We start from the raw sequence: 55,425 nt of genomic DNA, 5'->3' as shown, positions 1-55,425 counted from the left end.
AGCGGATGCGGTCGACCAGCACGGCCAGTATGATGATCACGCCCACCAGCGTCTGCTGCCAGTAGGAGCTGACCTGTGCCAGCACGAGGCCGTTGCGGATCACTTCGAGCAGCACGCAGCCGACGATCGCCCCCAACGGGCCGCCGATGCCGCCGGCGAGATTGGCACCACCGATGACAGCCGCCGCGATCACGTTGAGCTCGTAGGACGTCGCCATGTTGGCCGGCGCCGATCCGAGCCAGCCGGAGATGATGATGCCCTGGAGGCCCGCGGCGAGCGCGCAGATCACATAGACCTCGATCTTCACCCGGACGACCGGGATGCCGGTCAGTTCGGCCGCCTTCTCGTTGCCGCCGAGCGCGAAGACGTGGCGGCCGAACGCGCTGTGGTGCAGGACCACGGCCATCACCAGTGCGAGGACCACCAGGTAGATGAAAGGCACGGGCACGCCGAGCACGTCGCCCGAGGTGAGCGCATAGAAGTAGTCGGCATCCGGCCCACCCGGAAAGCTGCCGCGCCCGTTCGAGACGACATAGCCGAGCCCGCGCACGATCGAGAGCATGCCGAGCGTGGTGACGAAGGGCGACAGGCCCAGCACGGCGATACAGAAGCCGTTGACGAGGCCGGCGATCAGCGCAACGCCGAGCCCCGCAAGAAGCGAGATCAGCAGGATCAGGCCCGGCACGTTGGCGAGCACGGTCTTGCCGTCGGCCGCCATGTGCACGAACAGCGAGCCTGCGGGCGAGCCGGGCGCCGACAGCTCGGTCATCACCATCGAGGTGATCATGGCCGAGAAGCACATCATCGAGCCGACCGACAGATCGATGCCGCCGGTGATGATCACGAAGGTGACGCCGAGGGTGGCGATGGCGATGAAGGAGAAGTTCTTCGCCACGTTCTGCATGTTGCCTTCGGTGAAGAAGTAGGGACTGGCGAAATGCATGACCACCAGCAGGATCGCCAGCGCGAGCAGGACATAGCCGGTCTGGGACGCGAAGATGCCGCGCTGCCACCATCTGATCCGGCCGACATTGGTGAAGCTGATCGGGGATTCCAAGGGCATGACCATCACGCCGCCTCCTTCGCGCCGGTGATCAGGGCAGTGACTTCCTCGGGCGACGTCTGCTGGATCGGCTTGTCGGCCCGCTTCTCGCCCCGGCGCATGACGATGACGCGGTCGCACACCGCGAACACGTCGGGCATGCGGTGCGAGATCAGCATCACGGCGACGCCCTGCTCCTTCAGCCGGTGGATCAGGCCGAGCACCTGCTCGACCTGGCGCACCGAGATCGCGGCCGTCGGCTCGTCCATCATCACCAGCCGCGCGTTGGAGAGCCGCGTTCGCGCGATCGCGACCGCCTGGCGCTGGCCGCCCGACATCTGCTTGACGAGATCGTCGGGCCGCGTTTCCGAGCGCAATTCGCCGAACAGCTCCAGCGCGCGCGCCGCCATGGCCTTGTGGTCGAGCACCGCGAGCGGGCCGAATTTGCGCTTCAGCTCGCGGCCGAGGAAGACGTTGGCCGCCGCCGTCAGATTGTCGGCGAGCGCGAGGTCCTGGTAGACGACCTCGATGCCGACGGCGCGTGCATCGACCGGGCGATTGAAATGGACCGCGCTGCCGGCGAAGCGGATCTCACCATGGCTGGGACGGAAATTGCCGGCGATGATCTTGACCAGCGTCGACTTGCCCGCGCCGTTGTCGCCCATCAGGCCGACGACCTCGCCGGGAAGGACCTTCAAGTCGACTTCGTGCAGCGCGCGGATTGCGCCGAACTCCTTGCCGATGCCGGTCAGCTCGAGCACCGGTGTCGCTTCAGCATGTGTCATCAGCGGCCTTCCTCAGACGTAGCGGTTGACCAGGGATTCCAGATATTCCTGCCGGCCCGAGCGCGGCTGCGGGTCGAAGCCCGGGCCGAGCGCGCGATCGGCAAGATCGGCGAGCGAGCGCTGGCCGCCAAGAATGGCGCGGCCCTCGCTGCCGGCCCATCCGCCATAACGCTCGGTGAGCGGTGCGGTGAGCACGCCGGCATCGAGCATGTCCGCGGCGGCGAGGAAGGCGCGCGCGCAGGCATCCATCGAGCCAACATGGGCATGGATCAGATCGTCGGGGTCGATCGACTGGCGGCGGATTTTGGTGTCGAAATTCAGTCCGCCCGAGGTGAAGCCGCCGCGGTTCAGGATCTCGTGGAACACCAAAGCGAGCTCGGGCACGTTCATCGCGAACTGGTCGGTGTCCCAGCCCAGCAGGTCGTCACCGCGATTGACGTCGAGCGAGCCGAAGACACCGAGCGCCTCGGCGAGCGCGACCTCGTGATGGAAGGAGTGGCCGGCGAGGATGGCGTGGTTCTGCTCGATGTTGAGCTTGACGTCCTTGAGCAGGTCGTAGCGCGCGAGGAAGCCGTAACAGGTGGCGACGTCGAAATCATATTGATGCTTGGTCGGCTCCTTCGGCTTCGGCTCGATCAGGATCGGGCCCTTGAAGCCGATCTTGTGCTTGTGCTCGACGACGAGCGACACGAAGCGGCCGAGCTGGTCGAGCTCGCGCTTGAGATCGGTGTTGAGCAGCGTCTCGTAGCCCTCGCGCCCGCCCCAAAGCACGTAGTTCTGGCCGCCGAGCCGGTGCGTCACCTCCAGCGCGGCGCGGACCTGGCCGGCGGCGTAGGTGAAGATCTCGGGGTCAGGGTTGGTCGCGGCGCCCGCCATGTAGCGGCGGTGCGTGAACAGGTTGGCGGTGCCCCAGAGCAGGCGGACTTTTGCCGAGGCCATCTTCTGTTCGAACAGATCGGCGACCGCATTGAGGTTCGCAACGGATTCGGCGAGCGAATTGCCTTCAGGCGCCGCGTCGACGTCGTGGAAGGTGAAGAAGGGCACATCCAGCAGGCGGAACAGCTCGAAGGCGACATCGGCCTTGGCGCGCGCCTGCGCCATCGCATCGGTGCCGTGATGCCAGGGCCGCAAAAAGGTCTCGCCGCCGAAGGGATCGCCGCCCGGCCAGCACAGCGAATGCCAATAGCAGACTGCGAAACGCAAATGATCCTCGAGCCTGCGGCCATGGACGAGGCGGTCCTTGTCGTACCAGCGGAAGGCGAGCGGGCTCGCGGCATCCTTGCCGGCAAAGGCGACAGGTTGGCTTGCATCGAAGAATTTTGCTGGCGCGTTCACTTAAATCGGCTCCTTCAACGCGGGATAGAGATCGCGCCAGCGGCGATAGGCATCGTCGTAGGCGGAAGTGACGGATGCCCGTGGCGCGAAACTCGCGAGCCGCCGCGGACGAACACAAACCTGTGCCGGGTCTTCGCCAGTCGCAGCGATGCGGCCGAGCCGTGCGGCGCCGAGCGCCGCCCCGACCTCGCCTTCCTCGACGCGGTGGACGGGGATGCCGAGCACGTCGGCGCAGATCTGCGCCCACAGCGGCGAGCGCGAGCCGCCGCCGACCAGATCAACCTCCGCGACCGGCCCGCTCGCCGCACTCAGCGCCGCCAGATTGTCGCGCGCAGCAAAGGCGACGCCTTCGAGCACGGCCTGAACGATCTGTCCGCGCCCGGTCGCACCGCGCAAACCGGCGAAGGCGCCGCTGGCGGCGGCGTCGTTGTGCGGCGTCCGCTCGCCGTCGAGATAGGGCAGGAATCTGACCGGGCTCGGTCCGTCGACGCGCTCGCCGAGCGGCGCCAGCAGCGCGGCCGCCGGCGTCTCCATCACGCCGGCGAGCCATGCCAGCGAGGCTGCGGCCGACAGCATCACGCCCATCTGGTGCCAGAGGCCGGGCAGCGCGTGGCAGAACGCATGCACGGCGGAAGCCGGGGCCGGTGCAAACCGATCGGTGACGCGGAACAGCACACCTGAGGTTCCCAGAGACAGAAACGCATCGCCCGGTGTGATCGCGCCGAGGCCGATCGCGCTCGCGGCGTTATCGCCGGCGCCGCCGGCAATCACGACATCTTTCGCCATGCCCCAGCGCTGCGCGAATTCCGGGGCGAGCATCGCGCTGACCCCGCTGCCTTCGACGAGGCGCGGCATGTGGTGGAGATCGAGCCCGGTGGCATGCAGCAGCAGGGCCGACCAGCGGCGCAGACCGACATCGAGCCACAGCGTGCCTGCGGCGTCGGACATATCCTCGACCATTTCGCCGGTGAGGCGATAGCGGACATAGGCCTTCGGCAGCAGCACCTTTGCCACGCGCTCGAAGATCTGCGGCTCGTGCCGCGCGACCCAGAGCAGCTTCGGCGCGGTGAAGCCCGGCATTGCCAGATTGCCGGCGATCGTGTGCAGCGACGGGCAGCGACGCTCCAGCTCGACGCATTCGGCGTGCGAGCGGCCATCGTTCCAAAGAATCGCAGGGCGCAGCGGCCGTCCATCCTCGTCGAGCAGCGTCGCGCCGTGCATCTGGCCCGATAGCCCGATGCCTCGCACCTGCGCGACCTCGCGCGGATGGCGGCCGGCGAGATCGTCGACGGCGCCGACCGCCGCATCGACCCAGGCATCGGGATCCTGCTCGGACCACAGCGGCGCGGGATGCGACAGCGCAAGCTCGCGCGCCGCCGTCGCGAGAACCGCGCCGGCATCACTCACGAGCACCGCTTTCACACCGGACGTGCCGATGTCGATTCCGAGATACACGCCGTCCTCCCTTTCATCCCTGTCGCAGGGTTGCGAACTTTCGTCGCCTTTTCCGGCAAACTGCCGTTCAAAGTCCCGCTGCCGCTAGGGCAGATTGTCCCGCATCACGATGTCGATCCTGATCTTCTCCTGTTCGCGCAGGATCGGCTCGCCGCGGGCGAGCGCGAGCAGCACGCGCACGGCGGCGCGGGCTTCGTGCCCGGGGTTCTGCGAGATCGCCGCATCCATCACGCCCTGCAACAGCAGCCGCCGCGTCAACGCGGTGACGTCGTGCCCGACGAACACGACCTTGTCGCGGCCGGCATCGCTCAACGCCTGATCGCTCAACGCCTTGGCGACACCTTGCGTGCCGGCGCCGACGTTATAAAGGCCGACAATGTCAGCATGCCTGCCCAACAGCCGCGTCAGCAGCTGCCCGGAACGTTCGTCCTCGTCGCGCCCTTCCAGCACCGGCAGCACGCTGAGACCAGGGAATTCCGCCGCCATCACCTGGTTGAAACCGAAAATGCGCTCTGCATGATCGCGCAGACCCTGCGAGCCCGCCACGATCGCGACCTTGCCGGACCGCCCGCCGGCCAGCCGCCCGACCAGCGCGCCGGCGGTGCGTCCCGCCGCAATGTTGTCGATGCCGACATAATGGTGTCGGCGGGACGACGGCACGTCCGAGACCAGCGTCACGACCTTGGTGCCGGCATCGACGAGATCGTCGATGGCGGCGCGGACGCGCGGATGATCCAGCGCCACCACGGCGACGCCGTCGTAATCGTCCGCCAGCGCCGTCAGCGAGGCTGCGAGCACGGACGGATCGAACACGTCGGTGGCGATCGTCTCGACGCCGAGGCGGCGGGCGGCGAGCCAGGCCGACATCTCGCCGAGATAGGCCTCGATCTGCTGCATGAACGGATTGGGCCCCGACGGCATCACGAAGGCGAAGCGGCGAGCGCGGCCGCGGGCGAGCTCGGCGGCGGCGACGTGCGGCTGGAAGGCGTTGCGTTCAATGGCCTCCCTGACGCGCCGGACCGTGTCCGGCCGCACGCCCGGACGGTTGTGCAGGACGCGGTCGACCGTGGCGAGGCTGACGCCTGCCTGGCGGGCGATGTCCTTCAGCGTCAGCGCGCTTGCAGTGAGAGTGTCGGCCATGGATGAAGGCTAGCAGAGGTGTTTTGAGGTACGCAACTCATTTTGAGGGATGGATCGCCGATTTCGAGCCGGGGTTGCGCCCGGCCGCCCTACCCGGCTGCAAGGTCGAGCGTCAGGAACAGACTGTTGCGATCCTCGACATAGCCCTCGAATGGACCGCACGCGACGAAGCCGTGCGCCAGGTAGAGCGCGTGCGCCGGCTTGAAATAATCCCACGAGCCGGTCTCGAGGCTGAGGCGCTTCAAGCCGCGGACACGGGCTTCGGTGATGATGTGGCGGAGCATCCGGCCGCCAAAGCCGCGCCGGCGCGTGGTCTGGAGCGTGTGCATCGACTTCACCTCGCCATGCTCGGACGAGAGCGTCTTCAGCGCGCCGACGGCGACCAGCGTCTCGCCGTCCCAGCCGGTCCAAAACGCGATGTCGGGCGCCCGCAGGCCGGAGAGGTCCAGCGCGTGGGCGCTGCCCGGCGCGGTCTGCGCCCGCGCGGCCGTGACGTGATGATCGAGCAGTGCGATGACGCGCGGATCAAAGGTGTCGCCGGTGCGGATCTGCATCGTCAGGTTCACTCGAGGATTTCATATCGCATCGGCATCCTCACATCTTCCCGTAGGAGGCGCCGCGGCGCGTGATGATGACGTAGCGCGCGTCCTGCTTGGTCTCGTTCTCGAAGATCACCGCGCGCATCACGTCGAAGTCGAGACAATCGCCCTCGCGCAGCCGCACCGCCTTGGCGTCGATATGCACGGCGATCGCGCCCTCCAGCATCAGGAGCTGCTGGGTGAAGGCGTTGCGGCCCCACGGGCTGTATGGCACCCGCGCGCCGGCCGGCAGATCGACGACGATGATCTCGATGCCGCTCGCCGCGTCCGTCGGCGAAGCATGCCGGCGGCGATAGCCGCTCTCGGGATCGCGCCAGTGCGGCTGGTCGGCAAGACGCACCAGCCGCTCCGGCGGCTTCTCGGCCAGCGCGACGACATCGCTCAGAGACACGTCGAGTGCCGCACACAGCTTTCCGAGCAGCGCAGCCGTCGCACTGCTCTGCGCCCGCTCCACCCGCCCGATCATCGCCCGGCTGACGCCGGAGCGGCCTGCGAGTTCGTTCAGCGTCATGCCCGCTTGCGTCCGCAGCGTCTTCAGGCGGCGACCGATCGCGCGATCGAGTTTTTGCTGGTCCATTTCTTGTAAGTCGTGGCCGTTGTCCGAACGTGCCGCAGCGACGAGGGCCGCAAGCCGCCGGGCGAGAGGAGCTTAGCGCGCGCAGCGAAGAACGCCGGCATCGCGTGGCTAATATATTGGAATCTCGCGCGCTGCGCGACGTGCGCTTGCACCTGTCAGGTCGATCGGAAGGAAATCTCGGAGGAGCTTGGAGCGGGCGAAGGGAATCGAACCCTCGTATGCAGCTTGGGAAGCTGCCGTTCTACCATTGAACTACGCCCGCGGATGCGCAGCTTGCGCCCCTCTGATTAGCCGAGACGGCGCCGCCAGCCAAGCGCTTTGGCGCTACTGGCCCGACGCTTCTTAACGTCCTGGCAAGATTCCAGGTGCGCCGGATTGTGGCGGTGTTATGATCATGCGTCTGGGGAGAGACGTGCACTGAGTGGGGCGTGTGCATGGTGGGGCGTGGCTACGCGATATTCGACACGGCCATAGGGCGCTGCGGCATCATCTGGAGCAGCACCGGAATCGTCGCCGTGCAATTGCCGGAGGCGCGGGAGATCGACACCCGCCGCCGGATTTTCCAGGTCCATCCCGAGGCGCGCGAGCAGCGGCCTTCCGAGAACGTCGAGCTCGCGATCGAGGGGATCGCAGGCCTGCTGCAAGGCGGCGATCCCGATTTCTCCGAGGTCAGCCTGGATGCCGGCGGCGTGCCCGGCTTCAACCGCCGGGTCTACGAGCACACCTGCACCATCCCGCGCGGGGAGACCCGCACCTATCACGAGATCGCCAGGGCGCTGGGCGCCTCCGGCGCCGCGCATTCGGTGGCGCAGGCGATCTCCAAGAATCCCTACATGCTGATCGTGCCCTGCCACCGGGTGCTGGAGGCCGGCAATTACGCCGACCGGCTCTCGCCTTACGGCGGGGTGATCTCCAAGCGGCGGCTGCTCTCGCTGGAGGGCGCCCATCCGATCGCCAGCAAGACGCTGTTCGACGTGCTGCTGCCCGTTGCCCCGCCGAGGCCCAGCTAAGGCGCGATCGCAATCGCACCTCAGCTTTGTTTTTTGGGCATGATCTTGTCGGACAACCGCTACACACTTGTCCGGATCATGCCTAGATAGGTGGCATGGACGCAACCACGCTGCTGACCACGCGCTCGATGACGGTCTCCGAGTTTCGCTGCGATGCGGGGCCGGACGACAGCCCGTTTGCCGAGTGCCGCACCGGCCACTCCATCGCCTATGTCCGAGCCGGCAGCTTTGGCTGCCATTGCCGCGCCGGGTTCTTCGAGCTGGTGGCGGGCTCGATGCTGGTCGGCGCGCCCGGCGAGGAATACACCTGCACGCATGAGCATGTCAGCGGCGACGTCTGCCTGTCGTTCTTCCTCGGTGAGGATCTGGTCGACGCCCTCGGCGGACGGCGCGAGGTCTGGCAGGTCGGTGCGACGCCGCCGCTGCCCGAGCTGATGGTGCTGGGCGAGCTCGCCCAGACGGCGGCAGATGGCAACAGCGACCTGGGCCTCGACGAGGTCGGGCAGATCCTTGCCGGCCGGTTCGTCGATGTCGTCTCGGGCAGGCCGCGCAAGCCGACCACGCCGACCGCGCGCGACCGCCGCCGCGCCGTGGAAGCTGCGCTGTGGATCGACTCCAACTCGCATGCCGAGGTCGATCTCGAACAGGCGGCGCGGCAGGCGGGCCTCAGCCCGTTTCATTTCCTGCGGCTGTTCTCGAGCGTGCTCGGCGTCACGCCGCATCAATATCTGGTGCGCTCGCGGCTGCGGCATGCGGCGCGTCTGCTCGCCGACGACGATATCGCGGTCACCGACATCGCCTATGACGTCGGCTTCGGCGACCTCTCCAACTTCGTCCGCACCTTCCACCGCGCCGCCGGCGTATCGCCGACCAAGTTCCGGCAGGCCTCGAAGGGGAAGCGCAAGATTCTCCAAGAGCAGCTCGCCCTCAACTGACTAGGTTCGTCTCCGGCGCGCGCCGATTGCGGCGCGCTTTGGAAATGGAGACGACCATGTACGACCACATCGGACTGCGCGTTGCCGACCTCGACGCCGCCACGCGCTTCTACACCGCGGTGCTGGCCCCGCTCGGTCATGTCCTGTGCTCGAGCGGCGACGGCTATGCCGGCTTCGGACCGAAGGGCGAGCCGGCGCTCTGGCTGCATCTGAACAAGGGCCGCAAGACGGATGGCACGCATATCGCCTTCCGCGCCAAGGACCACGATGCGGTCAAATCATTCCACAGCGCGGGCCTGAAGAGCGGCGGCCGCGACAATGGCGGCGCCGGCCCGCGCAAGGATTACAGCCCGACTTACTATGCGGCTTTCCTGATCGATCCTGACGGTAACAACGTCGAGGCGGTTTGTGTGTGAGCTTTGGCCACTAGCTCTCGTCATTGCGAGGAGCTCTTGCGACGAAGCAATCCGGACTGTCTCTGCGGCAACATCTCTGGATTGCTTCGCGGAGCTCGCAATGACGGCGTTTGTAGCGACTACCCAACATGATCAAGGACACCTTTCATGACCTCCGTCTATAACGACGTTCCTCTGAACGCCTCCGCTGACAAAGTCTGGGACGCCGTGCGCGATTTCGGCGCGTTGCATCAGCGGCTGGCGCCGGGCTTCGTCACGGCCTGCACGCTCGACGGCGATGCCCGCATCGTCACTTTCGCCAATGGATCGGTGGCGCGCGAGGTGCTGGTCGACTGTGACGATGCTCGGCAACGGCTTGTCTATGCGATCGACAACGAACGGCTGAAGCACTACAGCGCCTCGGTGCAGGTGATCGCCGAGGGCGACAAGGCCTGCCGTCTGCTCTGGATCATCGACATGCTACCCAATGAGCTTGCGCCCTATGTTCAGGGGCAAACCAGGGACGCCGTCGCTGCGATCCACCGGGCGTTTCCGCCTGCGTGATCTTTCTCACAGAGCTTCCCTCTCCTCGGCCGTAACCATGGCGGCGTGCGTCCGGTTGGCTCCGCTCTCCCGGCGGCGCCGCGCACGCGAGGAGCAGGCCATGAGAGGTGCGGACAAGGTGATCTGCCAGGCGGCCGCCGTGCTGCTGATGTTCTCGATTTCGAGCGCGCCGGCAAAGGCGCAGTTCCTCGGCGGCGGCGGTGCCGGCGGCGAGGACATGATGACCCAGATGGCCCCGATGCTGGAGATGATGAAGGCGAAGATGGGCAAGCGCCGCTTCGCCATGATGATGCAGACCATGGGCCCGATGATGAGCCGCATGATGGAGAATGACGGCGGCGGAATCGGCGGCATGATAGGTGGCGGCTATGGCGGCGGCTTTGGCGCACCCAATTATGGCGGCTACACCGCGATGGGCGGAGGCGGCTATATGCCGACCGGGCTCGGCGGCATGGGCGGCGGCGATATCATGGGCATGCTCGGCGGCGCCGGCGGCGGCGACATGATGGCGATGATCCCGCAATTGATGCGGCTGGCCAATGTCGGCGGCGGTGGCGGCCATCGCCGCCACAAGCATCGCTGAGGCGCGCCGGCGGACTGGACGCAAGCGACGCCGATATCAAATCCGATCGTCGATGAGGACGCCGGAAATCGACGAGTCGCTTGCGTTCGTCTGGTCGCCTGAACGCACCGCGCTGTAGGTCGAATCCGCGAGCGAGTTCTTCAGGGACTGGAGAAATTGCTCGAGCAGGTCCGTCGCCGAATCGCCGCTCGTCGAACTGTCCGTGGCGTTGGGCGAAGACGAGCCGCCCGCTCTCGTCGTGTCACTCGATTCCGTGCCGCTGGACGAGGTCGAATCCGCGAGCAGGCTTTTGAGCGAATCGAGGAATTGCTGAAGCAGGTCCAACGCCGAATTGCCGCTGGATGAATTATCCGTGCCGCTGGCGCGAGCGGGACCATCGGGCGGCGGGCCACCTGCTCCACCGGGCCCACCTGTCCCGCCCGGCCCATGGGAGAGCGCCGCCTTGAAGATACCTTGCAGCTCGGTGGCCTGCTGGTCGGTCAGCTTGCCGGCCGAAACTTCCTGCTGGATGAGGCCGTCGATCTTCGACTTGAAAGCCTCAGGCGACGATGTGCCGCCGCTGGATTGATCGCTCGCACTGCTCGATTGCAGGGCGGAATCGATGTCGCCGAGCGCGGGCGACAGCGCCGGCTGATCGGCCGAATTAATTGTGCCGGAGCCGGCTTCCGCCTGCAGCTCATCTTGCAGCCGCTGCAATGGTGATGTGTGGTGGTGGTGAGAGGAGAGCGCCGAAATCGAGGTCATGATGGCTTTCCGTGCTTCTGGTGAACGCGCGGTGACGGTGTCCTCAGGAGCTGGCGCGGAGCCTTTGACGAAGAGCCATTCCGGTTACCCGGTATTGCCAAGCCATGATTGGAAATATTCGGAAACAAAAATCCGGCAAGCGCGCCCGAGGCACGTGCGCCCTAGTCAGCCGCGGCCGAAAGCGCAGGCCTGATCGCAGGCTTCGTCTCGCGCGGTCCCCAGCGCGTCAGCACCACGCTGGAGCACGAGAGCAGGCCGAGCACGACCATCGAACTCGCCGCCAGCCAGAAGAAGCTTTGCGCGGTGGCATCATGCGTCGACAGCCACCAGCCGACCGCCGCGATGTAGATCAGCCGCACGGTCTGCGCCAGCACGGGACCGATGACCTTGGCCGCGCCTTGCGACGAGAAATACATGGTCGAGGCCAGCCCGATGAAGGCGTAGAACGGCGCCACCGTCGACAGATATTGATGGCTGGTGGCGCGCACGGTGGCGCTGTCGGTGAAGATGTTGACCCAGAGATCGGGGAACAGCGCGACCATGCACGCCGGCGCACCGACGGCGACGAAGGCGCTCGCGCCCGCGATCCAGGCGATGCGGCGGGCGCGTGCGGTGCGGCCGGCGCCGATCGCCATGCCGACCATCGGCACCGAGGCGATGCCGAACGAGAACGCGATCGAGGTCAGCAAAAATTCCAGCCGCGCGCCGATGCCGTAGCCGGCGAGGATCGCGGTGCCGAACTTCGCCAGCATGTGGGTGAAGATCGAGATCGTCAGCACCGATTGCAGCGGCGAGAAGCAGGCGATGGCGCCGACCTTCAGGATGTCGAAGAACATCGCCCATTGGATGCGCAGGCCGCGCAGTTTCGGGACGACGCGGGCGCGGCCGGAGAACAGGTACCAGCCCATGATGGCGATGTTCATGCAATAGGCGATCAGCGCGCCGGCCGCGACGCCGCGCATGCCGAATTGCGGCACCGGTCCGAGTCCCAGACCCAGCGTGCCGCCGAGCACGATCTGCCAGGCAGCCGAATTGAGAATCAGGAACGACGGCAGCTTCATGTTGCCGGTGCCGCGCAGCACGCCGGCCATGGTGTTGAGCAGCCAGGGCAGCACGGCGCCACCGAAAAACACCTGGGTATAGGCGATCGCATGCGTCAGCACATCGCCGCGGCCGCCGAGCATCTCGAGCACTTTGGGCCCGTAGATCAGCATGCCCAGCATGAAGACGAGGCCGAAGGTGACGCCGATCAGGAGCGCATGCGCGGCGAGCGTGCCGGCACGCTCGCGATCGCCGGCACCGAGCGCTCGCGCGATCGCGGAAGCCACCGCGCCGCCCATGGCGCCGCCGGACATCGTCATGGTCAGGATCACGGTTGGAAACACCAGCGCCATCGCGGCCAGTGCCTCGACGCCGAGCCGGCCGATATAGGAGGTCTCCGCGATCACGGTACAGGTGCCGGCCGACAATGCGACGACGTTCGGCCAGGCAAGCCCAAGCAGCGTGCGCAGGATCGGCCCGTCCGTCAGCGCGCTCTTCACCGGGGGCGGAGGCGGCGGCAGCGGGCGCTCCTGTTCATCGACCGGGATTTCGGCGATGTCTGACATATCGTCTCCCGGGCGGAAGCGCCATTTGCGGCGCAGCAATCACTTGGTGTGCCAATGATTTGTGCGCGCAGGGCGCGCGGCAAGAGGCTTGTTACCACGGCAATTGCCGATTCCTCCTGCGCCTTGTGCAGGCGTGCCCTGCGGCAGCGCATTTCAAATGGTGGAATTAGCTGATCGTCCAGGCCAGCGGCGGTCGTCCGCCTGCCGTCGGGCGCAGATGCACGCCGATGTGCCGGCCGCATCCCGCGGCGAGCCCTTCGAACAGCCCCTCCAGCACCTTCGCGCAGGCGCGGTGATAGTCGGTGACGTCGTCCATCAGCTTCCAGCTCTGCTGACGGATCTCGAAGCCGCCCTCCGATTGCTTGGTGTCAGCCACGTCGTCCTGCGCGGCGAACAGCGCGTTGAGGAAGGACGCGAACTCGGCTGCGCCACCGCGGCTCATGGCCAGCGCCGCGGCGACCTCGTCGAAATATTGCATGCCGATCAGTTTGCCGGTGAGGTGCAGGAGATAGCCGGCATCTTCCGGTCCGAACAATTGCACCATCACGGGCGCGGCGGTGCGGACATATTCCATGGCGTAGTTGCGATAGGCCTTTTCCAGTCGCGGTTTTGGCCAGCTTGCGACCGGCAAGGCCGGCGCCGTGGCCGCGTCGAACAGCGGCGCTTCGAGATGCCGGGCGAACACAAGGCGTTGGTCGAGCTCGAGCGGATGGTCGTAGAGATGATAGTAGCCTTCGAGCCCGTCCTGGCCGTCGACGCTCTGCTTGGTGCAGACGAAGCCGAGCCTGGTATCGCCGAGCGCCACGCCGTTGTTGGCGTGCCAGCCGCGCAGCATCGCGCGGCTGACCTCACCAGGCACTCCGCAGATCGCGGTGCCTTTCCAGATCCAGCGCGGCGGCGGATAGCGGATCCAGGCCTTGCGGTCGCTCTCATGCATGTATTCGACATGCACGCCGCCGATCCAGTTGGAGAGGTAGTGATATTGCGCGGCGGCGACCGCCGGCGGCAGATGGCTCAGCCCGAGCTTTTCCAGCCCCGGCAGGAAGCGCTCCTGCTGCTGGCGGCGGAACACGCGAAACACGAACTCCGCGGCATCCGCCGTGCCGCGCCGCGTGACCACGGTGAGGATCAGCCCGGTGAAATAGGCATGGTAGAGATCGGCGACCGCGCGCCAGCGTTTCCACTGGGCTTGCTGCGCTGTGTCTGATGCAGCGGTCATGTGCGCTCCCGGATTGTTGTTATCGTTGGTGCTGCAACACCCTACCCTGTCGTCCCGGGCAAGCGAAGCGCGACCCGGGCCCGATAGCCACAGGGCGTCATTTTCGCACGAGAGATCAACCCTGAGTCCTCGCCAAACTGCTCCCTGTGGTTAAGGGTCCCGGCCCCCGTGCGCAATTGCGCACCAGGCCGGGACGACAGCGGAAAGCTGGGTTGGCGCTACACCCGAAAATGCTTGCTCAGCTTGAGGCCCTGCGCCTGGTAGTTCGAGCCGATGCGCTGGCCGTACATGGCGTCGGGGCGGGCCAGCATCTTCTCGTAGACGAGGCGGCCGACGATCTGGCCGTGCTCGAGAATGAACGGCACTTCGCGCGAGCGCACTTCGAGAACGGCGCGCGAGCCCTGCCCACCGGCGCCGGCATAGCCGAAGCCGGGGTCGAAGAATCCGGCATAGTGCACGCGGAATTCGCCAACCAGCGGATCGAACGGCACCATCTCCGCGGCGAAATCGGGCGGCACCTGCACTGCCTCTTTAGACGCGAGAATGTAGAATTCGCCGGGATCGAGGATCAGGCTGCCGTCGGGACGCGCCGACATCGGCTCCCAGAAATCCTCCACCGCGTAGCCCGCGCGGCGGTCGACATCGACCACGCCGGTGTGGCGCTTGGCGCGGTAGCCGACGAAGCCGCTTCCCTTCTCGCCGGCGAGATCGACGGAGACGGCGACGCCGCCTGAGAGATCGGCATCGTCGATGTCGACGAGACGCTCGGCGGCATGCAGCGCATCGAGCTCGTCGGCATTGAGGATGGCGTCACCGGTGCGGAAGCGTACCTGCGACAGCCGCGAGCCCTCGCGCACCAGCACCGGGAACGTCTTCGGGCTGATCTCGGCATAGAGCGGGCCGTGATAGCCGGCGCCGATCATGTCGAAGCGGCGGGTGCCGTCGGCGATGACGCGGGTGAAGACATCGAGCCGCCCGGTCGAGCTTTTCGGGTTCGCCGCCGCAACGATCTCCGGTGGCAGCGCGAGGCTCTCGAGCAGCGGCACGATGTAGACGCAGTTGGTCTCCAGCACCGCGCCGTCGGCGAGGCTGAATTCGTGCAGCTTCAACTCGTCGATGCGCTCGGCGACGGTGGCGCCGGGACCGGGCAGGAAGCTCGCGCGCACCCGATAGGCGATGTCGCCAAGCCGCAGGTCGAGGCTCGCCGGCTGGATCTGGCTTTCGACGAAGTCGTAGGCGGGCAGGATGAGCCCTGCCTCCGCCATCGCCGCGATCATGCGGTCGGGCAGGATACCATTGGCGTCGGCGGCGATCGTGAAACTCAACCGGGGGCCCTCATCCGGGTCAAACACATCCCGACATGCGGGAAATACAAGCGTTTTACGGCTATCCGATGGACGTCTTGACGGAAAGAGCATTGCGGAATATGAGCATGACTTATCCCGTGGTGATTTGAGCCGGCCGGCTTGCAGCCACGTTAAATAAGTCGCTAAACAGGCCGGGGACCTCTGTGATCCCGGCCCGTGGTTTTATCCAGGCCGGTTTTTTTGTGACCATTTCGGTGGTCACGCAGGAGGTCCTATGTCGAAGTCACCGGCGCCCACCGCGCAATATCGTCCCGAAACCCGTCTGGTCCATTCCGGCACCCTGCGCTCGCAATTCGGCGAGACGTCGGAGGCCCTGTTCCTGACCCAGGGCTACGTCTACAACAGCGCCGAGGAGTGCGAGGCGCGGTTCAAGGGCGAAGACCCCGGCTTCATCTATTCGCGCTATTCCAATCCGACCATCGCGATGTTCGAGCGCCGCATGATCGAGCTCGAAGGCGCCGAGGCGGCACGGTCGGCCGCGACCGGCATGGCGGCGGTGACGACCGCGATCCTGGCGCCGCTGAAAGCCGGCGATCACGTCGTGGCCTCGCGCGCGCTGTTCGGCTCCTGCCTCTATGTCATTCAGGACCTGTTGCCGCGCTACGGAATCGAGACCACGCTGGTCGACGGTCTCGATCTCGACCAGTGGCAGCGCGCGCTGAAGCCGAACACCAAGACATTCTTCCTCGAGAGCCCGACCAATCCGACGCTCGACGTGCTCGACATCCCCGGGATCGCCGAGATCGCGCACAAGGGCGGCGCGCGGCTCGTCGTCGACAACGTGTTCGCAACCCCGATCTGGCAGAGCCCGCTCGCGCTCGGTGCCGACGTCGTGGTCTATTCCGCGACCAAGCACATCGACGGCCAGGGCCGGTGTCTGGGCGGCATCATCCTGTCGTCGGAAGCGTTCATCGCCGAGCACATCCACAATTTCATGCGCCAGACCGGCCCTTCGATCTCGCCATTCAATGCCTGGGTCCTGCTCAAAGGCCTGGAGACGCTGGCCGTGCGCGTGCGCGCGCAAACCGACACGGCAGCGCGCGTGGCCGAGGCGCTGGCGGACCACCCGAAGATTTCGCGACTGGTCTTTCCCGGCCGCGCCGATCATCCGCAGGCGGCGCTGGTGAAGAAGCAGATGCGCGGCGGCTCGACGCTGGTCGGCTTCGAGGTCAAGGGCGGCAAGGCGGCGGCGTTCCGCGTACTCAACGAGCTGAAGCTTGCCAAGATCTCGAACAATCTCGGCGACGCCAAGAGCCTCGTCACGCACCCGGCGACGACAACACATCAGCGCTTGAAGCCGGAGGATCGCGCCGCGCTCGGCATCAGCGAGGGGTTCATCCGCTTCTCGGCGGGGCTGGAGCACGCGGATGACCTGATCGAGGATCTGACGGCAGCGCTGGAGAAGGCGTGAGGCGATCGAACTCTCGTAGTGTGGGCAAAGCGCAGCGTGCCCACACTTCACGATCACATTGCCGATAGATGGTGAGCACGGCGCTTTGCGCCTTTGCCCACCCTGCGCAGCTACGCAGCGGCCTTACATCGGCCGATAGGTCCGCACGTCCGCGGGCACGTTCACCCCGAGCTTGATCTGGCCGACGGAGCGGATGATGTCGTCGCCGAGAAGCTGCGCGAAGCAGGCATAGCCCCAATCGTTCATGTGCAGGCCGTCGGCGATGACGAAGCTCTCGACCGGAATCGATTGCTTCTCGTGCCATTCGCGCATCACCTCGAAGCGCGGGAAGATGCCGACGTGACGGAGCTCGGCGACCTTGCCGAGCAGCTTCACCATCTTGCCGGCGCTCTCCGCGCGCTGGTTGATGGCCGGCGAATATTGCGGATCGACCAGCACGACGTCGGCGTCGCCGGCGGCCTGGATGCGGGAGATGCCGTCCTCGACGAGCCTGGCGGTCTCGCCGGGATCGAGATTGCGCAGCACGGCGTTGGTGCCGACCTGCCAGATCACCAGATCCGGATGCACGTCGATCACCTCCTTCTGGAGGCGTTTCATCATCTCGGGCGCGTCCTCGCCGCCGACACCTGCATTGATGACGGTGATGTCGGCGGTCGGATATTGCCGACGCAGCTGCGCGGCGAGACGGTTCGGATAGTTGAAATCGGGCGAGCTCGCGCCATAGCCGGCGGTCGACGACGAGCCGAACGCGACGATCACGACGGGCTGGCCGGCGACGAGCTTGCCCGCGACATGCGGCAGCGAGCCCATCGTCTTCGAGACGCCCTTCGGCGACAGGCAGGGGACACGGCTGAAGATGTCGCCGGCGGATTTCGCGACCTGTTTCACCTTGTCGATGGCGCGCGCCGTGATGCCGCGCTGCTCGGGTGACGTCGCTGCGACGGTGGTCTGGGAGGGCGAAGCGGGAGCGGGACTAGCCGACTGCTGCGGAGCTGGCGGCGCCTGCGTGGCCTGTGCCTGCGCGCGCGACTCCGAGGCCGGCGTCAGCAGCAGCACTGCTGCTGCGAGCACAGCCAGCCATGCCGTCAGGCAAAAAGGGCGGAGAGAACTCATTAACGCTAGACCTCAATTTTGCTGCTGGGCCGGCTCCAGATGGGCTGCGTCGATCACGAACTGTGCCAACGCCCGGCCAAGGCAATCATGGACCTGCTTCGCCAGCTCGGGCCCGCGGGACGGGCTGAACAGGTCGAACTGCCCCTGATCATTCCACTGCCGCATGATCGCGAAACGATCAAACAGCGGGATATCATGCTCCTGTGCAACCACCCGCATATTGTCGAGGTATGGCGGCACCGAGATCATGGTTTCGGTACGCGGGCTGTATTGCAAATTCATCAAGACGACGTCAGCCCCTGCCTTTTGCAACGCAGCAACCCCTTCGGTCACCGCGCCACGAAAATCGTCGGGATCGATGGCTCGGATAGCATCCACCGTCCCGGTCTGCCAGATGACCAAAGTAGGCGTTTTTGCTTCCATCAGCTTAACGAAGGATCCGGTCGCCTCCTCGGCCGTCTTCTTGCTCTGTATTTCTACGGAGACGTGCACGACCTCCGCCGGCGGCAGCTTGTCTTTCAAAACCGCCTGCATCCGCGCCGGATAAGAGCTGTCCTCGGAAGCCGGAATCCTGGTCGAACCGCTGCCGATGACCAGGATCTCGAGCGGTTTGCCGGCCTTGATGGCATCGGCCACCTTGGGAAGCTGGCTTTCGCTGGTGAGCAGATAAGAAGGCAATTCGCAGGCCGCGGGCACGGCGGGGGCGGCAGGCGCAGCATCGCCCGCGCGCGCCGGCGGCGCGGCGAGGTTACCGCATAGCAGGATAAGGCTCAGGAGAACCTTCGCCTTCATCAGCCCCCTCCCGCCATATCGGCGTTGCCGACGGCGATTTTGGTTTTCGCACCGCTCTTGTCAGCTACGCGCTTGTACCACGAAATCACCCAAGCGACGCCCCACATGATCAGGATTCCGGAGAGACTAATCACCGCATGCATGACTGCGCCGCCGGAGACCTCGGCCAGGATGAAATGGCCGGCGAAAGCGAGGAAGACGCCGAGGCAGAATATCTCCAGGGAATGCTGGCCGCACAGGATCAGCGGCCGCAGCCAGGGCGACTTCAGGCCCGGCCACTCCCGCGGCAGGAAGCGCACGGTGAGCGCGGCCAGCGCCAGGAAATGCGTGAAGCGCAGCACGTCGAGATCGGTCTTGTCGATCGGATACATCCACTGCTCGAGCCGCTTCGGCATGAAGTGGGAAAGCTGCGGCACGTACCAGGTCAGCGTCACGTAGAATGCCGCGACCAGATAGGCGATCGAGATCCACATCGTCACCCGCGAAGCCAGAATGCGCGACATCCGCCGCGCACCTCCGAGCGCACACCATGCACCGAAGACGAAAAGCAATTGCCAGGCCAGCGGATTGAAGGCCCAGAAGCCGTTCGGATAGGCCGAGAAGTAGAGGTCGTATTCCCAGGTCACTGCGTAGAGCACGACGGAGAGGCCGAGCGTGACGTCAGGCTTCCATTTCATCGACCACAGGATCAGCGGCAGCGCCAGCATCAGCACGATGTAGAGCGGCAGCACGTCCATGTTGACGGGACGGAAGCGCAGCAGCAGCGCCTGCACGATGGTGACGTCGGGCTGCTTGAGGAAATCCATGATGCCCATCTCTTCGGTGTAGAGCGGGTTCTCGAAGCTGGTCGCGACATAGGAGATTTCGGCGAGGAAGATCGTGAACAGGAAGACGTGGGCGACGTAGATCTGCCAGACGCGACGCAGGATGCGCGCGGTGGCGATGACGACGCCGGATTCCAGCATGGCCCGGCCGTAGACGAAGGCGGCGGTATAGCCGGAGATGAAGATGAAGATCTCGGTGGCGTCGCTGAAGCCGTAATTGCGGATCGTGAACCAGGTCAGCAGACTCGTCGGCAGATGGTCGATGAAGATCAGCCACAGCGCGAGGCCGCGGAACAGGTCGAGCCGAAGCTCGCGCTCGCCAATGGCGGGCAGCGAAATCGCCGGCGCCGCGGTGCGCGGCCTGGGGCCTGCGGACTTGGCACCCGTGGTTCCCGCGATCGTCGATCCCGTCTCTTGGTCGGCAATGGTCATCGGGGCCTAAAAACCCTTCCGCAGATCGCGGCGTGTCAAGGAGTGTACCGGTCCGTTCGTCATCTCGCAAAGCGATCGGATCACATGTGAGTACACCCCGGGGGGCGTACTTCCCTGCGAATTCTGGCGGGACGATGTCGCCCAGGCCGCCTCCGGCGTTTGGTTCCCGGGCGGATTTCGGTATGATAGCAACCATGTACCGCGCCGTGACCCGCCAGATCGAAGTGACCGTCGAGCCGAACTTTGTTCCGGAGCAGTCGTCGGCCGACCGCTCCCGCTACTTCTGGTCCTACACCATCGTCATCACCAATTCCGGCGACGAGACCGTGCAGCTCAAGACGCGGCACTGGATCATCACCGACGCCACCGGCCGGCAGCAGGAGGTGAAGGGCGAGGGCGTCGTGGGCGAGCAGCCGACCCTGGCCCCCGGCGAACGGTTCGAGTACACCTCCGGCGTGCCGCTCACGACCGCCTCCGGCTTCATGACCGGCCGCTACCAGATGGTCAGCGAAAGCGGCGAGCGCTTCGAGATCGACGTACCGACGTTCTCGCTGGACAGTCCGGACAACAAGCGGGTGCTGAACTAGCGGGATGCCGTTGGGTGGACAAAGGCGCGAAGCGCCGTGTCGACCATTTCGATCACGGCATAAGGTGGCGGGCACGCTTCACATTGCCCACCGATGTCCGAGTCTATGGCGCGCAGCTTCCCCAACCTCGTCATTGCGAGCGCTTCCAACTGGCAACTCAGCTTGCAGACACGCCTTTGCGGTCTCGCGGCGTGTTCGCCCGAGCTTTGCTCCATCTCTCCACCCTCTTGAGCCAAGAGGGCGCAGGGAAGGCCGGGTGCCGGCTGGCACCCGCGGTCCGCTGCGCGAAGATGTAGCGCAAAAGAACCGCACAGCAGCATACAGGTGTAGCCAATCACTCGGCCTTCCCTGCGCGATGGTCGGACGGCTTATGCCGTGCTCTCCCGGGAGCCGAGTTCGTTCTGGCCTCCCTCGCCCCGCGAATTGACGATGCCGTCCGCCCGGTTGGGCTCGCGCGCATCTCCGCGAAAGCTTGACCGTAGCAACGACGGTCAGGACCACACGGTTTTGCCGTACGCATCAGCGTCGCTCGTCCGCACGTGGCCACGGGCTCGCAGGGACTACCCGCCCTGCCCGCACCTCTCGCGCACGACGCTGCCGCGTCCACCGCAACCCGGCTCGCATATCGTGACGACGTACGATCGCCCCTCAAGGATGAGCCGGGATAGGCAACATCTACGATAAATCCGAATTTCGGTAAAGTGGAATATTTTTGCCAGAGAGGATTGACAGCCTCGCAGGTGTATTGCCCGTCGGGTCGCGAGGGCTCGCAGGCCGAGTGCCTACGCGTCCTCGACGCCCGCTTCATCCGGCGTGAATTCGTACACCGACGAGCAAAATTCGCAGGTCACGACGACCTTGTCGTCCTTGACCATCGCGGCGCGGTCGTCCGGCGAAAAACTCTTCAGCATCGAGGCGACCGCCTCGCGCGAGCAGGAGCATTGCGCCTTCAAGGACAGCGGATTGAACACGCGCACGCCGCGCTCATGGAAGAGACGGTAGAGCAGCCGCTCGCCGGACAGCTCGGGATCGATCAACTCGACGTCCTCGACGGTCTCGATCAGCGAACGCGCTTCGACCCACGCGTCGTCCTCAGCGACGCTGTGCACCTCGACGCCTTCGGGCGCATCGCCGGGATGCAAATCGGCCTGCCGCGCGCGCTCCGGGGCCTTCGGCAGGAACTGCATCAGCATGCCGCCGGCGCGCCAGCGATGCTTGCCGCCGTCGTTCGAGCGCCACTCCTCGCCGACGGCGAGACGCACGCGCGTCGGGATCTGCTCGGAGCGCAGGAAATATTCGTGAGCCGCGTCCTCCAGGCTGCCGCCGTCGAGCGCGACCAGGCCCTGGTAGCGGCTCATGTCGGGGCCCTGGTCGATGGTCATGGCGAGATGACCGTGGCCCAGCAGGGCGCCGGACTGCATGCCGGAATCCCTGGCCTCGCCGAGGCGCGCGGCATCAAAGCGCGCGTACGCACGCAGGCGATCCGGCGCCATGTAGTCGACGACCAGGAACGAGACCGGACCGTCGGTCTGGGCCTGGAGGATGAAGCGGCCCTCGAATTTCAGCGCCGAGCCGAGCAGCGTGGTCAGCACGATGGCCTCGCCGAGCAGCTTGCCGACCGGCGCAGGATAATCGTGCTTGGTCAGAATCTCGTCGAGTGCAGGACCAAGCCGCACCAGGCGCCCACGCACGTCGAGTGCGTCGACCTCGTAGGGCAGCACGGCGTCATCGATCGGAACCGCCGATGGTGCGCGAACCGGGCCTTCGGGCCCGGTTTTCATGTCAGGGGATTGGGAAACCATGGCGCTTTATCTGGGGTCGGAGGAGAAAAATGGAAGGGGGTAGCGTGCGCGGGAGCCGTTTGAACCGTACCAAGCAACCTCGAACTCTCTGTCGTCCCGGACAAGCGCTTCGGTCCCGGCAACGCTATGCATTGCCATGAGCTACGCTTGTCAGGGACGACAGCGCCATGTGAGGCGACGGCAACGCGACACGCGTTCAGATCATTTCACCGCGTCGAAGCACCAGGCCAGAATGCCCTTCTGCGCATGCAGGCGGTTCTCGGCCTCGTCGAACACGACGGATTGCGGGCCGTCGATCACCTCATCCGTGACCTCCTCGCCGCGATGGGCCGGCAGGCAGTGCATGAACAGCGCGTCGGGCTTGGCCAGCGACATCAGCTTCGAATTGACCTGATAGGGCTTGAGCACGTTGTGGCGGTGCTCGCCTTCCTTGTCGCCCATCGACACCCAGGTATCGGTGACGACGCAGTCGGCCCCCTTCACGGCGGCTTCGGGATCGGTGCCGAGCACGATCGACGCGCCGGTCGCCTTGATGAAGTCGCGCATGACTTTCTTCGGCGCCAGCTCCGGCGGGGTCGCGACATTGAGCTGGAACTTGAAGCGCTCGGCGGCGTGCGCCCAGGAGGCGAGCACGTTATTGTCGTCGCCGGTCCAGGCCACCGTCCTGCCCTCGATCGGGCCGCGATGTTCTTCGTAGGTCATGAGGTCGGCCATCACCTGGCATGGGTGCGACCGGCGCGTCAGGCCGTTGATGACGGGCACCGTCGCATATTCCGCAAGCTCCAGCAACGCATCGTGATTGAGGATGCGGATCATGATGGCGTCGACATAGCGCGACAGCACACGCGCGGTGTCGGCGATGGTCTCGCCGCGGCCGAGCTGCATCTCGGCACCCGTGAGCATGATGGGCTCGCCGCCGAGCTGGCGCATCGCGACGTCGAACGAGACGCGGGTGCGCGTGGAGGGCCGCTCGAAGATCATCGCCAGCGTCTTGCCTTCGAGCGGCCTGACCGGCTGATGCGCCTTCTGCTTCGCCTTCATGGCGGAGGAGGCGGCGAGCATGCTCTTGAGCTCCGACAACGGCAGCTCGTTGATATCGAGGAAGTGCTTCGGCGACTTGCTCATCAGCTTGCCGCCCGCTTGGTCTGACTGGACGAGATCGCGGTGCAGGCGCGCTCGAGCCGCCCGACGCTGTCCTCGATCTCGGCTTCGGTGACGATTAAAGGCGGCAGGAAACGCACGACATTGTCGCCGGCGCCGACCGTGAGCAATTTTTCGTTGCGCAAAGCTGCGACCAGATCGCCCGAGGGCACCACGGCCTTGATGCCGATCAGGAGGCCCTCGCCGCGCACTTCGCTGACGATATCGGGATGACGGTCGATCACGGAGGCGAGCTTCTGCTTGAGCAGCAGCGACATCCTCTGGACGTGATCGAAGAAGCCGGGCTTGAGCATGACGTCGAGCACGGCGTTCGCGGCCGAGATCGCGAGCGGATTGCCGCCGAAGGTCGAGCCGTGCGAGCCGGGCCCCATGCCGGAAGCCGCGTCCGCGGTCGCCAGAATCGCGCCGATCGGGAAGCCGCCGCCGAGCGCCTTGGCCAGCGACATCACGTCAGGCGTGACGCCGGTGCGCTTATAGGCGAAGAGATCGCCAGTGCGGCCCATGCCGGTCTGCACCTCGTCGAACGCGAGCAGCAGGCCTTTCTCGTCACAGAGCTGGCGCAACGCCTTGAGGAAGCCGGGAGGCGCCGAACGCACGCCACCCTCGCCCTGGATCGGCTCGATCAGGATGCCGGCGGTCTGCGGACCGATCGCCTTCTTCACGGCCTCGATGTCACCATGCGCCACCTGGTCGAAACCATCCATCGGCGGACCGAAACCTTCGAGATATTTCGCAGAACCCGTCGCGGCCAGCGTCGCCAGCGTGCGGCCGTGGAACGCGCCTTCGAAGGTGATGATGCGATAGCGTTCCGGATGCCCCTTGGAGAAGTGATGATGGCGGACCAGCTTGATCACACCTTCCAGCGCCTCGGCGCCGGAATTGCAGAAGAACACGAAGTCCGCAAAGCTCTCGTTGCAGAGGCGGTTCGCAAGCTTCTCGCCGTCCGGGCTCTGGAACAGGTTCGACATGTGCCAGAGCTTGGTCGCCTGCTCCTGCAACGCTGCGACCAGCGCGGGATGAGCATGACCGAGCGCATTCACGGCGACGCCCGAAGTGAAATCGAGATAGCGCTCGCCATTGGTCGCGATCAGCCAGCAGCCCTCGCCGCGCTCGAAGCCGAGGTCGGCCCTGGCGAAAACAGGGAGCAAATGCGGCGCGGCGCTGTTGGTCATGACGATCACTTGAATGTTGTGGACGGCCTGAATGTGCATTGCGCAACGCACCATTGACCGGTCCGGAAAACGAAACGTGCCGCCTTTTAAGGGCGGCACGCAGCACTATCTTATGCCTGGCAAGACGGGTGTCAATGCCGCCCGGAAAGCCTCGCGAAACGCAGAATCCGTAGTCTTGCGGTGCCGATTTTGCGGGTTTTTCACCACGGAACATGTGGAAGCGAGTCGGCGGACTCTTGCGCGGGAGTCACGCCATATTGTAGCGTTTGGATTGTCAGATACGACATCTCGTGCAGCGGTTCTGATCTCTAAGTCCTTATGTACCGGCGTAAACGTTCGGGCGTCATTGGCGCGCCCGGCGAGCCTTAAGGGATTCTGACGGCACGGGTTTTTAAGGCTTAGGCATTCGCTGCGAGGCCCCAGGATGGCTGGCGCGCAGCGAGGGAAAGGGTGCAATGACGGTTTTGACCTGGTCCGATGATCGCGTCGAGCAGCTGAAAAAGCTCTGGGAGGCCGGACTTTCGGCCAGCCAGATCGCGGCTGAGCTCGGCAATGTGACCCGCAATGCCGTGATCGGCAAAGTGCACAGGCTCGGCCTGTCGGGCCGCGCCAAGAGCCCATCTTCCGCAGCGCCCCGGCCGCGCAAGGCGCGTCCCGCGCAGCACATGATGCGGGTGACCCGTCCGATCTCGCGCGGCAACACCGCGCTGGCGCAGGCCTTCGAGGTCGAGGTGGAGGCTGAGCCGGTCACCTACGACAACGTGGTGCCGATGAGCCAGCGGCTGTCGCTGCTGGAGCTGAACGAGGCGACCTGCCACTGGCCGGTCGGCGATCCCTCGAGCCCGGACTTCTTCTTCTGCGGCGGCAAGGCCCTCTCCGGCCTGCCCTATTGCGCCCAGCACTCGCGCGTGGCGTATCAGCCCGCGGCGGATCGCCGGCGCGCACCGGCGAAGCCGGGGCCGCGCTGAAGCCCGGCTCCAAACGACATCGTCCCGGCCTAACTAGCTAGCGCGCAATTGCGCAGTAGGGACCGGAACGATCGAAAAATGGAAATGCGCGCCGCCCGGCGCGCTTTTTACTTGCCTGTTCGCGGCTGAACTTACGCCTGCTCCGCCTTCGCGAAACGGTCGTCCAGCGCATAGCCGGCGCCGCGGACGGTGCGGATCGGGTCCTGCTCGCGGCCGAGATTGAGCAGCTTGCGCAGGCGGCCGATATGCACGTCGACCGTGCGCTCGTCGATGTAGATGTCGCGGCCCCAGACGCTGTCGAGCAGCTGCTCGCGCGAGAACACCCGGCCCGGATGCTCCAGGAAGAACTCCAGGAGGCGATATTCGGTCGGGCCGAGATCGATCGGCCGGCCGGAGCGCGCCACGCGGCGCTTGTCGCGATCGAGCTCGATGTCGCCATAGGCGAGCACGGTGGCGAGCCGCTCCGGGCTTGCGCGCCGCAAGAGGCCCTTCACCCGCGCCAGCAGCTCCGGCACCGAAAACGGCTTGACGATGTAATCGTCGGCGCCGGTCGCAAGACCCCGCACCCGCTCGCTCTCCTCGCCGCGCGCGGTGAGCATGATGATCGGGAGCTGCTTGGTCTCGGGCCGGGTGCGCAGCCGTCGGCACAGCTCGATGCCGGACAGACCCGGCAGCATCCAGTCGAGCACGATGAGATCGGGGATGTGCTCCTTGAGCCGGGTGTCGGCGTCGTCGCCGCGCATCACCGTCTCGACGTCATAGCCGTCGCCTTCGAGGTTGTAGCGAAGAAGCTCGGTGAGAGCTTCCTCGTCCTCAACCACCATAATGCGTGCGCCCATGGTGTCGTCGCTCCTTGCGTGATCAGGTATTCGGAACCGTCGTGGCGAAGTTCGTCATGTCGCCCTTCGGCCGCTTGTCGGTGATCGCCTGGCCCTCGATCATGTAGAACACGGTCTCGGCGATATTGGTGGCGTGGTCGCCGATGCGCTCGATATTCTTGGCGCAGAACATCAAATGGATGCAGAACGAGATGTTGCGCGGATCCTCCATCATGTAGGTGAGAAGCTCGCGGAACAGCGAGGTGCAGATGGCATCGACTTCCTCGTCGCCCTTCCACACCGCCATCGCCGCCGGCAGATCGTGCGCGGCATAGGCGTCCAGCACCGACTTGACCTGCTGCTGCACGAGGTCGGTCATGTGCTCGAGGCCGCGGAACAGCTTGAGCGGATGAAAATCCGTTTCCAGCGCCGCGACGCGCTTACCCATGTTCTTGGCGAGGTCGCCGATACGCTCCAGATCGGTCGCGACGCGCATGGCGCCGACGATCTCGCGCAGATCGACCGCCATTGGCTGGCGGCGCGCAATGGTGAGGACGGCGCGCTCCTCGATCTTCTTCTGGAGCGCGTCGAGCTCGACGTCGATGGCGACGACGCGCTGGCCGAGCGCGACGTCGCGGCGGATCAGCGCATCGACGGAATCGACGATCATGCGCTCTGCGATTCCGCCCATCTCGGCGACCAGGCGAGTGAGCTCCTGGAGGTCGGTGTCGAAGGCCTTTGCGGTATGTTCGGAACCCATGTCCTGTCTCCTCAGCCGAACCGGCCGGTGATGTAGTCCTGCGTGCGCCGATCGGTCGGCGACGTGAATATCTTGCTGGTCTCGTCGAACTCGATCAACTCGCCGAGATACATGAAGGCGGTCTTGTCGGAGACGCGCGCCGCCTGCTGCATGTTGTGGGTGACGATCGCGATCGTGTAGTTCTCGGACAGCTCCTGGATCAGCTCCTCGACCTTGGCGGTCGAGATCGGATCGAGCGCCGAGCAGGGCTCGTCGAACAGGATCACTTCGGGCCGCACCGCGACCGTGCGGGCGATGCAGAGGCGCTGCTGCTGGCCGCCGGACAGCGACAGGCCCGACGCGTTGAGCTTGTCCTTGACCTCGTTCCAGAGCGCGCCGCCGCGCAGCGCCTTCTCGACCCGGCCGTCCATCTCGGACTTCGGGATTTTCTCGTAAAGACGGATGCCGAAAGCGATGTTCTCGTAGATCGTCATCGGGAACGGCGTCGGCTTCTGGAACACCATGCCGACGCGGGCGCGCAGCAGATTGAGGTCGAGCTTGCCGTCGAGGATGTTGGTCTGGTCGAGCATCACCTGACCGGTCGCGCGCTGGCCCGGATAGAGGTCGTACATCCGGTTGAAGATGCGCAGCAGGGTCGACTTGCCGCAGCCCGACGGGCCGATGAACGCCGTGACGCGGTTGGTGCCGAGCGTCAGGTTGATGTTCTTCAGCGCGTGGTGCTCGCCGTAATAGAAATTGAGGTTGCGCACCGTCACCTTGGGGGGAGCCTCGGGCAATGCTGCCGTCTGGGGCAGGCCACCGGCCGCGCTCATCGACGATACTGAAAGTTCACTCATTTTGCGGTCCTCTCGGCGCCAAGTATGCGCGCGCCAATGTTCAGGGCAAGCACGGTCAGGGTGATGAGCAGCGCCCCGCTCCATGCCAGCTGCTTCCAGTAGGCGTAGGGGCTCTGCACGAAGTTGTTGATGGTGACCGGCAGGTTGGCCATCGTCTTGGTCAGGTCCAGGCTGAAGAACTGGTTCGACAGCGCGGTGAACAGCAGCGGCGCGGTCTCGCCGGCGACGCGGGCGGTGGCGAGCAGCACGCCGGTGATGAGGCCGGCGCGCGCCGAACGGTAGGCGATCCGCTTGATCACCAGCGAGCGCGGCAGCCCGAGCGCCGAGGCCGCCTCGCGCAGCGCGTTCGGTACCAAGAGCAGCATGTCCTCGGTCGTGCGCAGCACCACCGGAATGACGATGACGGCGAGCGCGAGACAGCCGGCGACCGCCGAGAACCCGCGCATCGGCACCACCACGGCGCCATAGATGAACAGGCCGATGATGATCGATGGCGCCGAGAGCAGGATGTCGTTGATGAAGCGGATCACCGACGTCAGCTTGTCGTTGCGGCCGTATTCGGCGAGATAGGTGCCGGCGAACATGCCGAGCGGCGCACCGATACCGACGCCGATCACGGTCATCATCAGCGAACCGACGATGGCGTTGAGCAGGCCGCCCTCGTTGGATCCGGGCGGCGGCGTGTTCTCGGTGAACAGCTGAACATTCAGGCCCGCAAGGCCGTTGTACAGCAGCGTGATCAGGATCAGCGCGAGCCAGGTGACGCCGAAGGCGGCAGCCGCGAAGCAAAGACCGCGGATGATGAGGTCCTTGCGGCGGCGACGTGCATAGATCGGGTTCATCGCGTTAGTTCCCCGCCTTCTTTTCCAGCCGCATCAGCATCAGCCGCGCCGCGGCCAGCACGAAGAACGTCAGTACGAACAGCAAGAGGCCGAGCAGGATCAGGCCGGACTGGTGCAGACCGTCGCTTTCGGCGAATTCGGATGCGATCGCCGCCGAGATCGTGGTGCCCGGCGCGAAGATCGACCCCGAGATGCGGAACGAATTGCCGATGATGAAGGTCACCGCCATGGTCTCGCCCAGCGCGCGTCCGAGCGCCAGCATGACGCCGCCGATGACGCCGACGCGGGTGTAGGGGATCACCACGCTGCGGACGACTTCCCAGGTGGTGCAGCCGACGCCGTAGGCGGCCTCTTTCAGCACCGGCGGCACCGTCTTGAACACGTCGACCGAGATCGAGGTGATGAAGGGCAGCACCATGATCGCGAGGATCAGCGCCGCGTTGAACAGGCTGAGATAGGACGGCGGTCCCGCGAAGATTGTGCCCAGCACGGGGATGCCGTCGAAGATCTTGATCATGAAGGGCTGGAAGGTGTTGGCCAGGAACGGGCCCAGCACGAAGAAGCCCCACATGCCGTAGATGATCGAGGGAATGCCGGCGAGCAGCTCGATCGCCATGCCGATCGGGCGGCGCAGCCATTGCGGGCAGAGCTCGGTCAGGAAGATCGCAATGCCGATACCGACCGGAATGGCGATCAGCATCGCGATGAAGGAGGTGACGAGCGTGCCGTACATCGGCCCGAGCGCGCCGAGCACGGGCGGATCGGCCGACGGCGCCCAGCGCTGCGTCCACAGGAACGAGAGGCCGAACTCCTTCATCGCCGGGAAGGCGCCGACGACCAGCGACATGATGATGCCGCCGAGGATCAGCAGCACCGAGATCGCGCTCAGCCGGGTGATCCAGTAGAAGGTGACATCGCCGAGCTTGAACGCGCTCAACGCCTTGGCGCGATCATACGGTCCGGCGGCATCAACTACATTGCTCTCGACAGCCATCTCAGCCACGCCGATCCCCTGTGCCCGTTTTATATACGCTTATTGTCGGTCTTGCGCTCCGGATGCGGCGCAAAGCCGATCCGGAGCGGACGTCTTGCAGATCCCGGCACTGCGTCCGGGACCAGAGCACTCAGCTCTTGATGTCGGCGGACCAGGTCTTCTCGATCAGCTTCACAACGCTGTCGGGCATCGGAATGTAGTCGAGCTCCTCAGCCATCTTGTCGCCGTTCTTGAACGCCCAGGTGAAGAACTTGAGGGCCTCCTTCGCGGCCGCCTTGTCGGTCGCATCCTTGTGCATGAGGATGAAGGTCGCCGCGGTGATCGGCCAGGACTTGTCGCCGGGCTGGTCGGTCAGGATGACGTAATAGCCGGGAGCCTTGGCCCAGTCGGCGTTGGAGGCGGCCGCCTGGAAGGCCTCGGTGGTCGGCTCGACGGTCTTGCCGCCCTTGTTGACCATCTTGGTGTAGGTCAGTTTGTTCTGCTTGGCATAGGCATACTCGACGTAGCCGATCGAGTTCTTGGTCTGGCCGATGTTGCCGGAGACGCCCTCGTTGCCCTTGGCGCCGACGCCGACCGGCCACTCGACCGCGGTGCCCTCGCCCACCTTGCTCTTCCAGTCCGGGCTGACCTTGGAGAGGTAGTTGGTGAAGTTGAAGGTCGTGCCCGAACCGTCCGAGCGGCGGACCACGGTAATCGCGTCCGAAGGCAGCTTCACATTGGGATTGAGCTTCTTGATCGCGGCGTCGTCCCACTTGGTGATCTTGCCGAGATAGATGCTGGCCAGCGTCTCGCCGTCGAACACCATCTCACCCGGCTTCACGCCCTCGAGGTTGACGACGGGAACGATCGAGCCCATCACCATCGGCCACTGGACGAGGCCATCCTTCTCGAGCTGCTCGGCCTTGAGCGGCATGTCGGTCGCGCCGAAGGTCACGGTCTTGGCCTGGATCTGCTTGATGCCGCCGCCGGAACCGATCGACTGGTAGTTCAGACCGTTGCCGGTCTCCTTCTTGTAGGCGTCAGCCCATTTGGAATAGATCGGGAACGGGAAGGTCGCCCCGGCACCGGTGATGTCGGCAGCAAAGGCCACCGTCGTCGATGCGGCGACCAAGCCGGCAGCGACGATCGTTTTGATGAAATTCATGCTGGTCTCCATACAGGGGAGCGAAGCGCCATCAGCGCCCGATCGCGCTCCCCGTGCCGTCCCTTTAGGAGCGGTCGGCTGTGCTTTTACGAAGGTTTCGTGACACTCGGATGACACGCGCAACCAGCTGAAATCACTTGGATTTCAGACTGAAGCCGCAGTCCTGACCTGGGGAAAACAGGCGGTGAAAGTGGCGCCCTGCTTGGGCACGCTTTCGATCAGAAGCCGGCCGCGATGGCGGTTAAGAATATGTTTCACCAGCGATAATCCGAGCCCGGTCCCGCCCTGCGAGCGGCTGTCGCCGACGTCCACCCGGTAGAACCGCTCGGTCAGCCGCGGCAGGTGCTCGGGCGCGATGCCGGGGCCGAAATCGCGGACCAGGACCCGGATTTCCGGAGTTCCATCAGGGGCCGCGGCCGAATTGAGCGACACGATGATCCGTCCGCCCGAGGCACCGTATTTGAGCGCGTTCTCGATCAGGTTCTCGAACAGGCGCAGCAGCTCCTCGCGGTCGCCGGCGATCATCACCGGCGCCCCTGGCAGATGGGTCTCGACCTCGACCTGGCGTTCCCGGGCCAGCGGCTCGAGGCCGTCGGCGACCTGGAAGATGATCGGCAGCAGGTCGACCAGGGTGTCGGGCCGCACATGGGCGGACAGCTCGACCCGCGACAGCGACAGCAGGTCGTCGATCAGGCGCGCCATGCGGGTGGCCTGGTTGTGCATGATGCCGAGGAAGCGCTCGCGTGCCCTGGGATCGTCCTTGGCCTGGCCCTGCAGCGTGTCGATGAAGCCGGACAGCGCGGCCAGCGGCGTGCGCAGCTCGTGGCTGGCATTGGCGACGAAGTCGGCGCGCATCTCCTCGACCCGGCGCAGCGGCGTCTGGTCGTGGAAGGTCATCAGCATGCATTTGTCGGCGCCGCCGAACGAGGTCGGCACCGGCACCGGCGTGATCGTCAGCTCCATCCAGCGGTCGACCGGGACATGGTCGAGATAGGTCGTGCGCCGCGGCTCGGTGGTCGCGATCGACTCGCGCAGCGCCGTGATGATCTCCGGCGAGCGCAGCGCGAACTGGGCGAGCTCGTTCCGCCGCAGCGCCGGGGCGAGCTGGGCGGCAGCGGCGTTGAGGTGGATGACGCGGCCGGCACGGTCGAGCAGAACCGCCGGATCCGGCATGCCGGCGACGACTGCGGCCACCGCCGCGCTCTCGACCGGATTGATGCGGCGGGTATCCTCGCGCGAGGCCGCGTTATCGTGCAGCCGCCAGGGGATCAGCGCCGCAGCCGCGATGCAGAGGAACACCGTCGCCGCCCGCATCACCGACAATTCGTCGAGCGAAACCACCACCGACAGCGCCAGCGCCGCGGCGATCAGGATGATGGTCGAGTGCCGCAGCCGGTCGGACCAGGGCTGGGCGGTGGGAGAAGATGGGGCGTCGATCGCCATCGGGGCGGGCTTCTCCTGGAGGCTCTGGACTCAAGACTTGAGACTCAAGACTTGAGACTCATGACTTGCGCCGGTCAGGCGCCGCTGTCGCTACGCTCTCTCACATAGGCGGCTTCACGCGCCGGGCCGGGGTCGAGCTTGAGCGCCGCCTGCTGCAGGCGCTTCGATCGTGCGCCGATGATAACTTCGCGAAACGTCAGCAAGATTACAGATATGACGAAGGGGGAAAGATAATAGAGGACGCGGAACAGCAGCATCCCGCCCAGAAGTTCCTCGCGATCCATCTGCCAGAGGCCGACCAGCATGGCGGCGTCGAACACGCCAAGGCCTCCGGGCGAATGGCTGGCAAAGCCGAGCAGGGTGGCCGAGACGAAGATCACCGCGACCACCACGAAGCCGAGATTGGGCTCGTCCGGGACCAGCACGTACATCGCGAGCGCGCAGAAGCCGAGGTCGATGATGCCGATGGCGATCTGGAGCAGGGTCAACGGGCCGCCCGGCAGCATCACGGTCCACGGCCCGCGGCCGACCACCCGCGGCTGGGTCCAGACCCAGACCACATAGGCGACCAGCCCGACGATGATCATCATCGCCACCGCCCGGTTCAGCCACGGCGGCAACTGGTCGATCGAGGCGGCGGCCTCCGGATGATAGGAGATGCCGAGGCCGAGCACGGCGGCATTGCCGAGCCAGAAGGTCAGGCCGGCGAGGAAGCAGATTTTCGCGACGTCGATCGCGTTCAGGCCGTAGGCCGAATAGATGCGGTAGCGCACCGCGCCGCCGGTGAAGACGCTGGCGCCGACATTGTGGCCGATCGAATAGCTGGTAAAGGCCGCGAGCGCATTGATGCGATAGGGCACATGGGAGTGGCCGATGGCCCGCACCGCGAACAGGTCGTAGAAGGTCAGGGTGAAATAGCCCGCAGCGACGAACAGCCCCGCCATCGCAATCTGGCTCGGCTCGGTGCTCTTGATCGCTTCGACGACCTCGTTGAAATCGATGCCTCGCAGCATGTGATAGAGCACATAGCAAGCGATGCCGATGACCGCGACGCTGATCACAACTCCAAGCTTATGCAGGATTTGCTTCTGGCGCAGAAACGATATCGCCCTGCGGATGGCTTCCAGCATCTAGACCTCGAACAACGCTTCAGCGGCCGGGGTGGCCGGCGAACAGGCGGACGACAAGCAGGTACCCAACGACCCCTCGCCGCCGGCCCCGGCATCGCGCATGCCCGCTCCCCTTCCACTAGCGCGTTTCCGGGCGGAGTGGAATTCGGCAATTCGAACAAAAACTCGTGCCTTCAATATTTTAGGCAGGGTTGCGGGCTCCTGATGCACGGTTTGGCGCTTTCGGCGGCAAGACTGGCGCGAATCTCCACGGCAATCCTGCGCAGTCGCCATGAAGTTTTGATGATTTCGACCGTACAATGTTCCGTCACGACTTAAGCCGACGTCAATCTATGGGCCGCGCCCGCCTGTTGAAAGAGGGGGGGACCCGACTTGCCGGCTGCCCGCCCCCTGCCGCACCCGGGCCGGTGCAACGAGACGATCGGCCGGGCCGTTGAGCGCTCCCGCCGCAACTACCTGTGGTTATCTCTCCGCTGCCTCTGGCGAGCGAACGGACAATCGGCGAGGTTCTCGGCAGCAAGATAGCCGGCCGCCGGTCTCGGCAGCGGTCGTTTCAAACAAGAATTTGCATGAGAGGGGGGAGAAACCATGAGGTTTCAGCTCGGCGCCGTCATCGCGGTGATCGTTATGGCCGCCGCTCCAGCCGGCGCCAGAGAGCGCAACGACAGTCCGCATTCGCAGGCGTGCATGGCCAAGAACGGTTTCAATCTCGACATGTGGCGCGCGCACGCCGCGGGCACTGACGCGCAAGTGTTGCGGTATATCCAGTGCCGGGATGGCGTGTCTGCTGCGCAGGCCAAGGCCATCGGAATTCGCGACCGCAACTTGAGCGCCGGCTTTCACTGAGCGCATCGCAGCACGAGTTTTCCCGGCCGCAAGGTCAGTGACGTTTCGCCAGCACGATATGGACTCGGTCAGCCCGCCGGCGCGGTACGCGAGACCACCCGATCGCGGAGCCAGGCGCCAATGGTGCAGCCGACGAGGTAGCAGGCGAACATGATCAGGCCGAGGTCGAGCCAGTAGCCGAAGCGGCCGGGGACCACATGCGAAAGCGAAGCGCCGACCAGAGCGATCGCGAGCACCGCGAGCCAGCGCGCGGTCACTTTCGAGGTGCCATTGCCGCGCTGGACCACCGAGATCCAGCCCATGCAAAAGCCGAGCAGCAGCGAGCCGATCAGCCAGCCCAGATGGAATGAGACGAGATAGGGCATCGTCACCTCACCAGAAATTCGATACGGCGATTCTGCGCCTTGCCGTCGTCGGTGTCGTTGCCGGCGACCGGCCGCGTGCTGCCATAGCCGACTGCGGTGAAGCGGCTGGCCGGCAGCCCGGCCTTGACCAGATAGTCGATCACCGCCTGCGCGCGCTTCTCCGAGAGCGCCTGGTTGAAGGCGTCCTCGCCATCGGCATCGGTGTGGCCGGCGACCTCGATATTGGTGGTGGGGCAGCGCAGTGCATTCTCGATCAGATGATCGAGAATGCCGACGGAATCCGGATCTATGTCGGCGCGCTTGGGTCCGAAGCGGATCTTGGCCTTGCTCAGGAGCTCCGAGAACAGTTGCTGGCACACCGTGCCGTCGACCGGGCCGGCCGCCGGCTTGACCGTGATTTCCGGCTTGTATTGCCAGTTTTTCGGGAAGTCCTTGCCGAGGCCCGCGCGGATGTCGTTGGCCGCACCTTCATAGAGCGCATCGCCCGACAGCTTCACCTCGCGGTCGGATACGACGAGCGTGCCGGTCGACAGCCGCGACAGCGCGCCGAGCGCTGCAATCACGGCGATGTTGAAGGAGCCGGGCGCGCCGACGCTGGCCTTGAGATTGTCGACGACCTTTTCGTTGAAGAACTTTCGCGACGCGCTTGTGGCGATGGCTGCGTGGACATTGTTGTCGGGAACGTAGCCGGTGAGCGTCACCGTCGCGGCCACCGGATCCTTGTAGGCCTGGAAGACGTAGGGCGGCGCCTTGACGTCGTTGGCGGCGATCGAAAAGCCTTCAGGCAGGTTCTTGAGCGCGGCTGCGACCGCTTCGCGGCCGCCGAGTTCGCGCGCCATGCCCGACAGGTTGACCTTGGTGTCCGTTATCGTGATCTTGCCGTCCTTGAGCTTGCCGATCTGGTCGAGCAGCAGCATCGCAGCCGCCTCGAACCGCGGCGGCGCGCCCCGCGCCAGCCCCATCTGATCGGCCACCTCGACACCGCCACCCCCCTTGCGGGCCGCCTCGGTCAGGCGGCCCTTGATCGACGGCAAGGGCGCGGAGCCCGACAGCGTCACCCGCACCACGTCACGCTCGGCGTTCCAGACGAAGGGCTTGGCCTCGGCAACGAGGCGGGTCTGGTCGTCGACCAGGCGCACGCCCGGGACGATCTCCACCGCCATCACGGCGTCCCGGCGCCCTTCCTCGGAAAAGGCGTCCGCGGCCAGGCGGACGTCGCGGCCGTCCACCGCGATCCGGGTCTTGTCCAGAACGGTATCCTTGAGCGCCGCCGAGCTGCGGGCGGACAGGTCCGCCTCGACCGGTAAGGTGTTCTTCCAGGCCGCAAATCCCCACATGACGGCCAGGGGGATCAGCCCCGGCCACCATTTGCTGGCCCACCTGAAAAGCTTCTGCATTCGACGACCCGAACTCTGGAACCGGAGACAAAACAAACCCTTGTCAGGCTGTCAAACCGGAAATGGCGGCCCTCCCAAGGCCTTTGCATGGACAATTGGAATAACTTTTTCTTCAAGGGTTCTTCCGTAAGTTGAGGGTGGAATGCCAGAGTCCGCCAGCCGGTCATGAAACAACTTCGTAACAACGTCATCCGCGCCGGGCTGGAAGCACTCTATTTCAGCGGGGCGCACCACCTGTTGCGCCCGCTTTTGTCGGGCGTCGGCGCCATTTTCATGCTGCATCACGTGCGGCCGGCCCGCGAGGCCGCATTCCAGCCGAACCGGCATCTCGAGGTCACCCCCGAATTCCTGCGCGCCGCCCTGAGCCATTTGCGCTCGCGCGAGATCGACATCGTCAGCATGGACGAGCTGCACGAGCGGCTGGTGCGGGGCCGGTTCTCCCGCCGCTTCGCCGCTTTCACGCTCGATGACGGCTATCGCGACAATCTCGACCATGCGCTGCCCGTTCTGCGCGAATTTGACGCGCCACTGGCGGTCTATGTCGCCAGCGACTTCGCCGAGGGCACCGGACGGCTGTGGTGGGCGGCACTGGAGGCCGTGATCGCCAAGATCGAGCAGATCGAGGTGAAAATCGGCACTTCGGCGCTGCGGCTCGATGCGACCACGCCCGCGGCCAAGCAGGTCGCATTCGACCGTCTGCACGACTGGCTGCGCGCGCTGCCGGGTGAGCACGATCTCAAGCGCGAGATCGAGGCGCTCTGCACGAGATACGGCGTCGACATCGCCGCGCTGTGCCGCGACCTCTGCCTGTCCTGGGACGAGGTGAAGACGTTTGCCGCCGATCCCCTCGTCACGATCGGCGCCCACACCGTCAGCCATTGCAACCTGGCCAGGCAAAGCGAAGAGATCGCCACGCAGGAGATGGCGGCGAGCCGCGCGCGGATCGAGCAGGCGCTCGGCCGCACGGTGCAGCATTTCGCCTATCCCTATGGCGACCGTGGAGCGGCGGGCGCGCGCGAATTCACCCTTGCTGCGGCCGCCGGATTCAAGACCGCGGTGACGACGCGGCCCGGCATGCTGTTCGCCGAGAACGCCGGCCACATGACCGCGCTGCCGCGCGTCTCGCTCAACGGCAATTACCAGGACGCGCGAATTCTGCCGGTGCTGACCTCGGGCGCCGCGACCGCGATGTGGAACGGCTTCCGCCGGATCGCGGCGGCTTGATCCTTCACACTCGGACCTCATCCTGAGGGCGCTCCGAAGGAGCGCGTCTCGAAGGATGGGCCGCCCGCATCCTTCGAGACGCGCTGACGCGCTCCTCAGGATGAGGGCGGAGCGCGCGACGGTTCCTTGACTCCCCTCCTTGCCGCGCTCAAAACGTCGCCAAACCAAAGGGAGGCACCATGTTCGACGATCTGTTCTCGCTCAAAGGCCGCATCGCACTCGTGACCGGCGGCTCGCGCGGCATCGGCAAGATGATCGCGGCGGGCTTCCTGGCGCAAGGCGCTGCGAAGGTCTACATCACCGCGCGCAAGGCGGGACCTTGCGAGGCTACGGCGAAAGAGCTGTCAGGCCAATATCACGGCGAGTGCATCGCGCTGCCGATCGACATCTCGACCGTCGAAGGCTGCGACAAGCTCGCCGGCGAAATCATCAAGCTGGAGCCGAAGCTCGACATCCTCGTCAACAATGCCGGCGCCGCCTGGGGCGCGGAGTTCGACGAATTCCCGGAAAGCGGCTGGGACAAGGTCATGGACCTCAACGTCAAGTCGCTGTTCTTCCTGACCAAGGCGCTGGCGAAACCGCTGCGCGCGGCTGCAAGCGCAGAACGTCCGGCCAAGGTCATCAACATCGCCTCGGTCGACGGCATCTTCGTCAATCCGAGCGAGACCTATTCCTACGCCGCCAGCAAAGCCGCCGTGATCCATCTGACGCGGCGCATGGCGACGAAACTGATCAAGGACAACATCAATGTCACCGCGATCGCGCCCGGCGCGTTCAAGTCCGACATGAACCGGGCCGCGCGCGACCATGCGGACGACGTCGCAAAGCGTATTCCGGCGCGGCGCATCGGAACCGACGAGGACATGGCGGGAGTGGCGATCTATCTCGCGTCGCGGGCCGGCGACTACGTGGTCGGCAACACCATCGCCGTCGACGGCGGCGTGGTCTACGCCAATGCCGGGCTTGAGATCGCGGGGTAGGCGGCGCGAGGCCGCGGCGCGGACGGTGCGCTCCCTCGCCCCGTTCTTACGGGGAGAGGGTTGGGGTGAGAGGCTCTCTCCTCACGTGAGATTGTCGCCGCACCTGTACCCCTTCACCCGGATCGCAAGAGCGATCCGACCTCTCCCCGCAAGCGGGGAGAGGTGAAGAAGTCGCCTACGACTCGATCTTCACGTACTCGAAATCGCCGGGCTTGTTGTCGATGCCGACTTTCGGCGGCGAGATCCAGGAGGCGAACTGGCCGGTTTCGGTCACGGGCTGCATCAGCGAGGAGATGAAGTCGCCGTCGGCCGTCGAAGGCAGCCATTCGTCCTTGCGCTTCGCCCAGGTGGCATCGTCGATCAAGAGACCGTCCGGGGTCGCATGCACGTCCTTGAACTCGCCGATGTGGCGGTGGAAGGCGACATTCGGCAGCTTGAGCTGGAACTGATAGCCAGCGGTCGAGATCACCTTGTTCCAGCGCAGCATGCCCTTGACGCAATCCTGGCTGTAATCATCGCGCAGGCGCATGTTGAGCGCGGTCAGCGCCGGCTCATCGACCAGCTTGATCTCGCCGTCGATGAACTTGAGCACCGGATAGGTCGCGTTCTTGAGCTGGTGATCGTCGTCGATCTGGGTCTCGTGATAGCGGCCCTTGATGCCGGTGTTGAAGGCATTCGCCGCGTTGGTCGAGACTTCCGAGCCGAACAGGTCGAGCGACAACGTGTAGTGCAGGTTCAGCTTCTTCTGGATCGTCGGCAGGTCGATCACGCCGAGCGCGCGGACCTTGGCGATGTCGGTGGGATCGGTGATGCCGGCTTCGCGCATTGCATCGCAGGTGCGCTGCACCACGCGGGTGATGCCGGTCTCGCCGACGAACATGTGGTGCGCTTCTTCCGTCAGCATGAAGCGGCAGGTCCGCGAGAGCGGATCGAAGCCCGACTGGGCGAGGCTGTGCAGCTGCATCTTGCCGTCGCGGTCGGTGAAATAGGTGAACATGAAGAAGGACAACCAGTCCGGCGTCGCCTCGTTGAAGGCGCCCAGCATGCGCGGCGCGTCGGCATCGCCTGAGCGACGACGCAGCAGATCATCGGCCTCCTCGCGGCCGTCGCGGCCGAAATATTTCTGGAGCAGATAGACCATCGCCCAGAGGTGACGACCCTCCTCGACATTGACCTGGAACAGATTGCGCATGTCGTAGAGCGAGGGCGCGGTCTTGCCGAGATGGCGCTGCTGCTCGACGGAGGCCGGCTCGGTGTCGCCCTGGATCACGATCAGGCGGCGCAGCATGGCGCGATACTCGCCCGGGACTTCCTGCCAGGCCGGCTCGCCAAAATGCTCGCCGAACGGGACGACGCGATTTTCCTCCTGCGGCGCGAGCAGGATGCCCCAGCGATAGTCGGGCATGCGCACATAGTCGAACTTGGCCCAGCCGCGCGGATCGACTGAATAGGCCGTGCGCAGATACACCAGCGATTCCTGGAAGCCCTCGGGGCCCATGTCGCTCCACCAATCCATGTAGCCGGGATGCCAGCCTTCCAGCGCTTTGAGCACCTGGCGGTCTTCGGCGAGATTCACGTTGTTCGGAATCTTGGTCGAGTAGTCGACGTTCATGATGTTCATGTTCATGGCCGCATCTCCTTGCTCCGTCTCTTGTCCCGGACGCAGTGCGGCGCGAAGTGCTGCACTGCCGAGCCGGGACCTATTGTCTGGTTCGTTCCGGGTCCCGGTTCTGCGCAGCGGCACCATAGCGCGTTGAAGACGCGCGTTGCGCTTTTGGTGCCGCAGCGCGCCCGGAACACGAAAACTACACTCTCGTCATATCGAATTTCGGCTTCTGGCCGCTGCCGTAGCGGCGCAGCGCGCCTTCCTCGCCGACCGCGTTGGGACGCTGGAAGATCCAGTTCTGCCAGGCGGTGAGGCGCGAGAAGATCTTCGATTCCATCGTCTCGGGACCGACGAAGCGCAGGTTCGCTTCCATGCCGGTGAGGCTGTCGGGCGAGAAGCTGGCGCGCTCCTCCAGAAACACGCGAACCTCGTCGTCCCAGTCGATGTCGTCGAGCGCGAAGGTGACGAGGCCGAGCTCCTCGGCTTGCTCGGCGTCGAGCGCGGTACCCATCGTGGCTTCCGCGCGCTCCACATCGGACGGATCGGCCTGGAAGCGCGACGAAAGCCGCGTCAGGCCATGGCTCATCGGATACGGACCGAAATTCATCGCCGACAGCTCGATCGAGGGCGGCGGACGATTGTCGCCCTGGCGGGTGCCGATCAGCATGTAGGAGCGGTCGGCGGCGAAGACGAGCTCGGCGAGCGTGCCGGCAAAGCAGGAGCCGGGCTCGACCAGCGTCACCAGTGTACGCGAGGTGACGTCGATGCGTTTGAGCACGCGCTTCCAGTAGTGCCGGATTTCGTTGACCAGCCAGTGCGCCTTGTTGGCTTCGAGGAAGGCATCGCTGGCGAGCACGTGGGCGCGGTCACCATGGCTCTTGAACACCAGCATCGCGATCTCGAGCTCGTTGATGCGCAGGTGCAGGATCGCGTCGTCGATCTCGCGCGCGACCTGAAGCGGCCAGAACGACGCCCCCTGCGCCATCATGCCGTCAATGTCGGCCGGCGGCGGCGCCTCCGGCGCCTTGATCGAGATCGTGGCGATGCGGGCCGTGCGGTCGATATCGACCGTGACGAAGCCGTAGCGGATGCTGGTTTCGTCGATGATGCGCTTGAGCGGGGTGAGCGCGATGCCCTTGCCGCTGCCCTTGCGTTTCGAGGCGGCTGCGAATTCCCTGGCGCGCTCGGCGACCTTGGCTTCGAGTTTTGAGTTCGGCGCGATCTCGTCGACCAATCGCCACTGCACGGCGCGCTTGCCCTTCACGCCCTCCTCGATGGTGCAGAAGAAATCGGCGTGGTCGCGGCGCACCTTGCGCTTGTCGACGACGCGGGTGAGGCCGCCGGTGCCAGGCAGCACCGCGAGCAGCGGCACTTCGGGCAGAGCGACGGCAGACGAGCCGTCGTCGGCGAGGATGATGTGGTCGGTGGCGAGCGCCAGCTCATAGCCGCCGCCGGCGGCCGAGCCGTTCACCACGGTGATGAAACGCTGGCCGGAATTCTCCGACGAATCCTCCATGCCGTTACGGGTCTCGTTGGTGAACTTGCAGAAATTGACCTTGTGGGCATGGGTGGAGCCCGCGAGCATGCGGATGTTGGCGCCGGCGCAGAACACGCGGTTCTTGGCCGAGCGCATGACCACGACCTTCACCTCGGGGTGCTCGAAGCGCAGCCGCTGCACGGCGTCCGCGAGTTCGATGTCGACGCCGAGATCGTAGGAATTGAGCTTGAGCAGATAGCCTTCGAACAGACCGCCGTTCTCGTCGACATCCATGGTCAGCGTCGCGACGTCACCTTCGACCGCAACCTTCCAGTGCCGATAGCGGGACGGCTCGGTCTGGAAATCGATGAATGTCGCGCCGCCTGCGAGGCGCCGATCTTCCCCGGCCATGGGCCACCCTTGAGCTTGATTATGCGTTCTGAGCTTTAGCGTAGATGCACAATAGTGCATCTTTTTACAGCCGTCTACCCCTTAGCGGGATGGACATGCATTTTGTTTCATGCGCGCAATTCAGGACCGCACGATCGCGCCGAGGGCGATCCAGTCTGCCTTGGAAAGCTCAGACCGGCCGAGCTTGGCTTGCAACAGCGCGACCAGGGCCGGAACAGGGAAGGTCTCGACGAAGCCATCGCCGGCCGCAGCCGCCTTGCGGGAATTCAGCGGCCGCAGTTCGCCGAGCGCCTCGCCGAACAGCCGGGCGGCCGAATGCAGCCGCTGCATGCGCAGCCGCAGATTCGCATTGGCGATGTGGATGCAGGCGCGCAGCAGAATGCGCTCGCGGCCGCCTTGCGGCGCTGCGGCCCACACCGCTTCCAGCACCTCCTGCGATTCCCAGAAATAGCCGCGGTCGTTGAGAGCGAGCCCGTAACGCAGCGCCGGATGGCGCGCCGGCACATGGCCGCGAAAGGCCGAAGGCACCAGCGCCTTGGCCAGGTCGAGCGTCTCGTGGTCCGCATCGACCGCACCGGTCTCGCCCGGCACGTGGGCCCATTGCGGCCACGGCAGCGGGCCGCTCGCGTTCGAAGGCACACTCATTGAGGGCGTGCCTCCGCAACATCATGCGGCGCGTCCCTGGAGTCCCTGATCGTCGCGCAGGGCCGCACTTGCAAATTGCTCAATCGCGTCAAGCGTCGCCCCCGGCGCTTCACGATGCGGGGAATGGCCCGCGTCTGAAATGATTTTCAAATCTACCGGACAATAACACTCTTCCTGCGCGATTTCGACCTGAAGCAGTGTCCCATATTGGTCATTCGCGCCTTGCAGGATCATGACAGGGACACGGATATAGGCGAGATATTCGGAAATATCCCAGTCGCGGAACTTGGGGTCGAGCCAGGCGCCGTTCCAGCCATGGAAGGCGTTGTCGACGTCCTTGTGCCAGCGCGCAAGCTTTGCCTTGAGATCGGTGGTCTCGAAGGCCGTCTTGATTTCGGCAATCGACTTCACCGAGACGTCCTCGACGATGAAGTGCGGCGCGATCAGCACGAGGCCGCTCAGCCGGTGGTCCTGATGCGCGCCGGCATAGATCGTCGCAATCGAAGCGCCGTCGGAATGGCCGAGCAGGAGGCCGCGCTTGAACCCGATCGCATCGAGGATTTTCGGCAGCACGTCGAGCGCCTCGCGATGCATGTAGTCGAGCCGTCGCGGCAGCGTCACCGGGCTCGACTGGCCATAGCCCGCGCGCGAATAGACGAAGACGCCGGCGGAGGTTGCCTGCCGGAGTTTTTCAGGGAAGTCGCCCCAGAGGCCGACGGAGCCGAGCCCTTCATGCAGCAACACGATGGTCGGCGCGTCAGCCGATTGCGGCGCGAGCCATTTGTATTCGAGGCTGGCGCCATCGATGCTGAGGAAGCCGGTGGGGGTGAGGTTTGTCATGCTGTCACTCAATCTTCGGGCGATGAGAACGAGACGTGGCCAAGCGCTCCGTCGTTCCCTCCCCCCTTGCGGGGGAGGGCTAGGGAGAGGGGTGCCACACGGGGACTCCCGGTGTGGCGGAGACCATCTGGCGCGCGACAATGAAAACCGTTTGCTGGGCTACCCCTGTCCCCCGCCCTCCCTCCTTGCGGGGGAGGGAGCGCAGTGGAGTCCGCTGCGACAGTGTCAGTCACGTTCGACATGCGCTCACTCAATTCGTCCCGTCCCGCAGCTTGAACCGCTGGATCTTTCCCGTCGCGGTCTTCGGCAGCGACTCCACCACGTCGATCCAGCGCGGGTATTTCCAGGGGCCGATCTTCTGCTTGACGTGCTCCTTCAGCATTTCCTGCAAGTCGGTCGTCTTCACACCCGGACGCAGCACGACGAAGGCCTTCGGCTTCAGCAGGCCCTCCGGATCGGCCTCGGGCACGACGGCAGCTTCCAGCACGGCGGGATGCGTGATCAGCGCGCTCTCGACCTCGAACGGCGAGACCCAGATGCCGGAAACCTTGAACATGTCGTCGGCGCGGCCGCAGAAGGTGTAGCGGCCCTCGCCGTCGCGGACATATTTGTCGCCGGTGCGGGTCCACGGTCCTTCAAAGGTGCGGCGGCTCTTGTGGCGCTGATTCCAGTAGCCTTCGCCGGCGGAAGGCGCATCGACCAGGAGCTCACCGACTTCGCCGTCGGCGACGTCCTGGCCGGATTCGTTGACGAGCCGCACGGCATAACCCGGCACCGGCTTGCCGGAAGAGCCGTATTTGATGTCGCCGGGCGCGTTCGACAGGAAGATGTGCAACAGCTCGGTCGAGCCGACGCCGTCGAGGATGTCGACGCCGAAGCGCGCCTTCCAGCTGAGGCCGACGGATTCCGGCAACGCCTCGCCGGCCGAGGTACAGATGCGCAGGGCGCCGCCGCCGCGCTCGCTCTTCATGGTTTCGTCGTTGAGCATCGCCGCGAACAGCGTCGGCACGCCGTAGAAGATCGACGGCTTGTAGCGGTTCATCAGGTCGAACATGCGCGCCGGCGTCGGCCGCTCGCTGTTGAGGATGACGCTGGCGCCGACCGACATCGGGAAGGTCAACGCGTTGCCGAGGCCATAGGCGAAGAACAGCTTGGCGGCGGAGAGGCAGACATCGCTCTCGCGGATGCCCAAGACCTGGCTCGCATAAGTGTCGGCGGTCGCCTGCATGTTCGAATGGATGTGACGCACGCCCTTGGGCATGCCGGTCGAGCCGGACGAATAGAGCCAGAACGCCGGCTCGTCGGGATGCGTGGCGGCGGTGGTGAATTTGTCGCTCTCGTCCGCGAGCTCCTCGGCGAGTTGCTTGTGACCGTTCTGCTTGGCGCCGGAGACGACGACATGCTCCAGATCGGGCATGCGGCCGACGACGTCCCTGATGACGGGGTAGAGCGCTTCCGACACGAACAACACGCGCGCGCGGCAATCGGCGAGGATGTAGGCGTATTGGTCCGCCGTCAGCAGCGTATTGAGCGGCACCGGCACGATGCCGGCGCGGATCGCACCCAGGAACACGATCGGGAAATCGACCGTGTCCAGCATGATCATCGCCACGCGTTCCTCGCGGCGGACGCCGAGCCGGCGCAGCATGTTGGCGGCGCGCCGCGTCTCGCGCTGAAGCTCGCCATAGGTGAGCCGCGAGACGGTGTCGTCGAAAGCCAGCTTCCCGCCGCGGCCCGCCTCGACGTTACGGTCGAGCAGCCAGGTCACCGCGTTATAGGATCCCTCGCTCACGGACTTCTCCCTCGATTTTAGAATTATAATTCATACAAAGACACTGTGTCGGCTTGCTGTCAATGCTAGCAGGCACTATGTTTCATTAAAGCACGCCGCGGGACATCCCCTAAAGAAGGCTCTGATCTGTAGTCCATGACCGACAGTCCCGACGCCGAATCCCGCTTCCTCGAACAGCTCGGCCAGCGCGTGCGCACCATGCGCGCGCTGCGCGGCATGTCGCGCAAAGTGCTCGCCAAGGTATCAGGGATTTCGGAGCGCTACATCGCGCAGCTCGAGAGCGGCAAGGGCAACGTCTCGATCGTGCTGCTGCGCCGCGTCTCGGACGCGATGGGCGCGCATCTCGAGGACCTGCTCCCCTCGACCGATCCGACGCCCGACTGGCAGATGTTTCGCGATCTGCTGCGCAAGGCGACGCCGGCACAGGTCGCTCAGGCCAAGGATGTCCTCGCCGGCGGCAGCGCATCCGCGCCGCGGCGCGCGCCGTTCTGCGGCATTGCTCTGATCGGCCTGCGCGGCGCCGGCAAATCCACGCTCGGCCGGATGCTGGCGAAGAAGATCGGCTGGAGCTTCGTCGAGCTCAACAAGGAGGTCGAGCAGCAGAACGGCCTCTCGGTCGCCGAGATCATCGCGCTCTACGGCCAGGAAGGCTTTCGCCGCATGGAGCAGGCGGCGCTGCAACAGCTGCTCGCGCGCAACGAGCTGATGGTGCTGGCGACCGGCGGCGGCATCGTCTCGGAACCGCTGACCTTCGACCAGATCCTGTCGTCGTTCTACACGATCTGGCTGAAGGCCGAGCCGGAGGAGCACATGGCCCGTGTCCGCCGCCAGGGCGATCTCCGCCCGATGGCCGACGACCGCTCCGCCATGGCCGAGCTGCGCAACATCCTGCTGAGCCGCGAGCCGTTGTACGCACGCGCGACGGCGGTGGTGGATACGGCGGGATTGTCGGTCGACGCCGCGGCCGCGCGGCTGATCGATGCGGTGCGTCCGGTGCTCCAGAACGAAGCCCGCAGCTTCGGGCTGCGCAGCGTGGCGCTGTAGGTCGGGACTTGATATGGCCGACAGCGACGTCGCAACGTCCATGTTCGAGCGGATCGGGGGCAGTGCCACGATCGACCGGCTGGTCGACCGCTTCTACGAGCGGATGGACACCCTGCCGGAAGCAAACGCCATTCGCGCGATGCATGCCGCCGATCTCGGCCTGATCAGGGACGTGCTGAAGCGCTATCTCACCGAATGGACCGGCGGGCCAAAACTTTACTCCGTCGAAAAAGGCCATCCACGGCTGCGCCAGCGCCATATCGGCTTTGCCATCGGCGATGCCGAGCGCGATGCGTGGCTACTCTGCATGCGCGGCGCGCTGGAGGAGACGGTGACTGATGCGGCCGCGCGGCAAGACCTCGACCGCGCGCTGTCCGGTCTCGCCGACTGGATGCGCAACCGGTCGTAAGCGCGTCGATCAAGCCAACGTGTAGCGCTCTCGGCTATCGCTCCGCTGACCCGGGCTGCAAGTCTTCCGACGCGACTAGACCGACCAGTAATTCGGATGCGGGTAGGACCGCGAGCGGTCGCCCCAATCGAACTCATCGCCATCGAACTCGCATGGACCGCCGCTGAACTCGTCCATCGTCAGTTCGACCTGGAAGGCCTGACGGCCGCGATCGTATTTCAGGGCGCTCCACTGCACCGGATAATGATGATGAGTACCGAGCAGCCCGCCGGTCTTGATCACGGCATAGGTGACCATTCCGCTGACCTTGTCGAGCATCAGTCGCTCAATCGTGCCAAGCTTCGTGCCGTCGCGCCCGTAGACGGCGACGTGCTCCACGCGATCACTGGGAACCATGGTATGGTGCATGGCATCCTCCCTGTTCTCTTGTGCCGCGCATTATAGCCTGCCAGGCAGCCCGAGCGAAGTGCGCTGTAGCTACAGCAACTGCGAACGGACCGCGTCGGCGCCCTCGCGCAGCAGCGGCAGGAAGCGGTCGATCAGCTCCTGAGCCGGCACGCGGTCGACATGGGCGCCCATGTTGATCGCGGCGACGATCACATCGTCGTAGCGGCGGACGGGAACCGAGATTGAACGGAAATGCGGCTCGGCCTCGCGGTCGACCAGCGAATAGCCCTGCCCGCGGTCGGCGACGATCCGTGCCAGCAGCGCCCCGGGATCGGTCACCGTCTGCGGCGTCAGCGCTTCGCGCGTCATTGTTTTCAGGCGCGCGGCGAGTTCGGCATCGCCGAGTTGACCCAGCATGGCGCGGCCGACCGAGGTGCAGAACGCCGGCAGCCGGTAGCCGATCTCCAGCCCGCCTGAAAACATCCGCGCCGGACTGCTCCGCGCCACGAACACGACGTCGTCACCGTCGAGCACCGCGAGTGACGCGATTTCATTTGCCGCAGTCGCGGCGCGATCGAGCACCGGTTGCAGCACCGTGACGAGCTGGTTGGAGCGCAGAAACGAGGCGGCAAGGGTCAGCACGTGCGGCGTCAACGTGAACAGCTTGCCGTCACCACCGACGAAGCCGCCACGCTGGAGCGTGAACAGCATGCGCCGGGCGGTGGCGCGCGGAAGATCGGCGGCGCGGGCGAGATCGCTCAAGGTCATCGGGCCTACCGTCGTGCCGAAGGACTGAAGCAGGCGCAGGCCGCGATCGAGGCTTTCGACGAAATCCGTCGCGCGCTCGTCGGTCTCGCTTCGCTTCAGCTTGGGCATGGCGTCGGACATTCCTGCAAAATAGTGCTTGCTGCCGGTCCAAGGCATGTCATAATTCGCCCATTCGTTCAATAGGCGAACAAACGCCACTCCGAGATTGAAGGATGCACTCGCCATGATGAGCCAGGAGCAGAACGACCTGATCACCCGCAGCGGGCCGAAGGATCCCTGCGGCAGACTGATGCGGAGCTACTGGCAACCGGCGGCGCTGGTGGATGAGCTGGAGGGCGAGCGGCCGATCCGGCCGGTCAGGCTGCTCGGCGAAAACCTGGTTCTGTTCCGCGACGAGACCGGACGCTACGGCCTGATCGACCGTCACTGCGCGCATCGCGGCGCCGACCTCGCCTTCGGGCGGCTCGAGCACGGCGGCCTGCGCTGCGCCTTCCATGGCTGGCTGTTCGACGCCACCGGCCAGTGCATCGAGACCCCGGCTGAGCCGAAGGACTCGAAGCTCTGCCAGAACATCCGTCAGCGCTCCTATCCCGTGTTGGAGAAGAGCGGGATCCTCTGGGCCTATCTCGGCGAGGGCGAGCCGCCGGCATTTCCGGAGCTCGACTGCTTCGTCGCGCCCGGCACGCACACTTTTGCGTTCAAAGGCCATATGGCCTGCAACTGGCTCCAGGCACTCGAAGTCGGCATCGATCCCGCCCACGCATCGTACCTGCATCGCTTCTTCGAGGACGAGGACACCTCCACGGCCTACGGCAAGCAGTTCCGCGGCGCCTCCGCCGGCTCCGACCTTCCGATGACAAAAATCCTGCGCGAATACGACCGTCCGATCATCAATGTCGAGCATACCGAATACGGATTGCGGCTGATCGCACTGCGCGAGATCGACGAGGAGCGCACCCATGTGCGCGTCACCAACCAGCTCTTCCCGCACGGCTTCGTCATCCCCATGAGCACGGAGATGACGATCACGCAATGGCACGTGCCGGTCGACGACGAGAATTGCTACTGGTATGCGATCTTCACCAGCTACGCGAACCCGGTCGACAAGCAGAAGATGCGCGACCAGCGGCTCGAGCTGTACGAGCTGCCCGACTACAAGTCGCGGAAAAACCGCAGCAACGATTACGGTTTCGATCCGCACGAGCAGCAGACCGCGACCTATACCGGCATGGGCAGCGACATCAACGTCCACGACCAGTGGGCGGTGGAGTCGATGGGCGCGATCCAGGATCGCACCAAGGAGCATCTCGGCTCGAGCGACAAGGCGATCGTGCAGTATCGCCGCCTGCTGCGGCAGGAGATCGAGAAGGTTCTGGGCGGCGAGAAGCCGATGCTGTTTCTGGACGAGGCCAATGCGCGCAGCATCCAGGGACCCGCGACCATGGACGGCATCGGGCCGACGCGGGGCTGGGAGACCTACTGGATGGAAGTCGACGTCAAGCGCCGCCGCGGCGCACCGTGGACCGCGCCTGTTCCGAAGGAGATCGCGGACAACGTGCATCGGTTGACGGCGGCGGAGTGACGACTGTGGTCGGCTCCCGTAGGGTGGGCAAAGGCGCAAAGCGCCGTGCCCACCATGCCCGCGTGCGAACGACAGACGTGGTGGGCACGCTTCGCTTTGCCCACCCTACGGCAGCTGAAGGAGCGGCAAAGTGACTTTCGTCGCGCGTCATGCGCTGTGGTCGGATGAGCAGAAGGACGCGGCGACGCGCATGCGGCGCCTCGTCGAGGAAAAGAACCTCGAGGTCATCCGCCTCGCCTTTCCCGACCAGCACGGCATCCTGCGCGGCAAGACCATCATCGCGTCGGAGGCGATCGCCTCGCTGGAAAGCGGCTGCTCCATCACCACCACCATGCTCGCCAAGGACACCTCGCACCGCACGGTATTCCCGGTGTTCACCTCGGGCGGCGGCTTCGGCATGAAGGAGATGGAGGGGGCGGCCGACGTGCTGATGGTCGCTGATCCCACCACTTTTCGCGTGCTACCATGGGCGCCGGCCACGGGCTGGGTGCTGTGCGATCTCCATTTCAATGACGGCCGCCCGGTGCCGTTCGCAACGCGCGGGCTCTACCGCAAGGTGCTCGACGATCTCGCAAGCCGCGGCCATGATTTCGTCGCCGGGCTCGAGGTCGAATTCCATATCTTCAAGCTCGACGATCCGCATATGCGCGCCGAGGACGCAGGCCAGCCCGGCACGCCACCTTCGGTGAGCCTGCTCAGCCATGGCTATCAATATCTCACCGAGCAGCGCTTCGATCAGATGGAGCCGGTGCTGGAGATCCTGCGCCGCGACGTCGTCGCGCTCGGGCTGCCCCTGCGCTCGGTCGAGGTCGAGTTCGGGCCTAGCCAGTGCGAATTCACCTTCGCGCCGAAGAAGGGGCTGGAGCCCGCCGACAACATGGTGCTGTTCCGCTCGGCGGTGAAGCAGATCGCGCGGCGCCACGGTTATCACGCCACCTTCATGTGCCGGCCAAAACTGCCGAACCTGTTCGCGAGCGGCTGGCACCTGCATCAGTCGATCGTCTCGCGCACGAGCGGCGAGAACCAGTTCATGGCGAAGGACGGCGGCGAGCCGCTCAGCGCGTTCGGCCGCGCGTACCTGGCCGGCCTGCTCGATCACGCCCGCGCCTCCACCGTGTTCACCACGCCGACCCTCAACGGCTACAAGCGCTACCGCTCCTATTCGCTGGCGCCGGACCGCGCGATCTGGGGCCGGGACAATCGCGGCGTCATGATCCGCGTGCTTGGGGCGGCCGGCGATCCCGCCACACGGCTCGAGAACCGCATCGGCGAGCCCGCGGCCAATCCCTATCTCTACATGGCCTCGCAGATACTCTCAGGCCTCGACGGCGTCGACCGCAAGCTCGACCCCGGCCCGTCGGCCGACACGCCCTACGAGACCAAGGCGCCGCTCTTGCCGAAATCGCTGCGCGATGCCGTCGGTGCGCTGAAGGACGATCCATTCTTCCGGGAGAAGCTCGGGCCTGAGTTCGTCGACTATTACACCCACATCAAGAACGCCGAGATCGACCGTTTCCTGTCCGAGGTGACCGACTGGGAACACCGCGAATATTTCGAGATGTTCTGACCTCCTCACTCTGACATCCTCCCTCTGACCACCTCCCTTGGAGGTCAGGGAGTTCACACCCCCGTGAGGTGACTTCGTCCCACCTGTTCCAACGACATCACATCGCGGTGCGACGAAGCCATTTTCCTCATGCCCCGAAAACCGCCGGAAAAACACCGGGGTTAGGCTTTGATCCGTGATCAACAATGGAGTTCGGTCATGTGGGGTCAATTGTTCAGCCTGATCTATCGTCTGTCCTGCCGGACCACTCTGATCGAAATCGGCACGCATCGGTTTGCGCGCTAGCCCCGGGTGGATGCGAATTAGGTAAGACGGATTGACCAGATAGCGGGGTTGCCATGCGCAAGCTGATCCTGATAGCAGCGATGTCGCTGCTCGCAACACAAGCCCATGCGGGTGGTCCGCGTAGTCTGAGCCTCGCGGCGACCAGCGCAAGCCAGCCGGCCGCCGAGCAACCGGCCTCGCCGACGGCCACGCCGCAGACGACGCAAGCCCCGGCGGCAACGCAGGCGCCGAATGTCCAGACGGCGACCACCGCCCCGACTTCAACCGCTGCCACCGCGCCGCCGACCGCGACAGCGCCCACCGCAACAACGCCGGCGCAGCCCTCGGCCACAGCGGTGACCAGCACAACCGGGACAACCAAGCCGAAGCGCCGCCAGCCGTCCACGGAAGCGCGCGTGATCCGCGAACTGCATCGGCACGGTATTTATTGGTAAAGAGCGGACAGATCTCCCCCCGGTCATTGCGAGCGCAGCGAAGCGATCCTGATTGCCGCCGCGGAAAGATGAGATCCGACCCTCAAATCCCCAGATATTTGTGCTGCAAATCCTGCTCGGCCATCAGCTCGTCGGAGGTGCCGCTCCACACCGTCTTGCCGCGTTCGATGATGGTGTGACGGTCACAGATGCGGGCGAGATGGTCGACGTTCTTGTCGACGACAAGGATCGACTGTCCCCGGCTCTTGAGCAGCGACAGGCAATGCCAGATCTCTTCGCGGATCAATGGCGCAAGGCCCTCGGTCGCTTCGTCGAGGATCAGCAGTTTTGGATTGGTCATCAGCGCGCGGCCGATCGCCAGCATCTGCTGCTCGCCGCCGGAGAGCTGGTTGCCCATGTTGGAGGCTCGTTCGGCGAGGCGCGGAAACATCACGTAGATCGACGCCAGCGTCCAGGGATTGGCGCTGTTGAAGCGGTCGGCAGCGGCGGCGACCAGGTTCTCGCGCACGGTGAGGTTCGGGAAGATCTGGCGCCCCTCGGGCACGAGGCCGATGCCGAGTTTTGCGATCCTGTAGGACGGCTGCGTCCGCACCTCCGCGCCCGCAAAGCGGATGCTGCCTGCACGTGCCGGCGTCAGGCCCATGATGGAGCGGATGGTGGTGGTCTTGCCCATGCCGTTGCGACCCATCAGCGAGACCATCTCGCCCGGCTTGATCGACAGCGACAGGCCGAACAGCACTTGGCTGAGGCCGTAGCAGGTCTCGATGCCTTCGACGTCGAGCAGCGTGTCAACCATCACCTTTTCAGACATGGTGCGTCACCACATGCGCTTCGCCGAGATAGGCGCGCTTGACGTCCTCGTTGGCCCGGATCGCGGCCGGATCGCCGGAAGCGATGACGCGGCCATAGACCAGCACCGAGATGCGGTCGGCCAGCGCGAACACCGCGGGCATGTCGTGCTCGACCAGCACGATCGAGACTTCCTTCCGCAGCTCCTGGAGCAGTTGCACCATGCGCTGGGATTCGGTGACGCCGAGGCCGGCCATGGGCTCGTCGAGCAGCAAGAGCTTGGGCTTGCTGGCCAGCGCGACCGCAAGCTCGATCTGGCGACGCTCGCCATGGCTGAGCCTGGACACCAGGACATCGGCACGGTGCAACAGGCCGACGCGATCGAGCGCGGCGTGCGCGGCATCGCGCAGGCCCTTTTCCTTGCGCGCACGCGCGAAGAAGCGGAACGAGGTGCCGGCATGCGCCTGCGCCGCGAGTGCGACATTGTCCGCGGCGGTGAAATCGAGCAGCAGCGAGGTGATCTGGAACGATCGTGCCAGGCCAAGCGCACAGCGGCGATAGGCCGGCAGGTAAGTGATGTCGCGACCGCCGAGCGAGACGCTGCCGGAATGCGGTTCGAGATGCCCGGTGAGCTGGCTGATCAGCGTGGTCTTGCCGGCGCCGTTCGGGCCGATGATGGCGTGCAGCTCGCCGGCCGCGACGTCGAGCGAGACGTTGTCGGTCGCAATGATACCGCCGAAGCGGCGCACCAGCTTTTCGACGCGGAGCAAGGGCTCAGCCACGGCCAACCCTCCCGAGCAGTCCCATGATTCCGCCGCGCCCGAACAGCACGATCAGCAGCAGCAGCGGCCCCATGATCAGCGCCCAATATTCGGTGAGCTGCGACAGGAATTCTTCCAGCAGCAGGAACACCACCGCGCCCATGACCGGACCGAACAGCGTGCCCATGCCGCCGAGGATGACCATCACCATGAGGTCGCCGGAGCGGGTCCAGTACATCACGGCCGGACTGACGAAATCGGTGTTGTTGGCGAGCAGCGCGCCGGCAAGACCGCACATGGTGCCGGAGATGACGAAGCAGACGAGCTGATAGCGCTTGGCCGGGAAGCCGATCGCCTGCATGCGCTGCTCGTTGGAGCGCAGCCCCTGCACGACGAGGCCGAAACGCGAATTGACGATGCGCCAGATCAGGAAGATCACCGCGAACAGGCAGGCAAGGCAGAGATAATAGAACTGCGTGCGATTCGACAGGTTGACCACCCCGGAGAAATCGCTGCGCTTGTAGACGGTGAGGCCGTCATCGCCGCCGTAGCGCGCCAGCCCCGAAGCGACGTAATAGGCCATCTGTGCGAAGGCGAGCGTGATCATGATGAAATAGACGCCGCGGGTGCGAAGCGAGAGCGCGCCGATCACCAGTGCGTAGATCGCGGACGCCGCGAGCGCGACCGGAAACTGGATGAAGCCGCTTCCGACGCCTTCCTGCGCCAGCATGCCGACCGCGTAACCGCCGATGCCGAGATAGGCAGCGTGACCAAAGCTCATCATGCCGCCAAAACCCATGATGAGGTTGAGGCTCGCCGCCGCCAGTGCCAGGATGACGATGCGGGTAAACAGCGTCAGGATGAAGATATTGCCCGATGCTTGCGAATAGAGCGGCAGCAGCACGAGCCCCGCCAGCATCAGGGCCGTCACGGCCTTGGCTACAGTGAAAGACTTCATCGACGGTTGGCCGGAAACAGCCCCTCCGGCCGCACCATCAGCACGATCGCCATCAGCAGGTAGATCAGCATGGAGGACAGGGCGGGCGCGGCGGTGGAGGCGGCGGCGCCGCTCAAGACCTGCCGCAACAGGTTCGGCAGGAAGGCGCGGCCGAGCGTGTCGATCATGCCGACGAAGATCGCAGCGAGGAACGCGCCGCGGATCGAGCCGATGCCGCCGATCACGATGATGACGAAGGCGAGGATCAGGATGTTCTCGCCCATGCCGATCTGCACGGTGAGGATCGGCGCCTGCATCATGCCGGCGAGCCCGGCGAGCGCCGCGCCGAGCCCGAACACCAGGGTGTAGAGCAGCTTGATGTTGATGCCGAGCGCGCCGATCATTTCGCGGTTGGAGGCGCCGGCCCGGATCAGCATGCCGATGCGGGTGCGCATAACGCCGAGATAGAGCAGGAGCGCAACCAGCAGCGCCACGACGATGATGGCGAGGCGATAGGCGGGATAGTGGATGCCGGGCAGGATCGGCACCGGCACCGTGAGCCAGGCCGGCAGCGGCAGCGCAAGGCCGGCCGGCCCCCAGATCAGCCGCACGGCTTCGTTGAAGAACAGGATCAGGCCGAAGGTCGCGAGCACGTGGTCGAGATGGTCACGTCCATAGAGATGCCGCAGCGCGCCCATCTCGAGCACGATGCCGAGCACCAGAGTCGCGCCGAGCGCCAGCAGCGCGCCGAGCAGGAAGCTGCCGGTCCAGGCCGCGAAAGTCGCGGCGAAATAGGCGCCCATCATGTAGAGCGAGCCGTGCGCGAGGTTGACGAGATCCATGATCCCGAACACCAGCGTCAGGCCGGCGGCCAGCAGGAACAGCAGCAGGCCGAACTGCAATCCGTTCAAGAACTGTTCGACGACGAGCAGCATCAAAACTCTTTCAGGCGCACGCAGGTTCGCGCCGATGTTCGAACACGGTCGCCATCAGTGAAAGAGCTCCCCCTGCCTCTACAAGGCAGAAAAATGGGTAATGGCAGTATCGTTCCGAGGCAAGAGCGATTTGACACCAGACATGCACTTTGTTGCATGCCGGTGCATCAGATCGAAATCTCCTTGTGCGCCCGTGCAAGAAAGCTGCCGTGCAGGATGGGTCAACCTGCCGCACCCAAAACGATCACCCTCTCCCCGTTGCCGGGGAGAGGGTGTGAAATCCGTCGCCGTGTCGAGATGCGCCTAGTGTCCTGAACCAGAAGTTCGCGACATCGGGTCGTTTTCTGCGGGGGCATTG

54 protein-coding genes, 1 tRNA gene and 1 riboswitch (1 of these 56 only partly in view) are annotated in these 55,425 nt (G+C 65.2%); of the genes, 16 read left to right on the top strand and 39 right to left on the bottom strand.

The genetic code is table 11. The features are described from left to right. The 8 genes from OC450_RS33695 to OC450_RS33660 form a co-directional block, all read right to left on the bottom strand. Window positions 1-1,069: the 5' portion of an ABC transporter permease gene (locus OC450_RS33695; protein WP_211380977.1), read on the bottom strand. 14 nt of this gene lie to the left of the window's left edge; only the first 1,069 of its 1,083 coding nucleotides appear in the window; the start codon lies at window positions 1,067-1,069; its stop codon lies off the left edge, out of view. After that, window positions 1,069-1,827: an ATP-binding cassette domain-containing protein gene (locus tag OC450_RS33690; protein ID WP_211380976.1), complete on the bottom strand. Its 759-nt coding sequence runs from the start codon at window positions 1,825-1,827 to the stop codon at window positions 1,069-1,071. The genes OC450_RS33695 and OC450_RS33690 overlap by 1 nt, the downstream gene beginning before the upstream one ends. A gap of 12 nt (window positions 1,828-1,839) precedes the next feature. After that, window positions 1,840-3,162: a xylose isomerase gene (gene xylA, locus OC450_RS33685; RefSeq protein ID WP_262049449.1), complete on the bottom strand. Its 1,323-nt coding sequence runs from the start codon at window positions 3,160-3,162 to the stop codon at window positions 1,840-1,842. Next, on the bottom strand, window positions 3,163-4,617 hold the full coding sequence (gene xylB / locus OC450_RS33680; protein ID WP_262049448.1) for a xylulokinase: 1,455 nt from the start codon (window positions 4,615-4,617) through the stop codon (window positions 3,163-3,165). It lies immediately after the preceding gene. An 84-nt stretch (window positions 4,618-4,701) separates the two neighbouring features. Then, the gene (locus OC450_RS33675) at window positions 4,702-5,757 is read right to left on the bottom strand and encodes a LacI family DNA-binding transcriptional regulator (protein ID WP_262049447.1); all 1,056 of its coding nucleotides are present in this window, start codon (window positions 5,755-5,757) and stop codon (window positions 4,702-4,704) included. A gap of 89 nt (window positions 5,758-5,846) precedes the next feature. Then, the gene (locus tag OC450_RS33670; protein WP_211382363.1) at window positions 5,847-6,311 is read right to left on the bottom strand and encodes a GNAT family N-acetyltransferase; all 465 of its coding nucleotides are present in this window, start codon (window positions 6,309-6,311) and stop codon (window positions 5,847-5,849) included. A 40-nt stretch (window positions 6,312-6,351) separates the two neighbouring features. Further along, the gene (locus tag OC450_RS33665) at window positions 6,352-6,933 is read right to left on the bottom strand and encodes a helix-turn-helix domain-containing protein (RefSeq protein ID WP_211380972.1); all 582 of its coding nucleotides are present in this window, start codon (window positions 6,931-6,933) and stop codon (window positions 6,352-6,354) included. Window positions 6,934-7,121: 188 nt separating this feature from the next. Next, window positions 7,122-7,195, bottom strand: a tRNA-Gly gene (locus OC450_RS33660). A 172-nt stretch (window positions 7,196-7,367) separates the two neighbouring features. On the opposite strand from OC450_RS33660, the gene OC450_RS33655 reads away from it, so the two are divergent. The 5 genes from OC450_RS33655 to OC450_RS33635 all read left to right on the top strand — a co-directional run bounded on the left by OC450_RS33655 (window position 7,368) and on the right by OC450_RS33635 (window position 10,420). Then, window positions 7,368-7,943, top strand: a complete 576-nt coding sequence (locus tag OC450_RS33655; protein WP_211384176.1) for a methylated-DNA--[protein]-cysteine S-methyltransferase — start codon at window positions 7,368-7,370, stop codon at window positions 7,941-7,943. A gap of 95 nt (window positions 7,944-8,038) precedes the next feature. Next, window positions 8,039-8,878 carry a helix-turn-helix transcriptional regulator gene (locus OC450_RS33650; protein ID WP_262049446.1) on the top strand — a complete coding sequence of 280 codons (840 nt, stop codon included), beginning with the start codon at window positions 8,039-8,041 and terminating at the stop codon, window positions 8,876-8,878. Window positions 8,879-8,934: 56 nt separating this feature from the next. Further along, entirely contained in the window at window positions 8,935-9,294 is a 360-nt protein-coding gene (locus OC450_RS33645; RefSeq protein WP_262049445.1) for a VOC family protein, read from the top strand. 147 nt (window positions 9,295-9,441) lie between these two features. Beyond that, the gene (locus OC450_RS33640; protein WP_211384173.1) at window positions 9,442-9,837 is read left to right on the top strand and encodes an SRPBCC family protein; all 396 of its coding nucleotides are present in this window, start codon (window positions 9,442-9,444) and stop codon (window positions 9,835-9,837) included. Window positions 9,838-9,937: 100 nt separating this feature from the next. Continuing rightward, window positions 9,938-10,420, top strand: a complete 483-nt coding sequence (locus OC450_RS33635; protein ID WP_262049444.1) for a hypothetical protein — start codon at window positions 9,938-9,940, stop codon at window positions 10,418-10,420. A 36-nt stretch (window positions 10,421-10,456) separates the two neighbouring features. Here the strand turns inward: OC450_RS33635 and OC450_RS33630 are convergent, their stop codons facing one another. From OC450_RS33630 to OC450_RS33615, 4 genes are all read right to left on the bottom strand, one after another. Beyond that, on the bottom strand, window positions 10,457-11,164 hold the full coding sequence (locus OC450_RS33630; protein ID WP_211384171.1) for a hypothetical protein: 708 nt from the start codon (window positions 11,162-11,164) through the stop codon (window positions 10,457-10,459). A gap of 161 nt (window positions 11,165-11,325) precedes the next feature. Further along, window positions 11,326-12,771, bottom strand: coding sequence for an MATE family efflux transporter (locus tag OC450_RS33625; RefSeq protein WP_262049443.1), 1,446 nt, complete (start codon window positions 12,769-12,771; stop codon window positions 11,326-11,328). Window positions 12,772-12,937: 166 nt separating this feature from the next. Continuing rightward, the gene (locus tag OC450_RS33620; RefSeq protein ID WP_211384169.1) at window positions 12,938-13,990 is read right to left on the bottom strand and encodes a hypothetical protein; all 1,053 of its coding nucleotides are present in this window, start codon (window positions 13,988-13,990) and stop codon (window positions 12,938-12,940) included. Window positions 13,991-14,208: 218 nt separating this feature from the next. Beyond that, window positions 14,209-15,315, bottom strand: coding sequence for a 2'-deoxycytidine 5'-triphosphate deaminase (locus OC450_RS33615; RefSeq protein WP_211384168.1), 1,107 nt, complete (start codon window positions 15,313-15,315; stop codon window positions 14,209-14,211). A 109-nt stretch (window positions 15,316-15,424) separates the two neighbouring features. Then, window positions 15,425-15,504: riboswitch (SAM riboswitch) on the top strand. 67 nt (window positions 15,505-15,571) lie between these two features. On the opposite strand from OC450_RS33615, the gene OC450_RS33610 reads away from it, so the two are divergent. Beyond that, window positions 15,572-16,768 carry an O-succinylhomoserine sulfhydrylase gene (locus tag OC450_RS33610; RefSeq protein WP_256809493.1) on the top strand — a complete coding sequence of 399 codons (1,197 nt, stop codon included), beginning with the start codon at window positions 15,572-15,574 and terminating at the stop codon, window positions 16,766-16,768. 123 nt (window positions 16,769-16,891) lie between these two features. Here OC450_RS33610 and OC450_RS33605 read toward each other — a convergent pair whose 3' ends face one another. From OC450_RS33605 to OC450_RS33595, 3 genes are read right to left on the bottom strand one after another with little or no spacing between them, the layout of a single operon-like run. Further along, on the bottom strand, window positions 16,892-17,881 hold the full coding sequence (locus tag OC450_RS33605) for an SGNH/GDSL hydrolase family protein (protein WP_262049442.1): 990 nt from the start codon (window positions 17,879-17,881) through the stop codon (window positions 16,892-16,894). A 12-nt stretch (window positions 17,882-17,893) separates the two neighbouring features. Then, window positions 17,894-18,673, bottom strand: coding sequence for an SGNH/GDSL hydrolase family protein (locus OC450_RS33600; RefSeq protein WP_262049441.1), 780 nt, complete (start codon window positions 18,671-18,673; stop codon window positions 17,894-17,896). Then, the gene (locus OC450_RS33595) at window positions 18,673-19,929 is read right to left on the bottom strand and encodes an OpgC domain-containing protein (protein WP_262049440.1); all 1,257 of its coding nucleotides are present in this window, start codon (window positions 19,927-19,929) and stop codon (window positions 18,673-18,675) included. The genes OC450_RS33600 and OC450_RS33595 overlap by 1 nt, the downstream gene beginning before the upstream one ends. Before the next feature lie 194 nt (window positions 19,930-20,123). Here OC450_RS33595 and apaG point away from each other — a divergent pair, with 194 nt between their 5' ends. Further along, a complete protein-coding gene (apaG, locus tag OC450_RS33590; protein WP_211384222.1) occupies window positions 20,124-20,516 on the top strand; it encodes a Co2+/Mg2+ efflux protein ApaG in 393 nt (130 codons plus the stop codon). A 782-nt stretch (window positions 20,517-21,298) separates the two neighbouring features. Here the strand turns inward: apaG and OC450_RS33585 are convergent. The 3 genes from OC450_RS33585 to OC450_RS33575 form a co-directional block, all read right to left on the bottom strand. Next, on the bottom strand, window positions 21,299-22,318 hold the full coding sequence (locus OC450_RS33585; protein WP_211384163.1) for an Hsp33 family molecular chaperone: 1,020 nt from the start codon (window positions 22,316-22,318) through the stop codon (window positions 21,299-21,301). Between the two features lie 201 nt (window positions 22,319-22,519). Then, window positions 22,520-23,443, bottom strand: a complete 924-nt coding sequence (gene argF / locus OC450_RS33580; protein ID WP_211384162.1) for an ornithine carbamoyltransferase — start codon at window positions 23,441-23,443, stop codon at window positions 22,520-22,522. After that, window positions 23,443-24,651 (bottom strand): aspartate aminotransferase family protein, encoded by a 1,209-nt coding sequence (locus OC450_RS33575; RefSeq protein ID WP_211384161.1) that lies wholly within the window; start codon window positions 24,649-24,651, stop codon window positions 23,443-23,445. The genes argF and OC450_RS33575 overlap by 1 nt, the downstream gene beginning before the upstream one ends. A 455-nt stretch (window positions 24,652-25,106) precedes the next feature. On the opposite strand from OC450_RS33575, the gene OC450_RS33570 reads away from it, so the two are divergent. Then, entirely contained in the window at window positions 25,107-25,619 is a 513-nt protein-coding gene (locus tag OC450_RS33570; RefSeq protein WP_211384160.1) for a GcrA family cell cycle regulator, read from the top strand. 131 nt (window positions 25,620-25,750) lie between these two features. On the opposite strand, the gene phoB is transcribed toward OC450_RS33570, so the two are convergent. The 8 genes from phoB to OC450_RS33530 form a co-directional block, all read right to left on the bottom strand. Next, window positions 25,751-26,458, bottom strand: coding sequence for a phosphate regulon transcriptional regulator PhoB (phoB, locus tag OC450_RS33565; RefSeq protein ID WP_014491300.1), 708 nt, complete (start codon window positions 26,456-26,458; stop codon window positions 25,751-25,753). Window positions 26,459-26,480: 22 nt separating this feature from the next. Further along, on the bottom strand, window positions 26,481-27,197 hold the full coding sequence (gene phoU, locus OC450_RS33560; RefSeq protein WP_211384159.1) for a phosphate signaling complex protein PhoU: 717 nt from the start codon (window positions 27,195-27,197) through the stop codon (window positions 26,481-26,483). Window positions 27,198-27,208: 11 nt separating this feature from the next. Further along, window positions 27,209-28,033, bottom strand: a complete 825-nt coding sequence (gene pstB / locus OC450_RS33555; RefSeq protein ID WP_211384158.1) for a phosphate ABC transporter ATP-binding protein PstB — start codon at window positions 28,031-28,033, stop codon at window positions 27,209-27,211. After that, window positions 28,030-28,875, bottom strand: a complete 846-nt coding sequence (pstA, locus tag OC450_RS33550) for a phosphate ABC transporter permease PstA (RefSeq protein WP_211384157.1) — start codon at window positions 28,873-28,875, stop codon at window positions 28,030-28,032. The genes pstB and pstA overlap by 4 nt, the downstream gene beginning before the upstream one ends. Window positions 28,876-28,879: 4 nt before the next feature. Beyond that, entirely contained in the window at window positions 28,880-29,869 is a 990-nt protein-coding gene (pstC, locus tag OC450_RS33545) for a phosphate ABC transporter permease subunit PstC (RefSeq protein WP_211384221.1), read from the bottom strand. Between the two features lie 130 nt (window positions 29,870-29,999). Further along, window positions 30,000-31,013, bottom strand: a complete 1,014-nt coding sequence (gene pstS, locus OC450_RS33540; RefSeq protein ID WP_211384156.1) for a phosphate ABC transporter substrate-binding protein PstS — start codon at window positions 31,011-31,013, stop codon at window positions 30,000-30,002. A gap of 144 nt (window positions 31,014-31,157) precedes the next feature. Beyond that, window positions 31,158-32,456 carry an ATP-binding protein gene (locus OC450_RS33535; protein WP_262049439.1) on the bottom strand — a complete coding sequence of 433 codons (1,299 nt, stop codon included), beginning with the start codon at window positions 32,454-32,456 and terminating at the stop codon, window positions 31,158-31,160. A 74-nt stretch (window positions 32,457-32,530) separates the two neighbouring features. Then, window positions 32,531-33,586 (bottom strand): lysylphosphatidylglycerol synthase domain-containing protein, encoded by a 1,056-nt coding sequence (locus OC450_RS33530; RefSeq protein ID WP_211384154.1) that lies wholly within the window; start codon window positions 33,584-33,586, stop codon window positions 32,531-32,533. 588 nt (window positions 33,587-34,174) lie between these two features. Here OC450_RS33530 and OC450_RS33525 point away from each other — a divergent pair. After that, on the top strand, window positions 34,175-34,432 hold the full coding sequence (locus tag OC450_RS33525; protein WP_262049438.1) for a hypothetical protein: 258 nt from the start codon (window positions 34,175-34,177) through the stop codon (window positions 34,430-34,432). Between the two features lie 68 nt (window positions 34,433-34,500). On the opposite strand, the gene OC450_RS33520 is transcribed toward OC450_RS33525, so the two are convergent. Both OC450_RS33520 and OC450_RS33515 read right to left on the bottom strand, forming a co-directional pair. Beyond that, window positions 34,501-34,797, bottom strand: a complete 297-nt coding sequence (locus OC450_RS33520) for a hypothetical protein (RefSeq protein ID WP_211384152.1) — start codon at window positions 34,795-34,797, stop codon at window positions 34,501-34,503. A gap of 2 nt (window positions 34,798-34,799) precedes the next feature. Beyond that, window positions 34,800-36,194 carry an OmpA family protein gene (locus tag OC450_RS33515; protein WP_256808923.1) on the bottom strand — a complete coding sequence of 465 codons (1,395 nt, stop codon included), beginning with the start codon at window positions 36,192-36,194 and terminating at the stop codon, window positions 34,800-34,802. Window positions 36,195-36,359: 165 nt separating this feature from the next. On the opposite strand from OC450_RS33515, the gene OC450_RS33510 reads away from it, so the two are divergent. Together OC450_RS33510 and OC450_RS33505 are read left to right on the top strand one after the other, a co-directional pair. Then, entirely contained in the window at window positions 36,360-37,418 is a 1,059-nt protein-coding gene (locus tag OC450_RS33510; RefSeq protein WP_256808922.1) for a polysaccharide deacetylase family protein, read from the top strand. 179 nt (window positions 37,419-37,597) lie between these two features. Then, window positions 37,598-38,398 (top strand): SDR family oxidoreductase, encoded by an 801-nt coding sequence (locus OC450_RS33505; RefSeq protein ID WP_211384149.1) that lies wholly within the window; start codon window positions 37,598-37,600, stop codon window positions 38,396-38,398. 175 nt (window positions 38,399-38,573) lie between these two features. Here OC450_RS33505 and boxB read toward each other — a convergent pair whose 3' ends face one another. From boxB to OC450_RS33480, 5 genes are all read right to left on the bottom strand, one after another. Then, entirely contained in the window at window positions 38,574-40,025 is a 1,452-nt protein-coding gene (gene boxB, locus OC450_RS33500) for a benzoyl-CoA 2,3-epoxidase subunit BoxB (RefSeq protein ID WP_211384148.1), read from the bottom strand. Between the two features lie 178 nt (window positions 40,026-40,203). After that, window positions 40,204-41,892 carry a 2,3-epoxybenzoyl-CoA dihydrolase gene (boxC, locus tag OC450_RS33495; RefSeq protein WP_262049437.1) on the bottom strand — a complete coding sequence of 563 codons (1,689 nt, stop codon included), beginning with the start codon at window positions 41,890-41,892 and terminating at the stop codon, window positions 40,204-40,206. Between the two features lie 120 nt (window positions 41,893-42,012). Beyond that, window positions 42,013-42,537 carry a DUF309 domain-containing protein gene (locus tag OC450_RS33490; RefSeq protein ID WP_211384146.1) on the bottom strand — a complete coding sequence of 175 codons (525 nt, stop codon included), beginning with the start codon at window positions 42,535-42,537 and terminating at the stop codon, window positions 42,013-42,015. Window positions 42,538-42,558: 21 nt separating this feature from the next. After that, on the bottom strand, window positions 42,559-43,377 hold the full coding sequence (locus OC450_RS33485) for an alpha/beta fold hydrolase (protein ID WP_256808918.1): 819 nt from the start codon (window positions 43,375-43,377) through the stop codon (window positions 42,559-42,561). Between the two features lie 250 nt (window positions 43,378-43,627). Further along, on the bottom strand, window positions 43,628-45,169 hold the full coding sequence (locus OC450_RS33480) for a benzoate-CoA ligase family protein (protein WP_211384144.1): 1,542 nt from the start codon (window positions 45,167-45,169) through the stop codon (window positions 43,628-43,630). Window positions 45,170-45,304: 135 nt separating this feature from the next. Here OC450_RS33480 and OC450_RS33475 point away from each other — a divergent pair, with 135 nt between their 5' ends. Beyond that, window positions 45,305-46,213 (top strand): helix-turn-helix transcriptional regulator, encoded by a 909-nt coding sequence (locus OC450_RS33475; protein ID WP_262049436.1) that lies wholly within the window; start codon window positions 45,305-45,307, stop codon window positions 46,211-46,213. A 13-nt stretch (window positions 46,214-46,226) separates the two neighbouring features. Next, window positions 46,227-46,622 carry a group II truncated hemoglobin gene (locus OC450_RS33470; RefSeq protein ID WP_262049435.1) on the top strand — a complete coding sequence of 132 codons (396 nt, stop codon included), beginning with the start codon at window positions 46,227-46,229 and terminating at the stop codon, window positions 46,620-46,622. Window positions 46,623-46,697: 75 nt separating this feature from the next. Here the strand turns inward: OC450_RS33470 and OC450_RS33465 are convergent, their stop codons facing one another. Both OC450_RS33465 and OC450_RS33460 read right to left on the bottom strand, forming a co-directional pair. Beyond that, on the bottom strand, window positions 46,698-47,030 hold the full coding sequence (locus tag OC450_RS33465; protein ID WP_211384141.1) for a PRC-barrel domain-containing protein: 333 nt from the start codon (window positions 47,028-47,030) through the stop codon (window positions 46,698-46,700). A 69-nt stretch (window positions 47,031-47,099) separates the two neighbouring features. Further along, window positions 47,100-47,885: an IclR family transcriptional regulator C-terminal domain-containing protein gene (locus tag OC450_RS33460; protein ID WP_211384140.1), complete on the bottom strand. Its 786-nt coding sequence runs from the start codon at window positions 47,883-47,885 to the stop codon at window positions 47,100-47,102. Window positions 47,886-48,000: 115 nt separating this feature from the next. Between OC450_RS33460 and OC450_RS33455 the strand changes: the two genes are divergently transcribed. The 3 genes from OC450_RS33455 to OC450_RS33445 all read left to right on the top strand — a co-directional run bounded on the left by OC450_RS33455 (window position 48,001) and on the right by OC450_RS33445 (window position 51,645). Continuing rightward, window positions 48,001-49,359 (top strand): aromatic ring-hydroxylating dioxygenase subunit alpha, encoded by a 1,359-nt coding sequence (locus OC450_RS33455; protein WP_262049434.1) that lies wholly within the window; start codon window positions 48,001-48,003, stop codon window positions 49,357-49,359. Between the two features lie 130 nt (window positions 49,360-49,489). Further along, window positions 49,490-50,926 (top strand): glutamine synthetase family protein, encoded by a 1,437-nt coding sequence (locus OC450_RS33450; RefSeq protein ID WP_256808908.1) that lies wholly within the window; start codon window positions 49,490-49,492, stop codon window positions 50,924-50,926. Window positions 50,927-51,264: 338 nt separating this feature from the next. Continuing rightward, on the top strand, window positions 51,265-51,645 hold the full coding sequence (locus OC450_RS33445; RefSeq protein ID WP_211384137.1) for a hypothetical protein: 381 nt from the start codon (window positions 51,265-51,267) through the stop codon (window positions 51,643-51,645). 82 nt (window positions 51,646-51,727) lie between these two features. Here the strand turns inward: OC450_RS33445 and OC450_RS33440 are convergent, their stop codons facing one another. The 4 genes from OC450_RS33440 to OC450_RS33425 are packed head-to-tail and all read right to left on the bottom strand — an operon-like array spanning window position 51,728 to window position 55,067. Then, window positions 51,728-52,456, bottom strand: coding sequence for an ABC transporter ATP-binding protein (locus OC450_RS33440; RefSeq protein ID WP_262049433.1), 729 nt, complete (start codon window positions 52,454-52,456; stop codon window positions 51,728-51,730). Beyond that, window positions 52,449-53,216: an ABC transporter ATP-binding protein gene (locus OC450_RS33435; RefSeq protein ID WP_211384136.1), complete on the bottom strand. Its 768-nt coding sequence runs from the start codon at window positions 53,214-53,216 to the stop codon at window positions 52,449-52,451. Before OC450_RS33435 ends, OC450_RS33440 begins: the two co-directional genes overlap by 8 nt. Continuing rightward, window positions 53,209-54,153 carry a branched-chain amino acid ABC transporter permease gene (locus OC450_RS33430; RefSeq protein ID WP_262049432.1) on the bottom strand — a complete coding sequence of 315 codons (945 nt, stop codon included), beginning with the start codon at window positions 54,151-54,153 and terminating at the stop codon, window positions 53,209-53,211. Before OC450_RS33430 ends, OC450_RS33435 begins: the two co-directional genes overlap by 8 nt. Continuing rightward, entirely contained in the window at window positions 54,150-55,067 is a 918-nt protein-coding gene (locus OC450_RS33425; RefSeq protein ID WP_262049431.1) for a branched-chain amino acid ABC transporter permease, read from the bottom strand. The genes OC450_RS33430 and OC450_RS33425 overlap by 4 nt, the downstream gene beginning before the upstream one ends. Window positions 55,068-55,425: the final 358 nt, after the last annotated feature.

This window comes from Bradyrhizobium sp. Bra78, from assembly GCF_024519855.1.
GTDB classification, from domain to species: Bacteria; Pseudomonadota; Alphaproteobacteria; order Rhizobiales; family Xanthobacteraceae; genus Bradyrhizobium; species Bradyrhizobium japonicum_G.
Note: the sequence above shows the minus strand (reverse complement) of the source record. Positions and strands in the feature narration are given on the sequence as shown.

What these genes read in the sequence shown, in the direction of transcription:
- OC450_RS33690 (WP_211380976.1), bottom strand. Translation starts at nt 1,827, where the DNA reads ATGACACATGCTGAAGCGACACCGGTGCTCGAGCTGACCGGCATCGGC.
- OC450_RS33675 (WP_262049447.1), bottom strand. Translation starts at nt 5,757, where the DNA reads ATGGCCGACACTCTCACTGCAAGCGCGCTGACGCTGAAGGACATCGCC.
- OC450_RS33670 (WP_211382363.1), bottom strand. Translation starts at nt 6,311, where the DNA reads ATGCAGATCCGCACCGGCGACACCTTTGATCCGCGCGTCATCGCACTG.
- OC450_RS33665 (WP_211380972.1), bottom strand. Translation starts at nt 6,933, where the DNA reads ATGGACCAGCAAAAACTCGATCGCGCGATCGGTCGCCGCCTGAAGACG.
- OC450_RS33655 (WP_211384176.1), top strand. Translation starts at nt 7,368, where the DNA reads ATGGTGGGGCGTGGCTACGCGATATTCGACACGGCCATAGGGCGCTGC.
- OC450_RS33650 (WP_262049446.1), top strand. Translation starts at nt 8,039, where the DNA reads ATGGACGCAACCACGCTGCTGACCACGCGCTCGATGACGGTCTCCGAG.
- OC450_RS33645 (WP_262049445.1), top strand. Translation starts at nt 8,935, where the DNA reads ATGTACGACCACATCGGACTGCGCGTTGCCGACCTCGACGCCGCCACG.
- OC450_RS33640 (WP_211384173.1), top strand. Translation starts at nt 9,442, where the DNA reads ATGACCTCCGTCTATAACGACGTTCCTCTGAACGCCTCCGCTGACAAA.
- OC450_RS33635 (WP_262049444.1), top strand. Translation starts at nt 9,938, where the DNA reads ATGAGAGGTGCGGACAAGGTGATCTGCCAGGCGGCCGCCGTGCTGCTG.
- OC450_RS33630 (WP_211384171.1), bottom strand. Translation starts at nt 11,164, where the DNA reads ATGACCTCGATTTCGGCGCTCTCCTCTCACCACCACCACACATCACCA.
- OC450_RS33625 (WP_262049443.1), bottom strand. Translation starts at nt 12,771, where the DNA reads ATGTCAGACATCGCCGAAATCCCGGTCGATGAACAGGAGCGCCCGCTG.
- OC450_RS33620 (WP_211384169.1), bottom strand. Translation starts at nt 13,990, where the DNA reads ATGACCGCTGCATCAGACACAGCGCAGCAAGCCCAGTGGAAACGCTGG.
- OC450_RS33610 (WP_256809493.1), top strand. Translation starts at nt 15,572, where the DNA reads ATGTCGAAGTCACCGGCGCCCACCGCGCAATATCGTCCCGAAACCCGT.
- OC450_RS33605 (WP_262049442.1), bottom strand. Translation starts at nt 17,881, where the DNA reads ATGAGTTCTCTCCGCCCTTTTTGCCTGACGGCATGGCTGGCTGTGCTC.
- OC450_RS33600 (WP_262049441.1), bottom strand. Translation starts at nt 18,673, where the DNA reads ATGAAGGCGAAGGTTCTCCTGAGCCTTATCCTGCTATGCGGTAACCTC.
- OC450_RS33595 (WP_262049440.1), bottom strand. Translation starts at nt 19,929, where the DNA reads ATGACCATTGCCGACCAAGAGACGGGATCGACGATCGCGGGAACCACG.
- apaG (WP_211384222.1), top strand. Translation starts at nt 20,124, where the DNA reads ATGTACCGCGCCGTGACCCGCCAGATCGAAGTGACCGTCGAGCCGAAC.
- OC450_RS33585 (WP_211384163.1), bottom strand. Translation starts at nt 22,318, where the DNA reads ATGGTTTCCCAATCCCCTGACATGAAAACCGGGCCCGAAGGCCCGGTT.
- argF (WP_211384162.1), bottom strand. Translation starts at nt 23,443, where the DNA reads ATGAGCAAGTCGCCGAAGCACTTCCTCGATATCAACGAGCTGCCGTTG.
- OC450_RS33575 (WP_211384161.1), bottom strand. Translation starts at nt 24,651, where the DNA reads ATGACCAACAGCGCCGCGCCGCATTTGCTCCCTGTTTTCGCCAGGGCC.
- OC450_RS33570 (WP_211384160.1), top strand. Translation starts at nt 25,107, where the DNA reads ATGACGGTTTTGACCTGGTCCGATGATCGCGTCGAGCAGCTGAAAAAG.
- phoB (WP_014491300.1), bottom strand. Translation starts at nt 26,458, where the DNA reads ATGGGCGCACGCATTATGGTGGTTGAGGACGAGGAAGCTCTCACCGAG.
- phoU (WP_211384159.1), bottom strand. Translation starts at nt 27,197, where the DNA reads ATGGGTTCCGAACATACCGCAAAGGCCTTCGACACCGACCTCCAGGAG.
- pstB (WP_211384158.1), bottom strand. Translation starts at nt 28,033, where the DNA reads ATGAGTGAACTTTCAGTATCGTCGATGAGCGCGGCCGGTGGCCTGCCC.
- pstA (WP_211384157.1), bottom strand. Translation starts at nt 28,875, where the DNA reads ATGAACCCGATCTATGCACGTCGCCGCCGCAAGGACCTCATCATCCGC.
- pstC (WP_211384221.1), bottom strand. Translation starts at nt 29,869, where the DNA reads ATGGCTGTCGAGAGCAATGTAGTTGATGCCGCCGGACCGTATGATCGC.
- pstS (WP_211384156.1), bottom strand. Translation starts at nt 31,013, where the DNA reads ATGAATTTCATCAAAACGATCGTCGCTGCCGGCTTGGTCGCCGCATCG.
- OC450_RS33535 (WP_262049439.1), bottom strand. Translation starts at nt 32,456, where the DNA reads ATGGCGATCGACGCCCCATCTTCTCCCACCGCCCAGCCCTGGTCCGAC.
- OC450_RS33530 (WP_211384154.1), bottom strand. Translation starts at nt 33,586, where the DNA reads ATGCTGGAAGCCATCCGCAGGGCGATATCGTTTCTGCGCCAGAAGCAA.
- OC450_RS33525 (WP_262049438.1), top strand. Translation starts at nt 34,175, where the DNA reads ATGAGGTTTCAGCTCGGCGCCGTCATCGCGGTGATCGTTATGGCCGCC.
- OC450_RS33520 (WP_211384152.1), bottom strand. Translation starts at nt 34,797, where the DNA reads ATGCCCTATCTCGTCTCATTCCATCTGGGCTGGCTGATCGGCTCGCTG.
- OC450_RS33515 (WP_256808923.1), bottom strand. Translation starts at nt 36,194, where the DNA reads ATGCAGAAGCTTTTCAGGTGGGCCAGCAAATGGTGGCCGGGGCTGATC.
- OC450_RS33510 (WP_256808922.1), top strand. Translation starts at nt 36,360, where the DNA reads ATGAAACAACTTCGTAACAACGTCATCCGCGCCGGGCTGGAAGCACTC.
- OC450_RS33505 (WP_211384149.1), top strand. Translation starts at nt 37,598, where the DNA reads ATGTTCGACGATCTGTTCTCGCTCAAAGGCCGCATCGCACTCGTGACC.
- boxB (WP_211384148.1), bottom strand. Translation starts at nt 40,025, where the DNA reads ATGAACATGAACATCATGAACGTCGACTACTCGACCAAGATTCCGAAC.
- boxC (WP_262049437.1), bottom strand. Translation starts at nt 41,892, where the DNA reads ATGGCCGGGGAAGATCGGCGCCTCGCAGGCGGCGCGACATTCATCGAT.
- OC450_RS33490 (WP_211384146.1), bottom strand. Translation starts at nt 42,537, where the DNA reads ATGAGTGTGCCTTCGAACGCGAGCGGCCCGCTGCCGTGGCCGCAATGG.
- OC450_RS33485 (WP_256808918.1), bottom strand. Translation starts at nt 43,377, where the DNA reads ATGACAAACCTCACCCCCACCGGCTTCCTCAGCATCGATGGCGCCAGC.
- OC450_RS33475 (WP_262049436.1), top strand. Translation starts at nt 45,305, where the DNA reads ATGACCGACAGTCCCGACGCCGAATCCCGCTTCCTCGAACAGCTCGGC.
- OC450_RS33470 (WP_262049435.1), top strand. Translation starts at nt 46,227, where the DNA reads ATGGCCGACAGCGACGTCGCAACGTCCATGTTCGAGCGGATCGGGGGC.
- OC450_RS33465 (WP_211384141.1), bottom strand. Translation starts at nt 47,030, where the DNA reads ATGCACCATACCATGGTTCCCAGTGATCGCGTGGAGCACGTCGCCGTC.
- OC450_RS33460 (WP_211384140.1), bottom strand. Translation starts at nt 47,885, where the DNA reads ATGCCCAAGCTGAAGCGAAGCGAGACCGACGAGCGCGCGACGGATTTC.
- OC450_RS33455 (WP_262049434.1), top strand. Translation starts at nt 48,001, where the DNA reads ATGATGAGCCAGGAGCAGAACGACCTGATCACCCGCAGCGGGCCGAAG.
- OC450_RS33445 (WP_211384137.1), top strand. Translation starts at nt 51,265, where the DNA reads ATGCGCAAGCTGATCCTGATAGCAGCGATGTCGCTGCTCGCAACACAA.
- OC450_RS33440 (WP_262049433.1), bottom strand. Translation starts at nt 52,456, where the DNA reads ATGTCTGAAAAGGTGATGGTTGACACGCTGCTCGACGTCGAAGGCATC.
- OC450_RS33430 (WP_262049432.1), bottom strand. Translation starts at nt 54,153, where the DNA reads ATGAAGTCTTTCACTGTAGCCAAGGCCGTGACGGCCCTGATGCTGGCG.
- OC450_RS33425 (WP_262049431.1), bottom strand. Translation starts at nt 55,067, where the DNA reads ATGCTGCTCGTCGTCGAACAGTTCTTGAACGGATTGCAGTTCGGCCTG.